Source organism: Flavobacterium sp. PLA-1-15 (genome assembly GCF_049060005.1).
Lineage (GTDB): Bacteria > Bacteroidota > Bacteroidia > Flavobacteriales > Flavobacteriaceae > Flavobacterium.
Genome location: NZ_JBMGQS010000021.1, coordinates 1 through 57671 on the forward strand (window position 1 = coordinate 1; position 57671 = coordinate 57671).

The following is a 57671-nucleotide window of genomic DNA, read 5'->3' on the forward strand; positions in this document are numbered from 1 at the left end:
AAATTTCATAACATCTGTCATTTATAGTATAACACCTACTTAATATTTGATTGCTAATTTGGCTAAAGAAATTAAAACTAACAACAACCTTTAAATACAATTCGCTATGGACTCAAATTACATCATCAACAGATTGAAATCAACTCGTTACCAATATCCAACGGTTAACTTTCTAAGAACACGTCTTAAAAATCTGGAAGACACTACCAAAAGACAACAAATTATCTCCAACCTTAAAATGGAGGTTTGGAAAGAACGCAACAACGACATCCATGAGCCACTTTTGGACTTGTTATACCGCATGCCTATTGCTTCTTAAATATCAAAAACGCTCTAGTAAATTTGCTAGAGCGTTTTTCATTGCTTTTTGTTTTGTTCCCATTTCCTTTTAATTAAAGCGCCTAGCTTTGTTTCTGCTTAAAACCTAACTTGCCGGCAAATTTCTATGGCTTTTGCTTTTTGTTGTTATATTTAGGCATCAGAGATGTTGGGTTCTACCAAACGTTTTAACTTGTCCAGACATTCCTGCCAGCCCAAATAGCACATCTCCACCGGTATTGCATCCGGAATGCCTTCCTGTACTACAACAAGCTCAGCACCTCCTATAACTTCCTTTAAAGTTATTGTTGTGGTGATCTGTCCTGGCAAATTAGGATCGTCAAACTGGTCTGAAAATTTTAATAATTCGTTAGGGATAATTTCCAAATATTGTCCGCCAAAAGAATGGCTGTTGCCCGTACCGAAATTGGTAAACGACATTCTGTAATGCCCTCCAACCTTAAAATCCAGACTGTGTACCTTGCAGACAAAACCGTAGGGAGGAAACCACGACGCCATTGCATCGGCATCTGAAAATGCCTTGAAAACTTTTTCGGGACTGGCCGATAAGACTCTGTGTAGTGTTACTTTGTTCTTTTCCATGATAGCTGTTTTTAAACATTTGTTACTCAAATTTAAAGAAAAACAGTGAAAAAGCTGTTTAAAGAAAAGTGAAGTTTATACTTTTTTTACTCCTATCATTCACAAAAACAGTCTCTTGATTGGTTTTTCGATATTTACAATAATCCTAACTATATCCTTTCAGCTTACAATACTTTTCAATTTTGGCAGATTCCGTTTTATCAGCCTTAGCCGTTCTTGTACAAATAGTGGTTTCCAGAAATTCTACTTTTTTTCCACCTGTGTCAATCAACGTAACCTCGGCATAGATGGTGTAGGACTTTCCAATCTGGAAGAACACCCCACAATCGCCACCCATTGCTGGTCCGGTAACAATCGTGATGATTCCTTTTTTGATTTTTCCCTTATGGATTTTCGTCACCTCAACCTTGTATTTGACATTGCTGGCGAAATACCTGGGCAACCTGCCGTCTTTTTTACCAAAACTTTCCTTCGACAAGACTTTTCCCGTTACCACCACATCAGTTTCATCAAGCGCTTTTTCCATCGATGGTGTAGGGATGCAACTGCAGGCAAAAGAGTAATTGAAAATTAATAATAGAAAGATGGAATAATAGGTTTTCATTGCTTATAGATTTGAGGTTGAAGGTTTATAAAACTCATAGTGACCACGTGAAGGGATTCGCTCGGTAGCGGGGAGTTAGCCGACGTTTTTTGGCATTAAGATTTTTGTTTTAATTCCGTAAACATCGTAAACAACTTTTGCTTTGTTGACAGTTCGTTTGTCATTACTTATAAAATAATCGCAATGAGAAGCGTAAAACGTATGACTACTATCCCAAAGACGAGCATAATTTGACTTGTCATTAGCTTTATCTTTCCAATAACCTAGCATATCCAAAAGTTCAAAAATCGCTGCAATTCTGTTACTTCTACCAAATGTCTTACCATCGGGATGATGTGAAATGCCAATTTCAATCATATTTAGAAACGTATAATCTTCACCGAATTGAGTTAACATTTTTGTTAATTGTTGAATTACTTCTGATGGGCTATAATTATTTAGTTTTTGCGGATCAATACCAAGTATTTTCTGGCTCTCTAATTTTTGTTCTTCAGAAACGAAATTTGTCATTCCCTTTATTGCATTTTGAGCAAATGATACTTCAGTAATGGTTTCGATTACTGTAAAAGGACTTTCCTCATATTCATAGACTTCATTTTGTAAATTTTCATTCATATAGCAATTTTTTGAAAAATTTGCTATAGTTTTTAGCCGTTGGTTAATTCTTTCATTCCTCTGATTTTCATCATTACCTTTTATTTCCAAAGTTTCTTGAATATGAGAAGCTGAAAAGAAAATCTTATCAATTTTATTTTCGATTAAAGTTTCTAAATCGCTTATTGAAATTTTCCCTTCCTCTAAGTAGATAAAAATGTTGTTGTCAAGATAGATGTTCATATAAAATGTTGGCTAACGTTTCGGGACTTTGCGATGGTGAGGCAATCGAAGCACAACTTGTCCCGATTTTACATCGGGAAATCTTCAATTTTGCACAAAAGTTTAATCGAAGAACTGCCATTGAACTTTGCCTATCTTGTCCCGATACATCGGAATTCGACCCACTACTCCCAAACCTTTCCTTATCGGTAGTTTTATTATTTTATTTTTGTTAATGCTTTTGAATTCCTCAACAGAAAAACATATTGAAAATAATCTGTAGTAAAGGTACCTTTTTGAGGAATAATATTGTCTCCAAAAACCCTCGATTTTACATTAATTAAATGTTGAGATTTTAGAAACGGTGAATTCTTTGCATTTAACTTGAAAAGAGTAATAGAATTAGGTTCACTTAATTCTTTTAAATCATTAATACCCTTAACAAGTTGCAATGGGCCGTCTGCATTAATCCAATCTACTTTTTCATTTTCTGGCGTAGGAAATTGAGGATTTTTAGGAAGGTACATTTCGCTGTCTAAAGTATAACTAACAAAACTGGTTGTTTTAATGCCTGATTTTTTTAGTTCGGAAGCGAAAGTCTCGCTTCCATTCTCAGTCCTATTTTGCAGGACGTGAAAATAACCAAAAAGACCATAGAATTTTTCGTTTTCAAGGCTCATCTTTTTGATTGAATTTTTAAAATTAATTACCATTGCTGAATCTCTTGCTACATTAGAATCATCATTAAAATTTTTGTCTATTCCAATGACGGTAATTTTTAATGAATCTGTTAGTTTTTGGTTATAATCATAAATGTCGTTCCATTTATTAAATAGTTCCTGACTCGATTGTTGCGGAATTCTTTCTTTAATTGCTACAACTACCTCTTTTAAAGTTTGTTGGTTTTTTGAACTATCTTTCAAAAAAACATTAAGTTTTTTAGCAGTTATGCTATCCATTTCTGCGATGTAATATTTAACACCCAATTTTTTATTTAGAAAAAAGAGCATCTCCTTGTCCAATTTTTGATTGTCAGCGTAGCCGTGAATCTCTCCCAAAAGGAAAACCTTTGATTTGTAAAAGTCATCATCAAATAATTTTTCATTAATTGAGTTTGTAATTTCAATCTTATTTTTTGTCAAATAACTTATATTGACTTCATTCTTAGATTCTAAAAATAATTTATTGCTGACAAAAAAGTACAGGATAAATAGTAAACAAACACTTAAAATAGTAATAAATGTGAACTTAATGATTTTTAAAATTTTCTTCATTGTATATTACGTTGATTATTATGGTTTAAAAGTATTGTCAATCGAAATGATACTAAAATATTAATTACTCAATTGTAGGCTTTCTTTCATAAACCGTCTTTACATCGTGCTGTTGGTTAAAATTACTGCCAACGTTTCGGGGCTTTGCCATGGGAAGGGATTCGCTCGGTAGCGGGGGCTGGACCAAACGAAGTTATGGAAAAGTAACGAAATTCTATCACAAACTAGCAGTTGCGCAAAACCGCTGTTATAAACAGTTTTAAAAATTGTAACCAACTGATAATCTAAACAATGTATTAGTCAAACTAAGTTTATTATTGTACATATCTTCATATTCATAAACTTTAGAAAAGCCTTTATAAGTACTTAATTCTACAAAATAATTATCAATTTTAAATCCTCCTCCAACATTAAATCCATAATCAATATCTGATTTTACATCACCTAAATCATTACTCATTTTTTCTGTTTGAATTAGATATCCAATTTGTGGCCCTGTAATAAAGTAAATTTTATTACCAAACTTGAATTCTAACGGAACATTTAAATACGATAATTTGTAATCAAGTTGAGTAAGATTAAAATCTGAAGATTGTTTTGTTTCGGTTCTGTCTCCTTGTTGTGAAAAAACTAATTTTGGTCTAAAGCAAATTTTATCATTTAGTCGTATTTCATATAAAACTCCAAGATGAAAAGATATAGAACTTTCTGTAAGTAGTCCTTTAAAATTACCTTCAGTTAAATAATTGTAATTGATTCCTGTAAAGACGCCAAATTTATGTTGACCGTAAGATAAGTTTAAAACAAGGATTAGAATTAAAGACAAAATATTTTTTTTCATAATTGATGTTGTTTCTTTTTTAGCAGAAAAGTTCATATAATTGTTTATAGCGTTCTCGCGCTACACGCAGTTTGGGATTAAATTAAGCCCATTCTTCGGATTTGCCAAATCTTCCAAATACAAACCAATTTTTCCATTAAGCCAAATGCCCAAATTGCTTGTAGCGTGTGTTAGCTGTTCGGCTTTTTATCCATAAAACTTGGTCTTTTTCCTAGTTGTGGTTTTTCAATTTGTGGCTTATCGTATATTGCTAACAGTAATTCATTAAATTTCTCATCAAATCTAAAATTGTCGGTCATATTAATCGCAATAAATTGTTGAATAAAATCAGGAATTGATGTTTCAAATGTCCCATTTTTTAAAATAGGAATGTACTTTTCATTTGATGTGATTTTTTTATAAAGTTCAACATTAAAAATAGAGTATTCGTAACCGACTCCACCATCTCTTTTTTCAGCTTTTAGTTTATAGTTTTCGGTAAAAATCATTAAAACTTTATCAGATTTTTTAACCGCTTCATCCATAAAATGTAACATATTTTTACCTGGTTTTAAATCATAACGATCCAAAATAACTGTTACACCATTTTCAATTAGTTTAGTAGCTAATCCAAGAATCCAATTTTTGTGATCTTCGTCATCCCAAGAATATGAAATAAAAACAGTTGGACTTTCGATTGTTTCGGTTGTTGCTAATGGCTCTTCTTTTTCGACGATTGAAATTTTGTCTTCAAACCAAATATCTATTACTTGTGGTTTTAGCGTCTCTTTTTGAGAATGCTTTTCTTTTTCTTCTTCTTTAGAATTTTCTACTTCTTCCCAAATCCTTGCAATTATTTGGTTTCTGACATCTTCTTTAAATAACATTAAAATGTCATAGTAATAATTTTTTCTACTAGTACTTAAACCTTTTTCTTGTCGGTAACTAATGTATTGATTATAGTCCGCAAAATTATTATCAAATTCTCTAATTATTCCAATAAATCTATTGCCCGAAAAATATGTTGGCAATCCTTGCTGGTTGATTGCTTCAAAAAGTTTGTTATATTCTCTAACCCAATTTAATTCCATATTTCTTATTTAGTTTCGTGGTTTTTGAAGCTGACAGCTAACTTATATATATGTATGGTTTTATGATACATATCCACCCAAATTAGCTGTATAAGTATAATAAATTCCCCGAAATATACACAAAAAAACCATTCACAAATAAAAGTCAGAAAAATCAATCCAAATTACGGTTTCCCGTAAAGCCACAAAAAAAGTAAAAAAGCCTTAGGGATCCCCAAGGCTTTTAAAAATACACCGCTTTCGTTTAAGAAATCAGATGCTTGCCCAGATACTGGCTTGTTGATTTCAGCACATTATCGTTTGAAACCATAAACGCCCAGCATTCTACATTTTGCCCTACCAGATAGCCCGGCAAGTTCAATACAGCTTCCCCTCTTGCACGTGTTCCTGCACCCAGAAAAAACTCATACAGTTCTGTTTCGGGTTCAAAAAGAACCACCAGCAATCGGTCGTCTATTTTGGCATTGCCCTGTTCCGAATTGTCCTGCCATTTCAGTTCCAATCGCTTTGAGCCAACAGCTTCCGCCTCCAAATTCTGCGGTTGCAGGAGGGTGCCCTTGGAGAAAAGTGCCTTGTGGTAAAGGATTACCGCCTCTGCTCCTACTGTTGCTACCGCTTCCTGCAAATAATAGGAAGTTGCCATGTTGTAGCGCGACCTTGAGCCCGAAGGCATCCCGAAAAACTGCGACAAGATTTCTCTTGCCGGGGTCATAAACCTTGTTACTGCCGAAAAACGCTCGCGTTGTGCCAGCTGAGCTGGCGTTGGCAATTTCTTGCTTTTTCTAGGCCTACCGCGCATTACGCTTTTGCCCCTAAAACTCGATCCCACTACCGGACCTACCAATCCTGAAAATGCTCCAAGGATTCCCTGTTCATACGTACCCATAATTCAATAATTTTTGGTTAGTTAATACTTAATCTTGACACTTACTGCCGATTTCTAAAGCGAATGTAGGATGGTTTTTTGAGCCCGCAATGAGCCTGTCTGCAGTTGTCCGAACGGGAGATAATTCTTCTAAATTACGACTATCTTAACGTAGAAAAGAACACCAAATGTCCGACACTGTCCGATGTACCCAAAATGGAAGCAGGTTTGTTCGAAGATTGTTCGAGGATTGTTCGACTCGATGGTGTCAAAATAGACCCTCCGTCGAACAATCCTCGAACAAAGGTGGTAGAAAGCTCCTAAAAGCCTTATGTATAAAGGGATTTTAGATAATTACAAACAGCGTTTTTGTACCTAAATTGACGTTTTTGAAACACAGTCAAAATTGCTCAAAATTGGGCAAAAAAAACCTGCAGGGAATACTGCAGGTAGGGGTATTTTTTTTAAGGAGAGGGAGGCGCTTCCATCATATTCATCACCATGTGGAGCGGGTAAAAGTGTTTTCCTCCAATCTTTCTGGAAAACACGAGTTTTTTCTTTCGCCAGCGGTAGAGCGTTCGGTCTTCCACTTTAAAAAGAATCTTCATTTGAGCAGTGTCCAGATAAATTGATTCAATGCTCTTGTCCGCCATTAAGGCCTTCATAATGTCAAATTGACTGTGTTTCATAAATCAGCTTTTATGGTTAAAAAAAATAAAAAAATTCGGCACATACTAAGAACGAGCATCATTGCAATTTATATTTCTCAATCCAATGCTCTTATCGTTTTGGATAGCCTCTTGAAACTACCCTATCAGGAAAGCCACAAAAAAGCCCAACTGATTAATTATGATAAATTTATAAAATATACTCATACAATTAATACTTATTTTAAAAATTATTTAAAATAAGTATTAAATAAAAAACATCAAACCATCAATGTTTTTTTAATATTAGGAAAATTGTATAAAATAAGTTAAACCGTATGCCAGCAACACAAGGTTTGCTATCTTTGAGTAGGTCTTGAACTGATTCCTTTATGAAGAAAGAAAAAAGAAAAAAGACTAGGAGACCCAAGACCTTGAACCCATAACCCTGAACCCATAACCTTACACCACTTCTATGGAAGAATTTAAAGACCAGGCCGAACAGCTGTTCTACCACTACAAGAAAAACAGGCTTCCTGTACCGAATTTGCGCCAGCAGATGCTCGAAAGCGGGTATATGGACACGGTGTATGACGACTTTAGGAGCGAGCTGATTGTCATCAAGAGCGGGATTGTTTCCTCTGCCGATGAGGCACAGCGGTGCAATGTGATTATTGACGAACTTGTTCAGCAATTGAAGGATATTGTGGAGGGATAATACCGAAGGCACTCCGATAATTTGCTGTTTGAAATGCACTTTCTAAGGTGTAAATCAATTCACAAAAAACCTAAATTTAGTGGGGTATTTGCTTTTTGAACTATCTGCAAAACGCTTATCTTTGCTGGAAAATCAAAACAAATGAAGACGTTACAAACCATAATTGAACAGGCTTGGGAAAACCGCGCCTTGCTACAGGAAGAAACTACAACCAATGCCATCCGTGAGGTGATTGACCTTTTGGATGCCGGAACTTTGCGTGTTGCCGAACCAATTGAAGGTGGCTGGCAGGTGAACGAATGGGTAAAGAAGGCCGTGGTAATGTATTTTCCGATTCAAAAAATGGAGACATGGGAAGCGGGTATTTTTGAGTACCACGACAAGATGCTTTTGAAGCGTGATTATGCCGAAAAAGGAATCCGTGTGGTGCCTCCGGCTGTGGCACGTTATGGCGCCTATATTTCAAAGGGTGTGATCTTGATGCCGAGCTATGTGAACATTGGTGCGTTTGTGGACGAAGGTACGATGGTGGATACTTGGGCAACGGTTGGTAGCTGTGCGCAGATTGGAAAGAACGTTCACTTGAGTGGTGGTGTTGGAATTGGTGGTGTATTGGAACCATTGCAAGCAGCTCCGGTTATCATTGAAGATGGTGCTTTTATCGGTTCGAGATGTATTGTTGTGGAAGGTGTTCGCGTAGAGACCGAAGCGGTTTTGGGAGCGAATGTTTGCCTTACGGCTTCTACTAAAATTATAGATGTTACGGGAGATACTCCGGTTGAAATGAAAGGGGTTGTTCCGGCACGTTCGGTAGTGATTCCGGGAAGCTATACCAAGAAATTTGCAGCAGGAGAATTTCAAGTGCCTTGTGCGTTGATTATTGGAAAGCGCAAGCCTTCGACTGATTTGAAGACCAGCTTGAACGACGCTTTGCGCGAATACGACGTGGCGGTTTAATTTAATTATGAGTTATGAATTATAAGTTGCACAGCAGTAACTCATAATTCATAACTCATAACTCATGATTATAAAATATGAAAGTATTAGTGATTCAGCAGAAAATGATTGGCGATGTATTGGCAAGTACGATCATCTGCAACAATCTGAAGTTGCTTTATCCCGATGCGCAGGTGGATTATCTCATTTATCCTTTCACAAAACCTGTGGTGGAAAACAATCCTAATATTGACAACATTATCCTATTCAAGGACGAATACAGGAAAAGTAAGAAGGCCCTTCTGGGGTTTTTATTAAGCATCAGAAGGGCCAAATACGATATAGTAATCGATGCTTATGGCAAGCTTGAAAGTAATCTCGTCGTAGGAATTTCGAAAGCAAAGACTAAAATTGGGGTTGACAAATCCTACACGCGTTTTCTGTATACCGAGACGGTTTGCGATGGTGTAAAGGCGGTAACCAATGCAGGGATAGCGCTCGAAAATAGGCTCAACCTATTGCATTCCCTTAATCCGAAAAATATTTCCCTTGATATAAAGCCCCGTATTTTCTTGACCGATCAGGAAATTGAGAACGGAAAGCACATCCTCGAACAAAACAATATTGACTTTTCCAAGAAGCTTTTTATGATTGGTGCGTTAGGAAGCGGCACTATAAAGACCTACCCTTTTCCGTTTATGGCAAAGGTGTTGGATTTTATTGTGGAAAAAACCGGAGCCACACTGCTCTTCAATTACATGCCTTCGCAACGAAAGGAAGCTCAGGAACTTTTTGATTTGTGCGAACCAAAGACACAGGGAAACATCAGGATTGATGTGATTCCGGGAAGCATTCGGGAGTTTCTTTCGATTACCCATCATTGTGATGCCTTGATAGGCAATGAAGGAGGCGCTGTAAATATGGCAAAGGCGATGAACATCCCTACCTTTACGATCTTCTCGCCCTGGATCAGGAAAGAAGCGTGGAATGCTTTTGAGGACGGCAAGACGAATGTATCCGTTCACGTGAGGGATTTCAAACCGGAACTGTACGGTGCTAAATCTGAAAAGGAAATGAAGAAGCAGTCCCTTGAGCTCTACCAGCATTTCACTCCCAACTTTATCCTGCCTATTCTGACTGCATATTTAAATTAAGGTCGATCCCGACAGGTGTCCGTACTACCTTATACTTTTGAGTATATTCCCTGATGGCAAAATTCTTTTTCCAGGTGGCTTCGTTTACATAACCGCGTGCATGGTCCAAATGGATGCACACGGCACTGTAGCGTATCTGCTTTGATTTTAGCCCCTTATTGAAAAGCCTTTCTCCCAATTCCCTATCCTGCCCTCCATATTGCATCTCTTGGTTGAAACCATTGATTTCGACTATGTCTTTTTTCCAACCAGAAGCATTATGTCCGTTCCATGTGGCTTTTGTTGGGGTAATGGCATTCATTATTCTAGCCGCCAAGCCTTTTGCCATGAGCTTGCTGGCCTTGGATGTTTTTTTCAATCCTTGAGAAACAAGCCATCTTACATCAAAACAATCCTGACTTATAATATCTTCTTTCGAAATAATCTTGGAAACATCCATTGGAAGCATAAAATATCCGCCTGAAAGAAAATAGCCTTTTTGACGGTATTTCAGATGCGTGGCTACAAAATCTTCCCTGGGAATGCAATCACCATCGGTAAAAATCAGATAATCAGTGTTTGAAGCTATAATTGCCTTGTTCAGTATCTGTGATTTCTGGAAGCCATTGTCTTCCTGCCAGACGTGAATCAAGGGCATTTGAAGTTGGGGACGCAAAGCATCAAGTAACTCTTTTGTGGTGGCTTTGGAACCATCATCGGCAATAATGATTTCAAAATCTTTTTCCGTCTGCACGCTTAAGCCCCAGATTACTTTTTCGAGCCAAGCTTCGGAATTATAGGTGGTGAGGATAACAGAAGTCTTCATTTTTTTCTAATAGCATTTGCTACAAAATTAAGACCGAGCTATTGCCAGAGTGTTTTCAGATTATCATCGAAACATCAATAATTACTTGGAGTTATTAATTAAAAGCTAAATAAAATGTACAGTTCGCATCTATTCAACCAAAACCTTAATAGAAAGTATTTTTTTTCTTAACAATATAGAAATATAACTCTCAGTATTTTTTCTAAAAGCTATGTTAAATATTTTCAGCCGTGAATATCCATAGCTTAACTTTGAGAGAAAACACGACTTTTCAATCACTTTTAACCGAAATATGTATAATTTCTTACTTTATATCGCACACCCCTACAGTATTCCAATTGGAAGACCGCTTCAACAAGAAATAGAACGACAGGGCCATAGTGTAGCTTGGTTTTCTGAATTAGAATATACCAAAAGCCATCTTAAAAAGGAAGATACTATTTTGGATACTATTGAGGAAGTTCTGGATTATAATCCACATATTGTTTTGACTGCTACTGATACTGTAGCCGATTTTATCCCGGGGATTAAAGTGCAAATATTTCACGGCTTCTCTGCCAATAAAAGGCCGTTGATGAGCGATCATTTCAAGATTCGTGGTTTCTTTGATTTGTATACAACCCAAGGGCCATCGACTACCACAATATTCCAGCAGCAGGCAAAAAAATACGGTTTTTTTGAAGTTGTAGAGACGGGATGGTCCAAAGTAGACCCGCTTTTTCCGTTAGAAGTAAAGCCGGTTTCTGAAAGACCCGTTATTCTGATTTCCTCCACTTTTACAACAAAGCTCAGTTTAGCAAAAAATGATGACGTTTTTCAAGAAATAAAACGCTTGTCTGAAACAGGCAAATACCAGTTTCTTTGTGTTTTACATCCAGTTCTGGATAAGGAGACAAAAGACAAATTTCAATCTTTGGAAGGTAAATATTTCAACTATTTTGACACTTCAGATCTTATTCCGCTTTTTAAAAGAGCCGACATCATGTTCTCCGATACCACATCGGCAATTATTGAGTTTTTGGTACAGGAAAAACCAGTTGTGACTTTTAGAAACAGAAAACCGGGCGATCATTTGATTGATGTTACGAGTGTATCGGAAATTGAAGACGCATTGGATTTGGCACTTACCAGACCCGAAAAGACTATAACTGCAATTCAAGATTACATCAAATGGACACATCCTTACTCAGATGGAAAATCCAGCAAAAGAGTCGTTGACGCTACCATTGCTTTTTTGAACAAAGACAAATCACACTTGAAATCCAAGCCTTTGAATCTCATTAGAAAATGGCAATTAAGAAAGCGCTTTAATTATTTCACATTTAAATCCTACGACAAACCAATAACACTAAATTTATAATAAATAATTACATTTGGGGCGTAAATTATTATGCTTATAAATGTATAACTACTATAGCCTCCTAAAACTATTAGCAAAGCGACTGGGCATTGTTTTCATTATCTATCAACTGTGCAGGATCCTCTTTTTGGCATTCAATCAGGATTCTTTTACAAACATCAACCTGAACACTTTTATTGGTGGCTTCCGGTTTGATCTATCGGCTATCAGTTTTATCAATATCCTTTTTGTGCTTTTGCATCTGGTTCCCGGAAATTTCAAATACAGGCCCGGCTATCAGAAGGGATTGAAAATTGGCTTTTTTGCAGTGAATATTATTTTTATTGCGACCAATTTTGTCGATTTTGAATACTACAAGTTTACCGGCAGGAGAAGTTCCTTTGGGCTGATCACTGCCAAAGGGATGGAAAACGAAATTGGCGGCTTGCTGGTTTCGTATCTAAAAGAGTTCTGGTACTTGCCATTACTCTTGATTGGTTTGGCTATTCTTTTATGGAAATTGTTTTCAAAGCCCCACCTTGTGCTTCCTGCAGAGAAATTGAATGTTAGGGACATTACAAAACAATCATTTATTCTACTGTTTGCGCTTGCGGTTACTTTTTTGATGGCACGTGGTGGCTGGCAAAGGAAACCGCTCAGGATTGTTGATTCCATCAATTATGCTTCACTGGGAAATTCGGCATTGGTATTGAATACACCTTTTACCATTTTTAAGACACTTGGCGCGAAAGAGAGCCTGAGCGACGTGAAATTTTACACAAACTCCGAACTTGATGCAATTTTTAATCCGGTAGTTCGAACAAATCCATCTGAAAAGCCCATCAGGAAAAATGTGGTGGTGGTGATTCTGGAAAGCTTTGGCAGCGAAAACGTACAGGCTGGCTATACTCCCTTCGTAGATTCCTTGATTACACAATCGTATTATTTTAAAAATGGATTTGCCAACGGAAAGGTTTCTATTGACGCTGTCCCTTCTACATTATCAAGCATTCCAAGCTTGATGAACACCTCGATGATTTCATCTGGGTATTCTCTAAACGAAGTATACGGATTGCCGAAAATCTTTAAAAAACAAGGCTACAATACTTCTTTTTTTCACGGTGCCTTTAATGGAAGTCAGAATTTTGACCAATACTGCAAGGTTGCCGGATTTGAAAAATATTATGGCAAAAATGAATACACTCCTTACAATGAAGCTGATTTTGATGGCCGTTGGGGAATTTTTGATGAGGAGTTTCTGCAGTTCTTTTGCAATGAAATAAGCACTTTCAAGCAACCTTTCTTTACCTCTGTGTTCACCATTTCCTCCCATCAGCCTTTTATTATGCCTGAAAAACACAAAGGCAAATTTCCAAAAGGCACTACACAGATTCATGAAACATTGGGATATTCTGATTATGCTTTGCGTCGCTTTTTTGATACCGCCAAAAAGCAAGACTGGTACAACAATACTTTGTTTGTGTTTACAGCCGACCATACTGGCGCTTTTGGGGAAGGCAAATACAAGACCAGCATCGGCAAGTTCATGGTTCCTATTTTCTTTTTTGATCCATCAAACCCCGGGCTCAAAGGAGTAAGTGAGAAAAACTTCCAGCAAATTGACATCCTTCCAAGCATACTGGACTATTTGAATGTAAAGGACAATGTGGTCAGTTTTGGAAAGTCCTACCAATCCGACAAGAATTTTGTTGTGACTTATCTCGACAATATATACAATTATATCAATAATGATTATTATCTTGCCTTTGACGGAACAAAATCAATCGGCCTGTACGATTTCAAAAAAGACCCCATGCTGAAGAAGAATCTTTTGGATTCTGAAAAGAAGATCCATAGTGAAATGGAGCAATTCATAAAAGCCTATATTCAGTCCTTTAACGAAAGAGTAATCAATAATCAATTAACCGTAAAACCGTAATCATTTATGAAGATTCTGGTCATTCAGCAAAAAATGATTGGTGATGTATTGGTGAGCAGCATCATCTGCAACAACCTTCGAAAAGCCTATCCGGAAGCAACAATTGACTATCTGGTAAACGACAATACGACTCCTGTATTAGAAGGAAATCGTGCTATTGACAACATAATACTGTTTGGACAAGGACCACAGAAAAGTTTTATTGAACTTCTGAAATTTGCAATGACCATCCGAGAAAATAAATATGATTTGGTAATTGATGCATATTCCAAATTGCAAAGCTGGGTCATTACCCTTTTGAGCGGTGCAAAACGCAAGATTTCCTATAAAAAATCAGGAAGAACATTTCTTTATACCGATAATGTTCCGATGGCTGCTTTTCCTGAAAGCAACTTGGGATTGGCCATTGAAAGAAGGCTTTCACTTTTATCACCATTGGATTTAAAGATAGAAAAAGAAGTTCAACCTAGGCTGTTTGTTACAGAGAAAGAAAAAAAAGAGGCTGAGGAATTGTTTCGCAAGCACAATGTTAGACCAGACAGAAAAACAATAATGATCAGTTTGCTGGGAAGTGAGGAAATCAAAACCTATCCCCTTGCGTATATGGCCAAGCTGTTAAATTTTATTGGAGAAAACTATGATGTGAACATTCTTTTCAATTATTTTCCAAAACAGCTAGAACAGGCAAAGACAGTTTTGAGCTTGTGTACAGAAAAGACAAAAGAAAAAGTCTATTTTGATTTGCTTGGCAATGATTTGAGATCATTTATTGGAATAATGGACCGTTGCGACATCATTTTTGGGAACGATGGAGGTTCTATAAATATGGCAAAAGCATTAGGTAAAGGTTCTTTCATCATTTTTTCGCCGTGGATTGAAAAGAAAATATGGGCCACTTTTGAAGATGGAATTCGTCATACGTCAATTCATTTGAATGATTTCAGACCCGAATTGTTTACAGAGAAATCGTATCATGATTTAAAAAAGCTCTCCCTCCCACTTTATTCCGAATTTCTGCCTGAGTTAATTTCCCCAAAACTAAAAGCCTTTATAGACATGAATCTAAACAACCAACAAACTGCATAACAATCATTTACGCCATAAAACAAAAACAGAGTTGTCAAACAAAACCCCTAACAAAACATCTTATAGTTTAAAAAATGTTGAAAATAGTGTGACTATATCGCTTTTTTAATAATTAATCCTTTGAAAAAAAGGTAAATAAATTATATTTGTTGAAACTTAATTTTTAAATGAAATTCACGCCTGCAAAAAAAATATCGGTTCTCATCATTACCCTAAACGAAGAGACCCATATGAAAGAACTCCTAAGCGATTTAGATTTTGCCGATGAAGTGATTATAGTTGACTCTTTCAGTAAAGATCGAACACGTGAAATTTGTGAATCTTTTGATAATGTAAAGTTCATTGAACATCCATTTGAAAATTATACTTCCCAAAGAAATTTCGCCATTGATCAGGCCAACAACGAATGGATACTTTTTATTGATGCAGATGAAAGGCTAACACCTGAACTTAAGGAAGAAATCTTTCAAATTCTAGACAGTAATACAGACGTTAATGCTTTTTACTTCTATAGAAAATTCTTCTTCAAAAAGAAAGTTTTGCATTTCAGCGGATGGCAAACCGACCGTATTTTCCGATTATTCAGAAAAGACAAAGCAAGATATACTTACAAAAGATTGGTGCATGAAAAATTAGATGTAGAAGGAAAAGTGGGCATTCTCAAAAACAAGCTCATCCATTACTCCTACAGCGATTATAACACCTACAAAGGAAAAATGGTTGCTTATGGGAAACTGAAAGCCAAGGAAAAATTCTTAGCAGGTTTTAAACCTAATTTCATTTATAAAAACTTTCACCCAGTTTATAATTTCTTGTATCAATACCTCATCCGTTTGGGAATCTTGGACGGGAAAAAAGGTGTCATTATATGCTATCTTAATGCCTTGAGCGTGACGGTTAGATATCAAGAACTTGCAAAACTTTATAAAAAAGATTAATTTTTTGTAGTTTTAAATCATCTCACAACAGAATTAGGTATTTCATATATTCCAAAAATGAAAATAACACTCATAAGTCTTGATAATTGGGGTTTTAATCAGCATTTGGCAGGTGCTATGTCCGAAAAAGGGCATGTTGTTCAACACATCAACTTTAATTCTTTTTCGTATAAATATCCTAGCTTCCTCTACAAGATTTATAATTTTCTCTTGAAGGCGTTTGCACGAAAAAACCTCAAGCATATTTACTACGGCAAGGAAATTCTTAAAAGATTGGAAGCTTTCGGACATCAGGATATCATCATCACCATGAAAGGGGATTTTATTGCTTCTGAAAGTATAATGGAATTTAAAAAGCATACCGATAAATCGATTGCTTTTTTTAATGACAACATCCGTAGGTACCCAAATATTGCGAATGTAATTCCGCTTTTTGACGAGGTATATTCTTTTGAAAAGGAAGATTGCAAAAAATACAATCTTAAGTTTAAAACAAATTTTATCTACAAGCAGGAAACGAGCGAAAGGACCACTTTTAAGTACCAGCTTTTTAATATTTCATCAAAAGACAGAAGAAGCAACACCATTATAAATATTGCCAAACAACTTAAAGATAAAGGGATCGAATACAAAATAATCATCTTTGACAAAAAACACAAGATCAAGGACAATGATTTTGTTGATTTGATTCGAAAGCCGATAGGTTTGGATGAAGTAAATCAATACATAAAGGATTCCAAAGTATTATTAGACATTCACCGGCAAAAGCAAGACGGACTATCTTTTAGGGTTTTTGAAAGTTTGGGGTTGCGTAAAAAATTAATCACTACCAACCAAGATATTAAAAATTATGATTTTTACAATCCTGATAACATTCAGATAATCGACTCCGAAAAACCAGAATTCAATGTTGCTTTTTTTGAAAAGCCATATCAGGAAATTCCAACCGAGATACTATCTAAATACCTTATCACGAATTGGTTTGAAGAATTTTTTACTTAATTTTATCCAATGACTAACAAAGATATCTATATATTATGTCCTCCAAATAATGCAACTGGAGGTCCTGAAGCTTTGCACCAATTAGGCCATCTTTTAAAAGAAATGGGCTATAAGGTCAAAATGCTTTACTCGAAAAGGAAAATGAATCCAGTACATCCTTTTTACCAGAACTATGACGTTCCTTATACTTTTAAAATAAGTGATAGTCCGAATAACATTGTCGTTATACCCGAATCGATGACCAACTGGATCGCGCGTTATCCTTTATCTGAAAAGAAAGTGTGGTGGCTGAGCCTTGATTTCTATGAAGTTTTAATGAACAGCCGTGAGGCAAAGAAAAACTGGATTAGGAAAATAGTGGTTCCCTACAAACATACGGAATACCGCTTTGAAAAGGATAAAACTGTAACGCATTGGAACCAATCACAAAGAACTAAAGAGTTCCTTTTGACCAAGGATTTGGACAACCCGATAGAATATTTATGTGATTATGTGACGGAGCTGTTTTTTGAGAATTTGCCAAATTTGAATGATTTCGAAAAGGAAAACATCATTACTTATAATCCGAAAAAAGGACTGGATAAGATTGGCCCAATCATCAACAGCCTTCCTCAATATAAATGGGTCCCGCTACAAGGAATGACACGTGTTGAGATGCGTGATTTATTGAGAAAAACAAAATTGCATGTAGATTTTGGTTATTTCCCCGGAAGGGATAAAATTCCGCGTGAAGCATTGGTTTCAGGATGCTGTTTATTGACCGGTAGAGATGGAACTTCTGGTTTTAAAGAAGATTTGGGCATTCCAGAACAGTACAAACTTCACGAAAATGAAATCACGGTTGAAAATGCGAGTGCAAAAATCAATCACATTATGGAAAATTTCGAAACGGTTAGACAAGATTTTCTTTCGTTCAGGGAATTTGTAATGGGCGAAAAAGAAAGAATGATTGCTGACATTAAAAAGATATTTCGCTAGAATTATGAAAAAAGAATACGACTATTTAATTGTAGGCTCAGGTCTTTTCGGGAGTGTTTTTGCTCATGAAGCAACAAAACGTGGCAAAAAGTGCTTGGTAATTGACAAGCGTAATCATCTTGGCGGAAATGTGTATTGTGAAAACGTGGAGGGCATCAACGTTCATAAATACGGCGCACATATTTTTCATACTAATGATGAAACGATTTGGAATTATGTCAATCAATTTGCAAAATTCAATCACTACGTAAATTCTCCAACAGCTCTCTCCAAAGGAAAATTATACAATCTTCCGTTTAATATGAATACTTTTTATCAACTTTGGGGAACAAAAACTCCTCAGGAAGCTCATGATAAAATCAATAAGCAGATTGAAGAATACGGAACTAACAACCCTAAAAACCTTGAAGAACAAGCACTTTCATTGGTTGGAAAAGACATCTATGAAGCTTTAATTAAAGAATATACCGAAAAACAATGGGGACGAAAGACGACAGAACTTCCTGCTTTTATCATCAAGAGGCTTCCTGTGCGTTTCACTTTCAATAATAATTATTTCAACGATAAGTACCAAGGAATTCCTGTTGGTGGCTACAATAAAATCATCAATGGTTTGCTCGAAAATATCGAGTGTAAAACCAATATCGACTATTTTCAGAACCGCGAACATTATGATTCAATTGCTCATAAAACCGTTTTTACAGGTAAAATAGATGAGTTCTTCAATTTTGAACATGGAATGCTGGAATACCGTTCCCTTCGATTTGAAAATGAAATTTTAGATACGGATAACTTTCAAGGAAATGCTGTTGTAAATTATAATGATGCTGAGGTTCCTTATACAAGAATAATTGAACACAAGCATTTTGAGTTTGGCAATCAGAAAAAAACAGTAATTACAAGAGAATATCCAGAAAATTGGACTCCTGAGAAAGAAGCCTACTATCCGATAAATGATGAAAAAAATCAGCAAATTTTTAATATTTATCAAAAAATGGCAGAAAAAATAAATAATACTATATTTGGGGGCAGATTAGCCGAATATAAATATTATGACATGCATCAAATAATTGGCTCTGCTTTGATGCATGTAAAAAAAGAATTTAAGGAATAAATGAAAATCATAATTGCGACTCATAAGGATAAATGTTATTTCGATAATTCGATTTTCAGACCTATTCAAGTCAACTGCGAAAGTGCTACTTATACTATCGACAAGGATTATTATCAAGATGATTCAGGTGAAAATATTTCAAGGAAAAATCAAAGCTTCTGTGAGCTGACGGCTTTATATTGGAGTTGGAAGAATTTACGCGAAGAGGACATCTTGGGATTGAACCATTACCGCAGGTATTTTAATTTTCTTAATAATTCGCTATTTAAACCTCACCGGATTTTAGAGGTGAACGGAAACGACCCAATCATTGAAAGGCACAATTCTGGAGCAGTCAAGATTACAGAACGTGTAAAGAAATGGCTGAATAAAAATGATGTCCTACTCCCTTACAAAAGACACATCAAGGTCAATAAAAAGTATATGTCGATTGCCGATGAATACTGCAAAAATCATATAGAAAGTGATTGGAAAACGACAATGGAAATCATTGTAAAAAAATATCCTGAATATCAAGAAAGCATCGATAAATACCTAAACAACAGCAATGAAATCTATTTGATGAATGTTTTTGTTGCAAAAAAACAATGGGTTGATTCTTATTGTAAATGGCTTTTTGATATTCTTTTCGAAGTTGAAAAAAACATCACTATAAGCGAAGATCCTTATCAAAGGAGGGTTTTTGGATTCATCAGCGAACGCTTGTTGACTTTATATGTCAAACACAATGAAAGCAAAGTAAAAGAAATGCAGTTACTATTTATAAACGATAAATTTTAAACTTTAACTTTTAACATTAAACACTCCACAATTACATCAATCAAGGGAATGCAATTAAATAATAATCAATTTATTAAGCAACTATATTTAGTTTTCTTACTGAATCTATTAGTCGTTTTTATTATTTCTAAATCATATATCGATTATTTAGAATTCTCGGGAGGTTTTTTTCCAAAGATTTATTTTTTATTGAATACAGTAGGACATTTCGGACTTTTAACTTTATTCCCCCTACTCTTAACTTTACTGATTTTTTGGATAACAAAAGCACGAAAAGCTTCAAAAATTGTGTTCTCAACATTGAGTGTGTTTTTTATTTTGGTTTTAAAGCTTGATGCCAATATCTTCAGTCAATTCAGGTATCATTTATCGCCGTTGGTATTCAATTTAATGTTTGGTAAAAGAGCATCCGACACTTTTCAATTCTCTCTATACAATATCTTGATGGCGATTTTTTTTATCGCTCTCATCATAGCGTTGCAATTTCTTTTTTATTTCATCGCAAAGAAAATCGTTCTCCGAAGAGAGAATTTAAAAATCAAAATAACGTCTATCAGCTTTGTAATCCTCCTATTGTTTACAAATCTAACCTATGCCTGGGCAGATGTAAACTTCTACAGGCCAATTACACAGTATAAAAATATTTATCCCGCTTTTTATCCGCTAACTGCCGAAAGTTTGATGCTAAAATTGAATCTGGTTGATGCTGAAAAGATTGCAAAGAACAATGCCATAAACGACATGATTGAAGAAAATGGACTTCAATATCCGTTACATCCAATTGTTACTTCAGAAAGTAAAAAAAAGAAAAACATACTTTTCCTGATTATAGATTCCTGGAGGTTCGATTGCATGACACCCGAAATTACTCCAAACATCTACAACCTTTCTCAAAAATCACAACACTTTTTGAATCACAAAAGTGGCTCAAACATGACTACTGGCGGTATTTTTACACTTTTCTATGGCATTCCTGCTACCTATTTTGAATCGTTTACAGGTGTTGGAAAATCCCCCATATTCATGGACGAGCTTCGAAAGCAAAATTATGAGTTGGGCATTTTTGGAAGTTCTACTTTGGAAAATCCTCCCTTCAACAGAAATGTTTTTGCCAACATTCCAAATTTAAGGTTGTTTTCAAAAGGTAACACACCATCTGAAAGAGATATTGAAATTACGAATGAATGGATGGCAAAAATTGATACGCAGGAAGCCAATAAACCTTTCTTTGGCTATCTATTTTATGATGCCGCACACGGTTTTGACTATCCTAAAGACTACAAAACGCCCTTTAAGCCTAGTTTAGAAGAAGTAGATTATTTAGAATTGGATGATGATTACGACAGCAAACCTTTAGTGAACAGGTATAAAAATTCATTGCATTTTATTGATAATGAAATCGGAAAAATAATCAAACAACTAGAAGAAAAGAATTTATTAGAAAATACAATTATCGTGATTACTGGTGATCATGGTCAGGAATTCAACGACAATAAAAAAGGTTATTGGCAACATGGCGGTAACTTTTCCAAATATCAAATTCAGGTTCCGATGCTTGTTTTCGATTTTTCAAAACCTAAAAAGCAATACAATCATCTGACGCTACATTATGATATCGCCCCTACTTTGATGACTTCTGTCCTAGGTGTAAAAAATCCAATTGCCGATTATAGCTCAGGTCAAGATCTATACAATACAAAAGAAAGAGATTGGTTTGTTTGCGGCTATAATCAAAAGTATTCTGTTATCGAAAAAACCAAGATAACCAACATTCATGCATCGGGTCTTTTTGACATCTTGGATAAAAACTTGAATCCTATTGAGGAAGATTTGAATTATGACATTATTGGAAAGGCTTTGGAAATCACCAATCAATACTACGCCAAAGAAGCAAAAAAATAGTTTCTTTAAACCTAAAAGGTTGCCTAACTTTGTAAAATCTTAATATTAGGATTTTATTATCATGAACGAAGAAATACACAAAGCCTACGAGGTCATAAAAGATGGAGGTATAATTTTATACCCTACCGATACTGTTTGGGGAATTGGCTGTGACGCAACTAATCCTGAAGCAGTTGCAAAAATATACGCATTGAAAAGACGTGCCGAAACACAAAGCATGATTGTCTTGATGAACGGAGAAAAGATGATGTATAATGTTTTCAAGGAAATTCCTGAAACTGCCTGGCAAATCATGGACTTATCCGAAAAGCCAACCACTTTGATTTTAGACAAACCGCGAAATGTGGCACCAAACATCATTGCATCTGATAACACTCTTGGAATTAGGATTGTAAAAGAACCCTTTTGCTTCAAGCTTCTGGAGCGAATGAAAAAACCTTTGGTTTCTACTTCTGCCAATATTTCCGGAGAACCTACACCAAAAAGTTTCAAAGAAATTAGTCCTGAAATTATAAAAGGCGTTGACTATGTTGTAAATTTGCACCACGATAAAATTGCCGGAAAACCTTCAACAATTATAAAATTGACGAACGATTCCCAGGTCAAGATCATCCGAAAATAGTTTTTCTTTAAGCCACTGATTCACAGATTAATTACAACCTATACAAGATGTCCGAATATTTATACGAAGAAGACACTTATAAAATTATTGGAGCTTTGATGGAAGTTCATAAAAATCTGGGAAAAGGTTTTTCTGAAATTGTTTACAAAGATGCCTTCGAATATGAATTAAAGAAAATTCCTTTTTCTTTTGAAAGGGAAAAGGAATATTCCGTTCATTACAAAGACGTAGTTTTGAATCATAAGTTTTATGCCGATTTTGTTGTACTAGATAAAATCATCATTGAAATTAAATCCACTGATGGATTGCATGAAAAACACATTTCACAATGCTTAAATTATTTACACGTTTCAGGTCATAGACTTGCAATCCTGGTTAATTTCAACAAAACATCTCTTGAGTATAAAAGAATCATCAAGTAGTATTAAAAAAAATCTGTGAATCTGTGGCTACAAAATATAACTACAAACAAGCCCTACATAACCCAATATTTGAAATAATCTCAAAAGCCGCACAAGAAATTGGCGTAGATAGCTACGTTATTGGTGGTTTTGTAAGGGATTTTATATTAGAAAGAGATTCTAAAAAAGACATCGATATTGTGGCAGTTGGAAGCGGAATTGAACTTGCCTTGAAGGTTTCGGAATTGCTTCCAAGAAAACCAAAAGTGCAGGTTTTCAAGACCTACGGAACGGCTATGCTTCGATTTCAAGACATTGATATTGAATTTGTTGGTGCCCGAAAAGAATCCTATCACTTTGAAAGTAGAAATCCCGTCGTAGAGAATGGAACTTTGGAAGACGATCAAAACCGTCGTGATTTTACCATAAATGCGTTGGCTCTTTCGCTAAGCAAAGACAATTTTGGAGCACTTCTTGACCCTTTCAATGGTTTGGAAGATTTGAAAAGCAAAATCATAAAGACGCCACTTGATCCAGACATCACATTTTCTGACGATCCTTTGAGGATGATGAGGGGAATTCGATTTGCAACACAGTTGAATTTTGATATCGAAGAAAAATCTTTAGCATCGATTACCAAAAATGCGGAACGAATCAAGATTATCTCTGGCGAACGAATTGTGGAAGAATTGAACAAGATTCTTTCTACTGATAAACCTTCAATCGGTTTCTTACTTCTGTACAAAACAGGATTGCTGGATATCATTCTGCCCGAATTGACTGCCTTGAACCAAGTAGAAGAAATTGAGGGCCATACGCACAAAAATAATTTTTACCATACATTGGAGGTAGTGGATAATATTTGTCCGAATACGGAGGACGTATGGCTTCGCTGGGCGGCTTTGTTGCACGATATTGGGAAGGCTCCAACAAAACGCTTCAACAAAAAACAAGGTTGGACATTTCACGGACACGAATTTTTAGGTGGGAAAATGGTCAAAAGGATTTTTGAACGCTTGCACATGCCTTTGAATCAGAAGATGAAGTTTGTTCAGAAAATGGTGATCATGAGTTCAAGGCCGATTGTCCTTGCCCAGGATACGGTTACGGATTCTGCCGTACGACGTTTGGTGTTTGATGCCGGTCAGGATGTGGATAACCTGATGACGCTTTGTGAAGCGGATATCACCACCAAAAACCCATCGAAGTTTAAGAAATACCACAGTAATTTTGACATTGTTAGGAAGAAGATAATTGAGGTGGAAGAACGCGACCATGTTCGACAATTTCAACCGCCGATTACGGGTGAAGAAATTATGGAAATGTTCAATTTGAAGCCTTCAAGGGAAATTGGGATTTTAAAGGAAACCATCAAGGAAGCGATTCTGGAAGGAGAAATTCCGAATGAATATGAAGCCGCTTATGAATTATTGATGAAAAGAGCCGCTAAATTGGGATTAACACCAGTTTCAAAATAAGCGCACAATCTAGGGAAAGATTCTGAAACAAAAATGAATTTTCCTCTAGCCCTGATGGAAGTGGAAATCCTTTTCTTTTTTTTCTTTAAAAAAAGAAAAGATTGGAGCGTACAGCAGGAATATGGATTACAAACACAAAACAGAGATTCGTTCAAAATGAAAAAAGAAAATAAATCGGTTATTATCTGGCTGTTATCAGGTTGCTTGCTTTTGTTTATTATGGTTGTGGTTGGCGGGATTACGAGGCTGACGAATTCGGGGCTTTCGATGACGGATTGGCACTTGGTGACGGATACTTTTCCACCGATGACGGACGAAAAATGGAATGCGGCTTTTGAGGAATACAAAAAATTTCCGGAGTACCAGAAGATCAATATCCACAATGATTTTACGGTTGAAGACTATAAGTTTATTTATTTCTGGGAATGGTTTCACCGTTTTATTGGAAGGATAATCGGGTTGGTTTTTGTGGTTCCGTTTGTGTATTTCCTGATTAAGAAACGTTTGAGTTCTGAGACGATAAAAAAATGTATCATTCTTTTGCTAATGGGCGGTTTCCAAGGTTTTCTTGGTTGGTTTATGGTGAAAAGTGGATTGATTGATCATCCGGATGTGAGCCATTTTAGGCTTTCGTTACACTTGACCTTTGCTTTCATCACGTTTGCCTATACACTTTGGGTAGCTTTGGATTTGATTTATCCGGACAAAAAAGAGGCGATTTTGCCTTTGAGAAAATGGGCGCGAATTACGATGGTTTTCTTGATTATTCAGATTATTTACGGGGGTTTTGTAGCTGGTTTGAATGCCGGCCTGATTCACAACCACTGGCCGATGATGAGCGAAGGGCAATTTATGCACGAAACTGTTTTGATTGAACAGCCAACGCTTTTATTGAACTTAACGGAAGGAAAAAGTGGCGTTCAATTTGTTCACAGGACGATGGCGTATGTTGTGGTTGGATTGATCGTGTTTCTGTTTTTTAAAAGTAGAAAATTCGCTTTGACCGCTCAACATAAAATGGGAACAAACGTTTTGGTGGCTTTTGTTTTTGTACAATTTTTATTGGGTGTTTTCACGCTTTTATTGCAAGTCTCGCTTTGGCTGGGATTGGTGCATCAAATTATGGCATTTTTCCTTTTAAGTGCAATGGTTTATACGTTGCATCGCTTTAGCAAGTAGGATTTTTTATAAGAATAGAAAAGCCGATAACTGAAGTTATCGGCTTTTTTATTTTTTAAAGTATTTTGTTTTTAGAATGATGTACTGATTCCAAATGACAAACCTGTACTTGCCGGAACAAAACGGCAAACTCCTCCTGCACAAACCAATCCACCTCTTTGTCTACCGTAACCGATAGTGAATCGTGAACTGCTTTTTCTGTAAGTAATTCCAGCATTGTAGAAGTGGATATCAAAAGAGTCTGTATCTCCGGCAATTAAATGTGCTCCTTCTTCAAAACCATAATTGTACATGTCCATTACATAGATGGACCAGTTTAGATTATGATTGTACTCTAAGGACAACGAAGCCCAATTTCCTCTATCGTTGTCGGCCCACATGTGTTCTGTTCCCACTGTAATGGAACGTGATCCTGAGAAATTATAGATTCCTTCGGCAAAAAGGATATTGGCTTTAACCACATTTTCCTGTGCAATCCCTCGGATATACTGATCATTATAATATTGGTTAATGTACATCAAAGTTCCTCTAAAATCGGATGAGAGCTTTTTAGAAATTTCGATATTGTAATCAGAGAAATATTTTTCTTTTCCGCCTAGAAATTTAGCTTCATAGTTTGGCTTGTAATTTCCTAAACCATCTAAAAAGGTATATTTTGCATCAAGATTAAACCAATTGGATACATTCAAGGCAACTTTGGTTCCGTATTTACCTCCAATTGCGCTACCTTTTTTGAAATTATAGAATACATCAATCTGTCCGCCAATTTCACCAGCTTTTCCAAGATCTTCATTGATAAAAACTTTATTCTGAGCTTGATAAACATAGATATTTGCCAAATTAGAATGATGTTGTTTGGTTAATGCTGGGGTAAAATTTAAAACTCGATCATTATAATTGACGCTGATTTGTTCCGGACCATAAACAATTGGCTCACGATCACTCAAAAACACCATATTCTCCATTCTTCGAAACGTTGCATCAATTCCTAATCCTTTTTCGGAATAACCTAAATTTACCAAGAGTGCACTTCCAGGCTTTATGAAATTATAGTTGACATTTGTTCGTTCCAAAACGGGTTCTTTATCCTTGAAGTTGTATTCTGAAGACATGTAAAAACCACCTTTAGAAAATCCTAATCTTCCAGAGTAAGCACCTGTTTTCTCATTAAATTTTGGATTTTCTACTTCTGCAGGAATATCCTGACTTCGCATAACATAGCTGAATCCAGCCGTCAAAGTATAGGTTTCAGCATCTAAAAAATTGGTAATATCTAAATCCGTATTAACTCCTAAAATATTGGCTTCTGATACTTGAAATCCTGATTTTTGCTTTCCGTACAATGCTGTTAAGGAAACTGCTTCAATTGGTTTAAAATTAACCTTACCTCCACGGATTGCTGTATTGATTCCCAAGGGACGGTCTTCCCAAGCACGAAGCAATAGTCCGCTTCCGAATTGTTCATAGAAATGACCAGCTGTGATGTCTAAAGTCTTTGATTTATAATTGGCATAGAATAGAGAAATATTAGAATAGTAAATTTTATCTAAAACTTCTCCAATATTCATTTTTGAATTATATCCTCCAAAATCTGATGCTACAAATTGTGGATTGTAATTTAAAAGTGCCTGCTGGTAATAGGCTTCAATTTGAGTTCCGACTGTAAATCGTCCGTAATTTGCTTTAAGGTTCAAATAATTGTTTGATCGAAAAGGATCTTCCGGATGCTGAATACCACGTTTTTCATCATTTAGATACCATTGTGCATTTGATTCAAAACCTCCATTAAACTTTAATTTAGTTTTAGAAATAGTGTCTGTTTCTTGAGCAAAAGCGTTAACGGCTGACAATAATATTAGGCCAAGGGCTACTGTTTTTTTCATTTAATGAATTATAAAGATTTTAGTTTTTCAAAAAAATCTTTTTCGCCTCCAGGAGTGTGGCCTGCTTGCTCAAATACGATTTTACCATTTTTTACAACAACTGTATAAGGCGGATTAGCAATTTGCAAAGCACGTTTTAAATCCTGATTTGAATCTAAAAGCACTGTATAATCCCAACCTCTTCCATTAATTAATGGCTTTACTCTTTTCTCGGTTCTAGAGTCATCGATTGAAACCGCTATTAATTCTATACTTAAATTTTCTTTCCATCCATCATAAACATCATTTATCGCGTCTAATTCTTGGATACATGGAGCACACCAGGTTGCCCAAAAAACATAAACATAGATTTTATCAGTTTCCTTGAAATTTGATTGGATATTGACAGGCTTGTTTTCTATCGATTTGAGCGTTACGTTTGGTAACTCTTTTTGAGCATTTGCCATTGATATGGCAAAGAGAAATAGGAAAGTTAATTGTTTCATAATTTTTAGTTTGATGTGCAAATAAACAAAAAAAAAATAATTATACACTTATTAAAAAAAATATATTATTATTGCAAAATATAACATCACCAAACTATTAACTAACTATTACCTTAATTTTTATGAAAACAATTAAATTGTTACTGTTAAGCATCCTATTCATTGGGCTTAACGCATGTTCTTCCTCAGATGAAGAAGAAGAAACTACAACGGGTGGAGCAACTGCAATTACCCTAACTCCAAGCACAGCCACTCAAATGGTTGGTGAGGACATTACTTTTGTAGTAAAAACTGACACAGGTGAAGATGTAACTATGAGTACTGCACTAGTTGCTGGAACATCTCCAATATCTAATGCAACATATACTACACAAACTGCTGGAGATGTAGTTATTAAAGCAACTTATCAAGGATTGACAGCTACTACAACTGTTAAATTTACAGATGTACCTACAACATCAATTACGCTAACTGCTAACGTTACTACACAAGCTGCTGGTGACAACATTATCTTTACTGTAAAAACAAATACAGGGATCAATGTTACTTCATCTGCCGTGATTACAACGGGAACTACAACAATTGAAGGAGGCATCTTGAATTCTCCAACTGCTGGTTCATTTGACGTTTCTGCTACCTACCAAGATTTTGCTTCAGAAGTTGTTACTGTAACATTTACTCCTTCTATTAGCTTTACTAAAAGAGTGTTGATTGAAGATTATACTGGAACATGGTGTGGATATTGTCCTCGTGTTTCTCAAGGAATTGAATTGGTTAAAGCGGCAACTGATAAAGTGGTAGTAGCGGCAATCCACAGAGGAAATGATCCTTATAATTTTGAAGCTGGAGTTCTTGAAAATTTAATTGGTCTTGAAGGATATCCAACTGCTATGCTTAACAGAAAGACAGATTGGACTTATCCAGAGCCTAATAACGTACAACAAGTTGTTAACCTTACAGGAGGGATTAAACCTAAAGTTGGTCTAGCAATAAACTCTACTGTATCTGGTGGAAATATCAATTTAGAAGTAAAAACTAAATTTGGTACTAATATGACTAATGCAAAATTAGTGGTATATATCTTGGAAAATGGATTGATCTACAACCAAGTTAACTATACAAGCTATTTTGGTGGAGGAAGTGTGATTCCTAATTTTGTTCATGAGCATGTTTTAAGAGCTAGCTTAACAAACTTATTGGGTGACGCATTTACAAGTGCAGAAGCTGTATACGAAAATGAAGTAACAAGAACTTTCAACATTCCAGTTCCTGCAAACGTTGCTAACGCTTCAAATATCGAATTTGTTGCATTCGTTGTTGGATCAGATAACAAAGCACTTAATGTTAGAAAAGCTAATCCAGGTGAAAACCAAACTTTTGAAATCGAATAATTGATTTTATAAATAAATTAAAACGCTCCAATACGGAGCGTTTTTTTTGCTTTTAAATATCTTGTAACATTTCTAGAAAATCCTATAACCGAATATATTTTAAATAAAGCCAAATTTGTAATAAGAAAAAGAATTTACTAATTACTAAAATTTAATGTTATGCCGAATTCAACTGAAATTAAAGGAAACTGGGAAGAGTTTAAAGGAAAACTAAAACAAAAATTTGCCGACTTGACAGACGACGATTTGTTGTATGAAGAAGGTAAAGAACAGGAAATGTGGGGAAAATTGCAAAAGAAACTAGGTAAGACTGAAAAAGAAATCAAATCTTTATTCGATTAATTCAAAAAAGGACTTATTAAAAATCAAACTGAAACTGACTGCTTCTCTTATAAAGTTTACATTGAATTGTGAATTTATATGGAAGCAGTTTTTTTATCCAATCCATTCCTTGAAATCACTTACTTTTTCACGGCTCACAATAACCTCATCGTCTTTGTAGGTTGGTAAAATGACTTTCAACCTCGAATTACTGTACACCACAATCTCTTTTATGGATTTTAATGGAACAATAAACTTTCGGCTCACGCGATAAAAATCTTTTGGGTTCATTTCGTTTTCTAAAACTTCCAAGGTAGTATCAATTAAGTAATCACGATTATCTGTCGTGTGGATATAAGTTCCTTTGTTTTCACTAAAAAAACATTCTATCTCATCGCTGGTAATCACCTTTAAATGCTGGCCAATCTTTACAGTAAACCTAGTCTTATAGGTCTTCTCCGCTGGGTTTGCCAACATCCTTTTTATTTGTTCAAAATCGAGTTGAAGACTTTCCGGCTTTTGCGTTCTCGATTTATATTTGGTAACCGCAACTTCCAAATCATCCTCATCAATAGGCTTCAAAAGATAATCAATACTGTTTAGTTTAAAGGCTCTCAGTGCATATTCATCATAAGCAGTGGTAAAAATAATGGCACTTTTGATGGCTACCTTTTCAAATATTTCAAACGATAATCCATCTGATAATTGGATGTCCAGAAAAATCAAATCGGGATGTTCATTTTTAGAAAACCAATCAACCGATTCTTCTACAGAGTGCAGCAATATACCGACTTTCAATCCTAATTTTTCGACTTTTCTCTGCAGTAATCGTGCTGCGGGTTTCTCATCTTCTATAATTATAATATCCATCTTGGGGTTTAAGATTTAAAATTTGAAATTACTCCCATTTATTATGTTGTTTCTTATTCATCAATTCATTGATTTTCTTTTCTTCCCATTCCTGACCAAGGAAGACGTTTTTTCCAAAAACACTAACCGTATGAAAAGCCAATCCTATACCCCAAAAGAAAGCCACTGAAAAAGTTGAAAACTTAAAAAATTCTTCTCCTGGTTCGAGCTTAAAATAATTCAAAGAAATAAGAAACAAATTGACCAAAACATAGGAAATCAAATGCTTATAATATCCTGCAATAGCTTTCACGTGCTTTTGAGCCCTTTCAAATTTTCTTTTTTCAATTTCGTTTAAATTTTCCATCTTATTTGTTTTTTGAATTGTAACGTTGCTGTTTTACTCTTTCTTCTTCAATAAATTGCTGTAATTTTCGCTCTTCCCAGTTTTTTCCCATCAAAGGATTTAACCCAAAAACTTCTATACCATGCATCAGTAGCCCTGTCCCCCAGCCCAACATTGAAAACCAAAACCAATGAAATTCAGGAACAAATGTAAGATTTACAAAAATGATGCAGGGAATAACCACACAATAACACCCTACATGATAGTAAAATCCTCTTATTTGATTGGCTTTCTTCTTTGCCCGTTGGTATTTTATTTCGTCTGACTCCTTAAAATTTTCCATAGCTTTTACTTATTTCCATTTATCGGCATCTTCTTTTCGCATCAGTTCTTGGATTTTCTTTTCTTCCCAATCACTGCTTAGAAAAGGCATATAATTAAAAACTGACATTCCGTGTGCCAAAACTCCAATTCCCCAACCAATTAGCGGATAAAAAAACCAAAGGTGTGCTGGACTTGTTACTAAATTTAGCACCAATAAACCAGCGTTAACCACAACATAGGATGTCAGATTGCCATAAAAACCCTTTATATCTTCTACTTTTTTTTGAGCTTTCAAATATATCTTGTAATCATCATTATTATTTGTTTCCATAACGTTTACTTGTTTTGTTAAAATTGGTATGCTTACTGAAAATTCTTTTTCATTTTGTTCTACCAATACCTTTCTATTGGTTACGATCGCATAACGGCTTACTATGTTTTGCAATCCAACACCTTGTCTATCCTGTAAAACTTCCTTCTTTTGAAAATCATTCTGAATGACCAGATAATCGCCTTTGTCCATAATTCGAATATGCAACGGTCGCTGTTCACTCACCACATTGTGCTTTACTGTATTTTCCAATAACAATTGCAATGAAAGTGGTACTACCTTTGCTTCTGGATTTGAAATCGTATCAGGAAGTTCATAAAACAAGCTGTTTTCAAACCGCATCTTGAGCAAATTCATATAGGTTTTGGCAAACGACAATTCTTCTTCAACCGAAACCAATTCCTTGTCTTTCTGTTCCAAGACATAACGGTATATCTTGGAAAGTGAAGTCGTGAAACGTTGCGCATTGTCTGGATTCTCCTCTATCAGTGAACTCAAAACATTTAGGCTGTTGAACAAAAAATGCGGATCTATTTGATTTTTCAAACTTTCAAACTTAGCCGAAGCAGTTCCTGCAATAATCTTCTGCTCCTTGACTTTGTTTTCCTGTGCTTTTTTATAGAAATAAATGACGTGGAAAAAGAGGGTTACCACCATCGTGATAATAAGAGCAATGATATAAAAGCGTGGCTGTTCATTTCTTACAAAAGCTTCAAAGCCGTTTCCGACAATGACAACCGACATGAACATTCTTACCATAAAGATACCGGCTATCGTAAGCACTATACTTCCCATAATCCCCCATAATACGCGATACTTCTTGTTTTCCCATTCAATCTCGTTGTTCAGATATTCAAAAAACATTGAGTTGATCGTCGTCAATACAACACCGTACAATATATAATAGCCCATTTCTTTAAAAAGATCGGCATCAACCGTGAAATCCCTTCCAAAGATGGCTTCCAGTAAAAACATGATTCCCATAATCACACAGCTGACCACAATTCCCTTGATGGCAACTTTGAAGATATATTGTATTGCTTTTTGCATGATTTAGAATTTATTTCTGCAGATTATTGATTGATGCTGAACTATTTCTTGCAACCTTTTTGTGCTTCAACAGCACGGTCTTGTCCCCAATTAGGATGAAATGGCGTTTCCGGTTTAAAAGTAGCAAAAAGTCCGATTGCTTTGTCAATTTGTGCGCACATTGCACTCGTATCTTGTCCGAAATATTTGGCTCCACCGATTTCAAACTCTGCTTTTCCATAAATAACTCTTGGATTATCCGGTGCTACTTTTTCGGCTCTTGCATACATCTCCATCACTTTTGGTGAATATTTCATGGCATTCGTCATCGGATCATACATCACCCAAGCCGTATAAATCATCGCCTGCATGACCAAAATTTCTGCGTTCTCAGGATGTTTGATAAATTCTACATCTAAAGCTTCTTGAGCCTTGTCCAATAACGGAATCATTTTTTCTTTATCCCCCATACTCTGAAAAGCGGTAGTGGTATTCACCAAGGCCACATAATAATTCGGAAGCCATGAATTCTTTTCGGCCGAAGCAATTCTCTCGAACATGGCCGAAGCCTCTGCCGGTTTTCCTTCTCCCCAAAGCTGGAAGGCTTTTCCCATTCCTTGTTCAAACTGCGATTGTGCACTTACTATTGAAGTTGCAAATAAAACAATGGTAATGATAATCTTGTTCATAATAGTTGATTTTTTGATTGTTAATATTCTAATGATCGAAACTTTAAATTTATAGTTCAAAAGTACGTTTGAAGTCTTTTTAATAAAATTAAAACCTACCGAACTGTTGATTTCTTAGGATGAATTGTAGCATTCAAAATAATCTCCGCAACTTTGAACCTTTGTAACTTTGAACCTCTTTATAAATTATCCAATTGATTGGTTTTCTTGTCCTTGCTGATGGTCCAAAAGAAGCCCACAAATATGAAACGATCGGCAGTAGGAATAATTGGCTTGCTCTTGTAAACTCCATTTGAATCGGCAGTATTAGCATATTCATAACCGAAGACATTCTGTGTTCCTAAGACATTTGAAACCGACAAGTACAAGATCTTTTGCGGACTCATCAAATAAGCCCAACTCAAACTCAAATTATTGTAAGCTTTTGTTTTTCCGTTCATAAAAGTAGTTTCGTTTGGATTATCATAAGGTCTTCCTGATGTAAAACTATGCGTCAATCCTACCTGCGAACGCAAACCGTTTATCCAATATTTGGTTACAATCGAAGCCGTGTGTTTGGCAATGAAACTTGGTGTTACTTCTTGTGGAAAGTTGCGGTAATCCCTTTGCGAATCAATAAAGGAGTATGACAGCCAATACTGCAGATTCTTGAAACTCTTGTTGTCTCTCCAAAAAATATCCAAACCTTTTGCATAACCCGAACCTGAATTATTATAAATGGAATTGAACTGAGGTGTTTCGGTATCAAACTTTACCAGGTTGTTGTACTTCTTATAATACGCCTCTGCCCTAAAGGTTTTACCTTGTCGGTTGTATTCGTAATTCAAGATATAATGTGCTGTATTCTCCGTTTCCAATTGATGATTGTACTTGAGATAATCGGCTCTTGGAGCTTGCACAAAATCACCATAGGCAAAAGAAACCTGACTGAACTTCCCCGTTTTATAAGCCAATGATGCCCTTGGAGAAAGATTGAATTCCTGTAACAAATCATTATTGGAAGCCCTGAAACCAACTTTTGCTGCTAGTTTTTTAGAAAAGAAAACATCCATTTCGCCATAAGCCGCCGCTATATTGGCATCATATCCTGATGAAAAAGTGTTGCCCAAATTTTGATTGTAATCCTCATCAAACTTGGTCATAAAATAATCGGCTCCAAACGACAATTTTATCTTTTTGGAAATCCTGTTGCTCAATTTTAATTTCATGTGCGAGGCATGTTCTACATTTTCCAAGTGATCCAAATTCAATCCAATTTTATTCTGACCAAAGCCATAGCTTAATCCTGCTGTCAAGTCCCAATTGTTTGCCAATATGCCTTTGTAGGATGTATTTAGATAAAAATTATTGTTGTTAAGGTCGATACGGTCTTTTTGATCCGTATTGAGGTTGTCCTGATTTAAATCGAAACGCGAAGCATCAAACGCACCATACACTTTCAAAAGTCCGTTTTCAAACTGATAGCGATAGACCGCTTCACCTGATAAAGATTGGTAAGGTCTGTTCCAATCTACCGCCTGTGGCACCGCCGCCTGATACGGAGCCAAATCAATGTAGGCTGTATTCAGCGTAAGCGAACTTTTCTCCCACTTCTGTGTATTGCTCAATCCCAAGCCAAGTGTCATCAACGATATATCGGTTTGCTCCTGAACCGCTTCATCTTGGGTGTTCAACAACAACACACTCGATAACGCCTCTCCATATTCGGCAGAATAACCACCTGTAGAAAATGATATTCCACTGAACAAAAACGGTGAAAATCGTCCACGTGTTGGGATGTTATTGGCTGTTGCTCCATAAGGCTGTGCCACACGCAAACCATCCACAAAAGTTTGGGTTTCGTCGGCCTCACCTCCACGAACATATAATCTACCACTTTCGCCAACGGTTTGAGTTCCTGGAAGGGTTTGCAAGGCTGCAATAATATCTCCAGCAGAACCCGCCGTGGTAACAATATCCAAAGGTTTCAAAACAGACACTCTCGCCTTGTCTCCAGCTTCTAGCGTTCCGGCATTGATGACCACAGCGTCAAGACTGTTCATGCTTTCCTTCATTTTTATCGTTCTGTTCTTGAAATTTTCCACCACGATTGTTTCTGTAAAGCTTTCATAGGTAAGAAAAGTGATTTTCAAGACTTGTGTTCCGGTTGCCGTTGTCGTAAAAGAGAAATTTCCGGTTGCATCGCTTGCCGTTCCGTCATAAGTGCCTTCGATGAAAATATTGGCGCCTTCGATGGGAAGCCCTTTCTCGTCCACCACTTTTCCAGAGAGCGTAGTTTGGGAGAAACCCGATAGCGAAACGATTAAAAGTAAAAAAGTAATAATAGTCTTCATGTTGTTCGTTTTTGATGAAGCAAAGATGTGAACTATCTAAAAATAAAAAAACTAATGCTTACCGAACTGTAGATTTTTAAGGATGAATTGTTAAGGCTTTCAAAAAAGCACTATATTGGCTCAACCAAAAACAAATCAATAAGATGAAAAAACTTCTTACCTTCCTTTTAATCGTACTGTGCATTGGTTCGTATGCACAAATTAAATTCGAACCCGGCTATTTCATCAGTAACAATAATATTAGGACGGAATGTCTTATAAAGAATGCTGCCACCTACAACAACCCTGTTTCTTTTGAATACAAACTCAATGAAAGTGACGATGTACTAATTGGAAAAATCAATGATGTAAAAGAATTTGCCGTGGGTGAAGGTTATCACTACAAGAGGTTTGAAGTTAACGTTGACCAATCCAGTAATGTGGCTGGTAAAATGAGCACCTCCAAAGATCCTGAATGGAAAAAAGAAACCATTTTTCTTAAATTACTAGTTCAAAGCGATGTAAACCTCTATCAGTATGAAAATGCAAATCAAACACGCTATTTCATCAGCTCTGGAAATCATGAAAAGGCCGAGCAGTTGGTTTTCAAAGAATATGTTACTCGCGATACCGGTTCAAGCGTCTTTGCAAACAACTTTTACAAGAGGCAACTTTTTATGGCTTTGAAATCGCCCAACCTAAAGCAAAGTGATTTCGAGAAATTGAAGTATAACAAAGACTCTTTGATGAAACTCTTCCTGAAATACAGCAATCAGGAAGGCAAGACGTTTTCTAATTTAGAAGAAAAACAAAACAAGAGCAAAATAAATTTTAAAGCAAATTTGGGAATTGAACAAGCAAACATAAATGTTGAATCATTAAATTATGTTTTTAATGATTTTAGTTCTAGTGCAACTACATTTCGAGTTGGTGTGGAGCTGGAAGCTATTCTTCCATTCGGACAAAACAAGTGGTCACTGTTTATAGCTCCTAATTATCAATCTTTCAAAACCGAAGGACCCGCAGACGTAAGAAATAGTGCCATTGATTTAGAAGCAAAAGTTGACTATAATTTTCTTCAAATTCCCTTTGGTATCAGGCATTATTTTTTCATCAACAAATCAAAAATATTTTTGAATGCTGGAGCAAATGTAAATCTGCCTTTAAGTTCAACTATTCACATTGGAGGTGAGAAAAATGACATCGAAAAATCAACCGGTCTTTTTGCCGGATTGGGATATAATTATAATAAGTACAGCTTCGAATTGCGCTACAACCCTAAACAAAATTTATACAAAATATCATCTTTTCAAGCGCAATACTCAACAATTGGAATCATAGCAAGCTACAATTTCCTATAAACTCTAAAGTATTCTTTTTATAAGCCACAGCGAGTCCTAAAAAACTTCCTGTGGCTTTTTCTATGTTAAATATTTCCAAAGCATATAACATCTATTCGATAAAAACGTTTATTTCGCTGAACCTTAATCAATCAAAACATATTAATCAATGAATGCAAAATTCAAGTTCTTTCTTTTTGTGTTTTTTGTATCGACGGTCGTCTCCTTTTCGCAGGAGAAATTCACCATCAGCGGTACAATCTCCGACGCCTCCAGCAACGAAACCCTTATTGGCGTCAACATCTACGCTCCCGATTTGAAGATTGGGACTACTACAAACGAATACGGTTTCTACTCGCTGACATTACCCAAGGGCGAGCACAAGATAGAAATCAGTTACGTTGGTTTTCAAACCATTATCCAGCAAGTATCGCTTACTAAAAACACCAAGCTTTCCATCAATATGGACGGGAGCAATGGCGAACAACTACAAGAAGTCGTGATTTCCGACAAGGGAAGAACCAACATCCGAAAACCCGAAATGAGCGTCAACAAGCTATCGGTGGAAACCATCAAGAAGATGCCCGTGGTTTTAGGAGAAGTCGATGTATTGAAGTCGATTTTATTGCTTCCAGGGGTTACCAATGCGGGCGAAGGCGCTTCGGGCTTCAACGTTCGTGGTGGTGCAGCCGATCAGAATTTGATTCTCTTGGACGAAGCCACTATCTACAATTCCTCGCACGTTTTTGGTTTCTTTTCTGTTTTTAATGCCGATGCCATTAAAGAATTGAAATTATATAAAGGAGGAATTCCTGCCCGTTTTGGTGGCCGTGCTTCTTCTGTTTTAGATGTCTATCAAAGGGATGGAAACTCGAAAGAATTCCACATGAACGGTGGTATCGGATTGATATCGAGCCGTCTTTTGGCCGAAGGGCCGATTGTAAAAGACAAGGGTTCGTTTTTGGTGAGCGGTCGTGGATCGTATGCACACTTGTTCCTGAAATTGGCAGACAACGACAACTCGGCCTACTTCTATGATGTGAATGCGAAGCTGAATTATAAGTTGAGTGAAAACAACAACCTCTACCTTTCGGGTTATTTCGGTCGGGATGTTTTTGATATCGGAAATGCCTTTAGCAACATCTATGGAAATTCGACCCTGAACCTTCGTTGGAACCATTTGTTTTCGGATAAATTGTTCTCCAATCTTTCGTTTATCTATAGTGATTACTATTATGGTTTGGACTTGGATTTTATCGGGATGCAGTATGAGTCTGGCATCAAGAATTTTAATCTGAAGTATGATTTCAAGAATTATGTTTCGGATAAATTCAAATTGGCCTACGGTATCAATGCCATCTATTACAACTTCAATCCGGGAGAAATAAAACCGTTGACGGAAACTTCGGGTATCAATGCGCGTACCTTCGCCAAGAAGTTTGCCTTTGAACCTGCTGCCTATATCGAGGCAGAACACAATGTTACAGACAAGCTTTCGCTGATGTACGGCTTGCGTTACAGCATGTTTTACCGACTTGGTGGCGACTCGAACATCAACATTTACGAAAACAATCAGGCGGTCAATTTCAACGAAACCTTCCAGATTTATGAAAAGGCAACCCCAATCGGGACGAAGTATTACAAAAAAAATGAAACCATTACGTCCTACGATAATTTCGAGCCAAGGGCAGCAATTTCCTATTCGCTGAACGATGATTCCTCCATCAAGACCAGCTACAACAGGATGGTGCAGTACTTGCAGTTGATATCCAACACCTCATCACCTACTCCATTGGACATATGGACACCGAGCGACGAGTTCATCAAACCACAGATTGCCGACCAAGTGGCACTGGGATACTTCAGGAATTTCCACAATGATGATTATTCGTTGGAATTGGAAACCTTTTACAAGACGGTGCAAAACAGAATCGATTATATCGACGGAGCCGATTTGATTGGGAATGAATTTATGGAGCAGATTGTCCTGAACGGAAAGCAACGCGCTTATGGTTTGGAGATGATGCTGAAGAAAAACACAGGCAAGTTCAACGGATGGGTTTCCTACACGCTTTCGCGTTCGGAGCAGCAAACGCCGGGAAGGACCGCCACTGAAACCGGTATCAACGATGGAAAATGGTACAAGACGGGTTACGACAAATTGCACAACCTTGCCGTAACGGTCGCGTATGAATTGGGTCCGAAATGGTCGTTTGGTGCCAACTTCGCCCTGCAATCGGGGCAACCGGTGACGTACCCGAATGGGTATTATGAATACGGCGGCATCACGGTTCCGAGTTATGGCTTGCGTAATGAAAACCGTCTGCCGTTGTACCATCACTTGGATTTGTCGGCTACCTATACGCCAAAGCCCGACAAGAAAAGAGGCTGGCAGAGCGAATGGGTGTTCAGCATCTATAACATCTACGGACGCAACAATGCGGCTTCGATCAGTTTCCGTCAGGATGAATTGACAGGGAAAAATGAGGCGGTGCGCCTTTCAATTTTCGGAATTGTTCCGGGTGTGAGTTATAATTTCAAATTTTAACCAATAAAAAAAATGAACCACATAGAAACATAGGAAAATAAGAAAGGATTAGACCAATTCTTTGGTTTCACATAGCTATGTGCATCTATCTAAAATGAAATTTCTTTTCTATTCTGTAAACAACTATGTTTCTATGTGGTAAAAATTAAAAAAACAATTACACCCAACAGGTTTAAGTTCTACTATTAAAAAGCTAAAAAATGAAAAATTTTAAATACATATCCGTTTTATTGATTGCGTTGTTCCTTGCGAGTTGCGAAGAAGTGATCGACGTTGATTTGCCTACGGGCGAACCAAGATTGGTGGTGGATGCCTCGATTGATTGGCAGTTGGGTGACGCTGGAAACGAGCAGGTCATCAAGCTGAGCACCACTACGGGCTACTATAACCCGAACGTTCCGAAGGTTTCGGGGGCAACGGTTTTTGTGACGAATACCGACACGAATCAGGTGTTTGACTTTATTGAAAATGTGGGAACGGGCGAGTATGTCTGTAATACCTTTGTTCCTGTGGTGGATGGGAATTACCAGCTAACCGTGACGCACGAAGGGCAAACCTATACGGCTACCGAAAAGATGATTCCGGTGGTTCCGATTGATAAGATCGAGCAGAAAGAAGCCCCGTTTGGTGATGATTCGGTGGAGATCAATGTGTTTTTTACGGACAATGGTGCGACCGATGATTTTTATATGTTCAAATACATGACGTCTTTTTCGGCTGTACCGAGTTATGGTGTTAGTGATGATGAGTTTTTCCAGGGCAACCAGTTCAATGATGTTTATTTCAACGAAGATTTAAAACCGGGAACTTCCTTTGATGTGACGCTGTATGGCGTTTCGAGGCAATTTCATAATTATATGAACCTCTTATTGGATGTTGCAGGTGGTGGCGGACCATTTTCTACCGCTCCTGCCAAGGTAAAGGGAAATATCCTGAACGGTACCGATGCTGACAATACTGCTTTTGGCTATTTTAGGCTTTCGCAAACGGACACTAGGAACTATGTGGTGCAATAGCGTATCATTTCCTGCTTAAAAATACACGCATCTTGTAAAAAAAGGTGCGTGTATTTTTTTTTTAGGTGCGTGCTTTTTTTTTTCAAGTGCGTGTATTTTTTTTTCAAGTGCGAGGTTTTTATTTTAAAGTGCGAGGTTTTTATTTTAGAGTGCGAGCGATTGTTAAAATGAATCGAGCGATTGTTAAAATGAATCGAGCGATTGCAATAATGGAGCGAGCGGTTGCAATAATGAAGCGAGCGATTAAAATAATGATGCGAGCAATTGAAATAATGATGCGAGCGATTGCAATAATGAATCGAGCGATTGGAATAATGGAGCGAGCGATTGGAATAATGGAGCGAGCGATTAGGAGAATGATGCGAGCGATTAGGAGAATGATGCGAGCGATTGAAAACCAAAGCTATAAATTGCTATATTTGAAATTAATATGGCGCAACGAAACTCCCCCTACTCGTTGTTTTGAAACCTTTCTTTACTTTTTATTGGAATTATTTTAGGGTTTTGTGGAAAACCGTAATTTGTTTTGGTGGGGATTGGGTAGGTTTGGTGATTAATTGAGAAATAGGGTTTTGCCTAAGTTGGGTGGAATTTTGTTTTGATATATTTGGGGATTATTAACATAAAGAAGAATGAAACATTGGCGCATAAAAAATATTTTGTGATTAAATGTGAAAAATTTGTTTTACATAATAACTTAGTTACCTGACATTAAATCAACGATATGAAAAAAACATTAAAAAATCTTTTTAATAAGCATAAAATACTGGTAATATTTTCCTCTATTTCCTTTTTACTGTTAATCACTTTCATAACATTTCAGTATTTTCAATTTTCAGGCCTAGATTTGGATGTGAAATGGCTTATAGTTTCTGGCATACCAATTTTAATAGGTCTTTTAATTGGTGAATATATCAAAAGTTTTAAAGGATTTGGAATAGAAATAGAATCTTCACTTAAAGCAGAATTACCATCCAAACTAATCTCCCCAATATCTGAAGAATCAATTGTTGATGTAAATAGTTTAGATAAACGTTCATTAGAATATTTACAAAATTTGAGCTTTGAAGAAATCCAGAAAATATCTCGTTTGCGATTTGTTTTTTGATAAAAGGGATTATTACGATACATACGTGGTGAGGGAATATTTTCAAAAACTTAGAAACTTAAAATATCTAGAAGTTGTTGATCATGAAGGAAAGTTCAAATTTTTAATTCCAATGTCACAATTCAGAATCAATAATGACTTTTTGCCAAGTAAAATTGAAAAATTTATAAGAGAAATTGAAACTAGAACTTTATCGTCAAGCTTTCCTGGCGCTATTGTTTCATTTGTAAAATATGATGATAGTTTGCTCGAAGCATATAAAAAATTATTGAGCAAAACCAAAAAAATTGAATCTATTGGAGATAAAAAGTTGCCTGTTCTAGATTCTAATTATAGATTAATTGGCTTGCTTTCTAAAATGAAAGTTGAAGAATTTATCAGCAAAGAGGTTTTAGAAAATTATAACAACAAAAACGTCAGGTGACAGTCGTTAGGTAAAATTGCTGGTTTTTATTAAACTGAATTTCTGCTTTACGAAGAAAATTTTTTCTTGGCAGATCCCCTGACGATAAAATACAAAACATTGTAAGAAAGTTAAAAAAAGGAAACATGAATAAACCAAATATTGAAGTTAAAGATCAATTTGATTTTTTTTGTAAATTAGTTAGCGAAAAAAAAATCATTAGAGATAAAGAAGTTATTTTACAACCAAAAAAGAATAACGTTTATTGGTTTGTAGGTCAGTCTACCATTAAACATAATACAATTAATGAGGATATTATATTTATGGTTGAACAAAGTAAAAGAGATAACAAGTATGGTATAAAGCTTCGTTGTCAAAATTTCATTAAGACACCATATTTTAGATTTGATTCTGATGGTCCAGCACACAGAAATGAAAATCCAAAAATCCCACTGGAAGAACAATCAATTAAAACCCCTCACTTCAATTCATTTGACGAAAATGGAAATTATATTGCATATCAAAATGAAACTTTAAAAAATGAAAATGAAGCAAAAATAATTGCAAATGATATAAATTTTGGAATTTCACTGTTCTGCATGGAAACAAATTCAAGGTTAAATGACAATAATTTCCCAAGCATCTCTCATTCCATTCAAGAATTAGAATTTGTAGAAAAAAATAATATTAACTTTGATAATATTAATTTTGAATAATGGAAAATAAAACTGTAATAGAGCAGATAAAAAAATCTTTTTGCAACTTAACAAGTTTCAAGCAAAGAGAGAATGCTCTGGAAGTAGTAACTGCATTTTCAACCATTAATAACAAATTTGTCTCAGTTTTTATAACAATTACAAATCAAAAAATCGTAGTCACCGATAGTGGCTGGATTGACCAAAATTATTATGAAACTCCTTATTTCGAAGAATCAGAAGATTTGATTAGAAGAATAATAAGTTCGTATTCTTCAAATTATAAAATAAAATCAACTTTAGATAAATCGGGAGTCGAATATTATTATAAAATTTGTGACAAAATAGAAGAAATACCAAGTGCTGTTTTTGATCTAGCAAACTTTATTGTTGGTGCAGTAAATTCTTTTTGTGTGCAGTATAAAGATGAAAAAGAGGAAAAAGAAAGAGAAACTTTTAGAAGCGATGCAAATAGCTTTTTAAAAATCAATTATAACGAAGATGTTAAACTGAGACATTTTTTAGATGATTTTAAAAATATTAAATTCAATGCAATTATTACAAAAAAATCAAAATTGAATTTGATTACTTATGTAACAGGCTCAACACCGAGCTATTTTGAAAACGATCTGAGAAAATCGATTGTTAATTTTGAAATCGCATTAAAATCAAAATATGTGAATTTTATTGATGAAAAAATAACTATCATAAATGATAAGTCAGAAGGATATTCTCCAGAAAGATCGGCATCAATATTCCAACTTTTAAATGAAAAAACCACAAAAGAGCCAATAAAATGGTCTGAAAAAGAGAAGATTTTGGAATTTATATAAACTAAAATTACAACAATATCCCCACGTTACCGCGCGAATCACTTCGAGTAGACAAAATCGAAAAACAAAAACTGCAAGCCAACCTAGCAGTTTTTTTATCCCCTGCCCTGCGAAGTTTCCCTGCTTTGCAACTCTATAATCCACTTCCGCAAACTTGTCATCCCCACGCAGGAGGGATCTCCACAAGTAACTCTTCAAAGCTTGCTTCAGATGCTGAGATCCCTCCTCCGTCGGGATGACAAGATTGGGGAATTACTTAAAATCAATAAACTAAAACACGGCTCCGAAAAAGCATCTTGATGCACCGAAGGAGTTTCTGATGCACCGGAAGAACTTCTTGGTGCACCGAAAGAACTTCTTGATGCGCCGAAGGAGTTTCTGATGCACCGGAAGAGCTTCTTGGTGCACCGAAGGAATTTCTGATGCGCCGGAAGGATTTCTGAGACGCCGAAAAAGCTTCTTGGTACGCCGAAACCATTTCTGAAGCGCCAGAAGGATTTCTGAGGCGCCGAAAAAGCTTCTTGGTGCGCCGAAAGAGTTTCCGATGTACACACAGAAGAATCCTCTGGAAGATTTCGCAAGTCTTGGTAACAACAAAGCTCCCTACACTACAAAATTCTTTATCTTTAATCCCCAATTGAAACACACAACCATGCTCAAGATCAATTCCATCCACCACATTGCCACCATCTGTTCGGACTATGCCGTTTCAAAACACTTCTATACCGAGGTTTTAGGGTTTGAAATCATTAGGGAAGTCTATCGAAAAGAGCGGGATTCCTATAAGCTCGATTTGATGGTAAATGGCGTTTATGCCATCGAATTGTTCTCCTTTCCAAATCCGCCCAAAAGAATTTCGCAACCTGAGGCAACGGGATTGCGCCACCTGGCTTTTGAGGTAGAGAGCGTTTCTGAAACCGTCAAACACTTAGCTTCCAAAAACATAGCCTCCGAACCTATTCGTATTGATGAATTTACAGGAAAGAAATTTACCTTTATTTATGACCCAGATGATTTGCCAATTGAATTTTATGAGAAATAATTAACATTTTCTACAATATATTTTAGTATATTAGCGATAATATTAAAATATAATTATAATTCAAACCCAGATGACCATGAAAAAGACAGTATCTATCACCCTAGCATTAGCGGCAGCAGCACTTGTTGCCATCGAAATTATTTCAATCAGTATCAGTTAGTTTTAAAGTATAACCAAAATACTGACCCAATTATTAATTTATCAAGGTATTCAAATCATTTGAGTACCTTTTTTTTTGCTAAAAAGCGTTAATTATTTGCATCCAAAAGACATTACGGATTTCGTTTCCTAACTTTGTATTCAAAGATTTCAATATGAACGATTTAAGCAAAATCAAAAAAAATTACACCTACATTGTCCTTCAAAAATTAATTATCGTTTCACTTCTTATCGGGTTTCTTTCTGCCTTCCTGGGCATCTCCCTCAAAAGGATCACCGAATATTACGAACACATCTTCTTCGCCAAGACTACCGAAAACACTTTGTTTTTTCTAATATTTCCATTTATCGGCCTTTCGGTCATCTATGTGCTGCGGGAATATCTTTTTAAGAAAAAGGAAAACAAAGGCATCAAGGAGATTTTTGAAAGCACGGCCTCCAAAAAGAAAAACCTGCCGATGTATAAGATTCCTTCGCACTTTATCAACGGCTTGATTACCGTGGCTTTTGGCGGTTCGACAGGGATTGAGGTTTCTACCGTGGTGGCTACGGCTACAATCGGATCGGTGGCGCAACAGAAAGAGAATCTTTTTAGAAAATACAAGACAGAACTTATTTGTGCGGGTGTTGCCGGCGGTGTGACGGCTTTGTTTGGGAGTCCGTTTGCCGGAATTCTATTTGCCTTGGAAGTGATTTCGAGAAAAGTAAACAAGGTTTTCCTCCTTACGAATATATTGGCCGTGACGGTGGCTTTCGGATTGGTGTATATGCTGAACGAAGAACCGCTGTTTGCCATCAACATCACGACTTGGAACTATGCTGCGATTCCGTACTTTATCCTTTTGGGCATACTAGCCGGTGTAAATTCGGTTTACCTGACCAAATGCGTCATGCTGATCAAGGCTTCGTTCTTGAACATCAAGAAACAATATACCAAAATCATCATCGGGTCGGTTATTTTGAGTACGGCACTAGTGATTTTCCCACAGCTTTACGGCGACGGCTATCACGCCATCAGCGAAATCATCTACCACTCCGACCGCAATACGTTTTCGTTATCCTTGATTGCAACAGTCATCGGGATTTTGATTTTGAAACCCATCGTAACTTCTGTTACATTGGCAGCAGGTGGCGATGGCGGTGTTTTTGCCCCTAGCCTTTTCATCGGTGCGTTTCTAGGATTTCTTTTGGCAACATTGATGAATACGTTTTTTAATGCGGGAGTACTGCCAATCAATTTTATGGTGATTGGAATGGCGGCGATGCTGAGTGCGAGTATCCATGCGCCTTTTACAGCTTTGTTTTTGGTATGCGGATTGGTAAATGATTATACCCTTTTCTTTCCGATTTTGGTAGTCTGCCTGATTTCAAAATATACTTCGAAGCTGATCTATCCGTATACGGTTTATTCTATCGCTGTAGTTCCAACAAAATAAACAAAGATGCCGACGAAAAAAATAAAACGAAGCTATCGTAAAACCAGATACATCCTCTACAAGGAAACTTTGGTGGACTTTAAGGAACATTTCTGGGCGTTTCTTGGCTCGTTCATCGGTATCGGTATTATCGCCTTTTCCCAATCCTTGACGCTTCCCGTTTCGGATGTTGTCTATCTGATTGGTTCTTTTGGTGCATCGAGTGTGTTGGTCTATGGTGTGATCCAGAGTCCGCTAGCACAACCGAGGAATTTGATCGGAGGGCATTTGGTTTCGGCTTTGGTAGGCGTTACGGTTCAGAAATTTGTTCCGGATATCATTTGGCTTACGGCTCCTTTGGCGGTTTCACTTTCGATCGTGCTGATGCAGATTACCAAAACCCTGCATCCTCCGGGTGGCGCGACGGCTTTGATTGCAGTGACGGGTTCGGCTCATTTGAAGAGCATTGGATATTGGTATGTACTGTCACCGGTTTTGGTTGGCACTGTGATTCTTTTGCTTGTTGCACTGATTTTTAACAATATGACCACCAATAGGCAATACCCCGCTCCGAGACACGGAAAAAAGAAGCGTGTTTTTCCGTACCTTCACCATTATTTTAATTTAAAGAAATAAGATATGAAAAAAGCATTACCCTTATTAGCATTCGTACTCTTGGGAACAATTTCCTGCAAAAAAGAAACTGTTGTTGAAGAGACAATAGTAACGAAAAAGAAATTCGTCGAAATTGAAAAAGCCAACTGGTTTTTAGGCAGATGGGAAAACAATTCGCAGGAAGGGAATCTTTCTGAAACTTGGGAAAAGATAAACGACTCTACCTTTTCTGCTGAAACATATTTTGTAATTAAAAGTGATACTGTTTTTTCTGAAAAAGTCACTTTGGAAGAACGAAATGGCGAACTTTCGTATATTGTGATTACACCAAATCAAAATAATGCACAACCTGTTCCGTTTAAATTGACGCAAAATACAGGGCAAAAATTAGTATTCGAAAATCCTGAACATGATTATCCGAATACGATTATTTACAATCAAGTTGGAAGTGATAGCCTGGTTGCTGAAATCAAGGGATTAAAAGATGGTAAGGAAAAGAATGAGTTTTTTAGGATGAAGAAAAAATAAATTCGACACAGAGTACTCAGATTTTCACAGATTTAAATAAAAAAATTGCACTAATTACCACAAAATTGAATGTGGAGATTAGTGCAATTTGCATTTAAAATATTCTTTTGAGAAATTATTTTATTGGAATGTTTTGCAAAATTTCCAATACAAATTTCCAATATTTCTGAGCAGAAGAGATAGAGGCTCTTTCGTCTGGAGAGTGAGCCCCGTGGATGGTTGGTCCGAACGAGATCATGTCCATATCTGGGTAATTGGTTCCTAAAATTCCGCACTCTAAACCTGCGTGACAGGCTACAACATTAGCTTTAGAGCCATTTTGTTTTTCGTAGATTTCTGTCAACACATCCAAGATTGGTGAGTTTACGTTTGGTGTCCAACCTGGGTAAGAACCAGAAAGAGTTACCTCGCATCCGATTAATTCGAAGGCAGAACGTAAGGCATTTGCCAAATCGTATTTGGACGTTTCTACAGAAGAACGCGTCAAGCATCCGATTGAGATTTCGCCGTTTTTAACGATTACTCTTGCGATGTTGTTGGAAGTTTCAACCAAATCAGCCATATCAGCACTCATTCTGTAAACGCCGTTGTGGGCGGTGTAAAGTGCACGAACCAGACCTTCTTGAACGCCCAAATCCATCACTTTTCTAGGCAAATCGGTTTTTTGAATGTCGATTACCAAGTTTGGTTCGGTTGTTTTGAATTCTGTTTTGATGTCGCCGATGATTTCCTGCATGTCGAATACATAAGCTTCGTCGTACATCCCAGCAATGATAACCGTTGCAACGCTTTCACGAGGAATGGCATTACGCAAACTTCCACCGTTGATTTCAGCAATCTGCAATCCGAAGTTTTCGAATCCGTCAAATAATAGACGGTTCATAATCTTATTGGCATTCCCTAAACCTTTGTGGATATCCATCCCTGAATGTCCGCCGTTTAATCCTTTTACGGTAATTTTATAGGCCACAGAATCTTCTGGAACATCTTCTTCTTCGTAACCTCTTGTAGCCGTTACATCGATTCCACCAGCACAACCGATGTCGATTTCATCGTCTTCTTCGGTATCTAAATTTAAAAGGATTTCGCCTTGAAGCAAACCTCCTTTTAAACCCATTGCACCCGTCATTCCTGTTTCTTCATCAATCGTGAATAAAGCTTCGATGGCCGGATGTGGAATATCGGTAGATTCAAGAATGGCCATTATAGTTGCAACTCCAAGTCCGTTATCGGCACCAAGTGTGGTTCCTTTTGCACGAACCCAATCTCCATCGACATACATTTCGATTCCTTGTGTGTCGAAATCAAAAACAGTATCGGCATTTTTTTGGTGTACCATATCCAAATGCGACTGCATCACGATGGTTTTGCGGTTTTCCAATCCTGCAGTGGCTGGTTTTTTTATGATAACGTTACCCACTTCGTCTTCGATGGTTTCAAGACCTAGTTTTGTTCCGAAGTCTTTCATAAAAGCGATTACTCTTTCCTCTTTTTTAGAAGGACGAGGAACGGCATTTAAGTCGGCAAATTTATTCCAAAGTTGTTTTGGTTCGAGGTTGCGAATTTCTTGGCTCATTTCGTTTTAGTGTTTGAGATTTATTTTGTTTAATCGATAGCTTCAATCCTATCCATATAAACACTGACTAGTTTATTTTTTTGATTTAATTCTAAGACATGGCTCCAAATTTTAGTCGTAAGATCAAAAAAATCTTTCATTTTTAAATTTCCAAATCGGATATGTATGACTTTTGGAGGAGGTGTATGCAAAAGCATCTTATTGAAAAAATCTACATCCTTAGTAATAATGGTTAGATTTTTATTTTTGGCATATTCCCAAATCTGTTCATCAGACCATTCATCATTAATATCCTTTTGATGGATGCAATCTTCGCTGTTCCAAAGTGAGAAATGATACGGTAATTTTACGTCTATAAGATACTTAGGCATTAAGCTACTTTTACGATGGTGTAGTTTCTATTCATCAGCTCTGAAGCGAATTTCAAACAAGCATCAATATCTTCTGAAACGAGTGAAGGATATTGCTTCAGAATTTCTTCTTTGGTTTCCCCAGCTCCCAAAAACTCTAAAATAGTATGAACTGTAATGCGCTTTCCTCTTATAGTAGGTTTGCCATTACACAGCTTTTCATCTATCGTAATTCTGTCTGTGATATATTCCATCTGGTAAATATTTGTTACAAAAGTACAAAAAAACGGAATAGCTTAAGTCGGGTAAGTTGAAGTTGTATTAGAGAATTTAAGCGATGTGCTTTTCAAAAAGTTTTTTAGCGTCTTTCTTGGAAACTTTTCCAACGCATTCATCTTTGTGGATGCAAATAACAGGAGCCTGCTTGCACATTCCTTGGCATTTCATTTTTTCGATTTGGACAATGCCTTTGAGTCCGGCTTCTTTAACCAAATCCTTGAAGCATTCCTTTACTTCTGAGTTGTAACGGCAACATTTTTTTCCGTCACAAAGTAAAATAACTTTCTCTTTTGCGTCTTTCTTTCCCATGGTGTAAGTTGTTGAAAATGCCTTTCTTATCTACTTCAATTCGACACTGCAAGTTTAGTGATTTTATCTTTATTGGTTCTAAATAAAGGCTTAAATTTTTAAAAAAGTAATTAACAATAGTTACGGAATAAATCCGCAAGTGGTTTATTATATTTACAACACTAAAATTTCCTCGATGAAAAGTAAAAAAGTTGTGCTTTCGCTTTTTTTGATTGTTCAGATTGTTGTGCTTCAAATACTGTCGTTTTTTCCTGAGTTTATCGAACGTTATTACAGCAATAGTTTGTATCCTATCATCTCAAAAATTTCTAGAACTTTATTTGGCTGGATTCCTTTTTCTATTGGAGATGTGATTTATTTTGTGGTCATTTTTATGATTCTGAGATGGTTCTATCTCATTCGAGGTACATGGAAGATTGAGTGGAAAATGTACTTGCTGACGATTGTTAGTGGGATTTCTATCTTTTATTTCTTATTCCATTTGCTTTGGGCTACGAATTATCATCGGGTTCCGTTGTTTGAGAAGATGGATATTGAACGGGAATATACTGATGCTGATTTGATGGCTTTTACACAGAAACTGATTGTAAAGACGAACGAAATCCATTCTGAATTGGAAAAGATTGACAGTGTAAAAATCATAAATCCGTATTCGCAAGAACATATTTTTAAGATGACTTTGAACGGTTATAATAATCTAGGAAAGGAATATGCTTTTTTTAAATATGAAGAACCTAGTATCAAGAAATCACTGATTAGTTTGCCTTTGACGTATATGGGTTTTGGTGGTTATCTGAATCCGTTTACAAACGAAGCACAAGTGAACGACAAATTGCCGATGTATAATTTTCCGTTTACGGTTTGCCACGAAATGGCGCATCAGATTGGTTATGCTTCTGAAAGTGAGGCCAATTTTATTGGGTTTCTTTCGACGGTTAAAAATAAGGATTTGTATTTTCAATATGCGGGTTACAGCTATGCGTTGAAATATTGCTTGCGCAATTGGCGGATTCGGGATGAGAAGATTTTTGAAGAATTGAAGAAAAAGATTCGGTCTGGAATCTTGAATAATTATGAAGAAAGTGATGCCTTTTGGTTGGAATACAATACTCCGATTGAAGATGGTTTCAAGGTTTTCTACGATAATTTCCTGAAGATGAACAAGCAGGAAGAAGGTTTGGAGAGTTATAGCAAGTTTGTGAACTTGATGGTGAATTATTATAAGGAGAAGGAACTTTGAAGATTTATCTCGCAGAGTCGCAAAGACGCAAAGAGTGGGTTCCTAACTTTTTAACTTGGCGAGAGCAAAGATTTAGACTTTAAAAACAAATGAAATTTTAATCAAACATTAATAGATTTCAGTATAAGACTTTATCCCGTAATGGTTTAAAAGAAGTTTCTCGAAATGCCTAAAGTTTCCCATATAGCCCCGATTGTAGTGGAAATCCTTTTTGTTCTGGGGTTCAGAACAAAAAGATTGGAACGGAAAGCGGGAAAATGGTTTCTGAAAACGAAAATAATTTTCGCTCCTGAAAAAAATCTGTAACAAAAACTAAACAACGACTACTAACGTACATATGAGTGCTAATTTAGAACAATCTTTTGTCCAGCAATTACAGGCGAACCAGAACATCATCCACAAGATTTGTAGGCTGTATACGTCTGGCGAGGACGAGCACAAGGATTTGTTTCAGGAAATTACGATTCAGCTCTGGAAGGCGTTCCCAAAGTTTCGTGGCGAGAGTAAATTCTCGACTTGGGCTTACAGGGTGGCTTTGAACACGGCGATTACTTTGTATCGGAAGAGCACTCGCACGGTTTCGACTACGGAATATGACACTACCAAGCATTTTATCAAGGAAGAGGATTATAATTATGAAGAGGAAGAGCAGATTAAGCTGATGTATAAGGCTGTACAACAGCTGAACGACATTGAAAAGGCATTGGTTTTTATGTATTTGGAAGACAAGGATTATGAGGAGATTTCGGAAACTTTGGGAATCAGCGAAGTGAATGCGAGGGTGAAGATGAACAGGATTAAGGGAAAATTGAAGAAAATTTTAAATCCGTAAGGAGAAAAAAAGATATGGAAGGCTTAGATTTATTAAAGAAAGACTGGAAAAAGAGCGAAAATTCTTTTGAGCAGGTTTCGGAAAAGCAGATTTATAAAATGATTCACAAGAGTTCGTCCTCTATCGTGAAGTGGATTTTTATCATCAGTCTATTGGAATTTGTGGTGTGGACGGTTATGTCTTTTTGCATGAAAGATACAGAAGTGATGCAGAAATTCAACAGTTATCATGTGGAGCACATTATGTTGCCGTTTACCATTATTTGGTATGTAGGATTGGCGTATTTTCTGTTTCAGTTTTTTATGAACCACAGAAAGATATCGACTACCGATAATTCTAAAGTTTTGATTTTAAACATTATTAGGACACGTAAAACTGTTCATCAGTATGTTTGGTTCAATATTATTTATGTGGTGTTAACTTCGATTGTTGTGATGTTTATCCAGCTGAATTATGACAAAGATATCCTTAATATGATTAGCGAATTCGACAAACAAGGGAATGTAGCGGTGCTTTATGCTATTTATGTTGCGATGACAATTGTGTTTTTGGCTGTTTTTGTTGGTTTGATTTGGCTTTTCTATAGATTGATTTATGGAATTCTTTTGAAGCGTCTTTATAAGAATTATGAAGAATTAAAGAAGATAGATTTTTAAAAAAGTAAAGGAGTCTAAATTAGTCTCCTTTTTTAATATTCCCATTTTCGCTTTTCATTTAGTTCTTCCTGGACTTGTCGCTCTTCTGCCGGAATTACTTTTAAAAACGATGGATGTTGTTCGATTGCATATTCTACTTTCTCAACGATTTCTTCTATTGTATCGTTTTCATAATCAATCTGGAGTGGTTCTTTTATGATAAACGATTGAAGAATCCCTTTCTTCTTCATCCGTAAACCTTTCTTGTCGAACGAACGACGGAAACCGTCAATTACGATTGGAACAACAATTGGTTTATGTGTTTTTATGATATGGGCGGTTCCCTTACGAACTGGTTTGAAAGACTTTGTGGTTCCTTGTGGGAAGGTTATTACCCAACCGTCTTCGAGTGCAATCCTGATATTTTCGGTATCATTCGGATTTACTTCTCGTTGGACATCTTTTCCTTTTGCACGCCAGGTTCTTTCAACTGTTATGGCTCCAACATACGATAATATTCGTGGAAGCAAACCTTCACGCATGGTCTCTTTAGCGGCAACATAATAAATATTTAGTTTTGGTTGCCACAGATAACCGATATTTTTAATATGATCTTGTCTTCCGCTCAAACTTGCGTTGAAAACGTGAAACATCGCCACGACATCAGCAAAATATGTCTGATGATTGGATATGAAAAGTACATTGGTTTCCGGCAAATCTTTTATGATTTCAGAACCATCGATTTGGAGTTCGTTGAAACCTCGGTAACGACGGTGCGTCAAGGCTCCAAAAATTCGAATCAACCATTTTTTTATAAAAAGTATATGACCAAAAGGATTTCGTTTGAACAATCCCATATTTCAAGTAAGATTAAGTCGCAAACATACAAAAACTTAACATTTAAAATACTCTTTTTAATACTTCTTTAAGTTCATTCAGCATCTGAGAAGTCGCTCCCCAAATGTAATATTCTTCAAATTTAAAAGCGGGAACAGCCACTTCTTCCATATAACTAGTGCTCAATATTTTACTGACTTTCGCGTTATCATCCATCAACGTTGATAGAGGCATTTCTATGATACCGAACACTTCTCTTTCATCAGGATTAAAAGTCAATTCCTGAGTAGCATATCCTAAAAAAGGATACACCTTAAAATTACTTGGTGGAATATATAAAGGTGTAAAGGGTCTGACTATGGTTATCAATTCGCGTTCAACACCAATTTCTTCAAATGTTTCGCGTAAAGCGGTGTCATCCAAAGAAGTATCAAATTTCTCAACCTTTCCGCCTGGAAATCCAATTTGGGATGAATGGACACCTTTGTAAGAATTTCGGAGAATCATAACCAGATGCGGTTCATTGTTTTTGGGATAGAATAACATCATTACGGAAGCTTCTCTTGGATTGATCTTTTCGAGGTCTAAATCTTGGAAAATAGCGATTCTTTCCAATGGCATCATTTCCATGTGAGCCTCTTCGCCCGGAAGTTTTTCGTCAAGTATTTGCGGAATATATTTCAGAAAGGCATCAAAATTCATATTCAAAGGCTATTTTTGTAGTAACTAAAGATAGTTCGGAAATTTGAGATTCCAAAATCAAAAATAAAGTTTAAAAATAGAAAAGAGATGTTTAGTAAAGCCGAAGCACAAATGATAAAGAGGGAATTCTGGATAAAATTCGCCGAAGAATATCCGCGAAAATGGCTTTTGTATGATACCAAAATTAAGGATTTCTCTTTTAAATTTTATGTAGATAACAAAAAAGCCCAAGTCATGATTGACATTGAACCAAGGGACGAAGAAAAACGAAAAATCTATTTTGAAAAGATTGAATCGCTGAAGCAAATCTTAATGGATGAATTTATTCCCGAAGCTATTTTTGAACGCAACTTCCACTTGGAAACTGGTAAAATAATCAGTAAGATTTGGATTGAAAAGGACGGCATCAGTGTGATGAACAAGAATACCTGGCCTCAAATTTTTGATTTCTTTTATGAAAATATGGATGCGTTCGAACGTTTCTTTTATGAGTATAGAGAGTATATTGAGGATTTGGAGATGAATACTTAGCCTTTTAATTAATTTCCTACAAAGTATTCATAAAAAAAATTATATTTGGGAAAATTTATCCCAATGAAAAAACTTTTTCTCTTTTTGTCGCTAGGCTATTTTTCTTGCAGTTTTTCGCAAACTACTGATTATTCCTTCATCTATAATCCTGAAGGTATTTTTGCAAAAGGTGTTGAACTTCACGATTCCCAAAAGTATACCGAGGCGATTGCAGAATATGATAAAATAGCCAAAATTGACCCGGAATATCTCAGGGCCCAATATGAAAAGGCCATGAGTCTTTCGGCATTGGAAAAGAACGAGGAGTTGAAAGCGCTTTTTGAAGATTTGCATCAGAATAATCAGATGGCTACCTATCCCACATTATACATACTTTACGGAAGCTTTTTGAGCGACCAGAAAGAATATGACAAATCTGAAAAAATATTTCTGGAAGGCGAAAAATTATTGCCAAATTCGAGCAATCTGCTTTATAATATGGCGGTTCTCTATGCCCGAAAAGAAGACAATCAAAAGAGTGTCGATTTACTGAAACGCATCATTCTCAACAATCCAAATCATGCTTCTTCCCACTTTCTATTGGGATCATTTGCTTTTGATAACGGAAAAATTACGGAAGGAACACTCGCCTTGATGAGCTATTTGGTAATTGCTCCAAACGGCCGTTTCGCTGAAAAAGCCATCTTGAAGCTGAACAGCAAATTTGGAGAAAATTTCCTCGAAAATGGAAAAATCGTATTCTCTAAAACCGGTGATAATTTTGAGGAAATTGACGTTATCCTTAGGAACCAATTGCCTCTAAAAAAAGCCTACAAGGTAAAATCAGAATTTGATGATGTGATTATCCGCCAAGTGCAAGCCGTTGCAGAATATACCACAGAACATAAAATGGACAATGGTTTTTTTGAAACTACTTATATTCCTTGGATAAAAACGATGGTCGAGAAGAAACTTTTTGAAGGTTACTCTTATTATATTCTTCTATCGATGGAGGAAAAATTAGGAAAGAAATTGGTTTCTCAAAAGAAAACCATTACTTCTTTCTATGAGAATTTTATCCTCAAAGATTTTTGGTATTCCTATTCTCTTAGAAATTTGGAACATTTTGGAAAACAGGAAGAAGTAAATATTTTTCTGAAAAACGGATATCCAAATTTGATTGGAAGTTTTAAAAATGAAAAGAAAGAAGGCAAGTTTAAACTACTCAATGATGATGGAAATTTGGAAGGAGAATTGAATTTCAAAAATGATTTGCTCGATGGTTTTCAAAAATACTATGATGAAGAAGGAAAGCTTGAAAAGGAACGAAATTTTGCGAATGGCAAACTAGAAGGAACAACAAAAGAGTATTATAAAAATGGCCAGATAAGTATAATTGAAAATTATAAAAATGGCTTATTAAGCGGAATGAGTTCTAGTTATTATACAAACGGTGGAAAGAACTGTGAGATAAATTTTACTGAGGGGGAACGTGATGGAAATTTGATTTGCTTGTTTGAGAATGGAAGCAAAAAATCGGAGAGTATTTATGTTAAAGGAAAACTAAACGGTGTCACTAAAATTTACAATGCTATTGGCGATTTAATTGAAACGTATGCCTATGAAAATGATTTACTGAAAGGCGATTATAGGGAATATTTAGATGGCAAGACACTAAAATCGGAAGCAGTCTATAAAAATGGGAAAGTAGATGGTTCCTATAAAAGATACTACAATAATGGTGTTTTGGAAAGACAAAATTTTTATGAAAACGGAAAGCTGAAAAAAATCATCAATAATTATCCGACAGGTAAAATTTCCTATGAAACTGTGTACGACAGCAACGAAGAAATCGAATCCTACACCTATTATGACAGGAAAGGGAATAAATATTTTGAAGAAAAATTCAAATCGGGAGAATTAAAATCTGGTGTTCAGTTTACCAAAAATAGTCCGAAACCTGTATCCGTAAATCTTTCTAAGAAACCTTTCGTGATGTACACTTTTGAAGGAGAACCTTTTATTACAGGTGTTTTTGAAAAAGGCCGAAAAACGAAAGAATGGAAATACAATTATACTAACGGAAATCTTAGGCTACGTGAAGATTATGTGCAAGGAAAGCAAAACGGATTGGCACATAATTACAATAAAAATGGCCTTCTGAATTCTATCAATCATTTTGTAAACGATACCTTGAATGGAGTCCATGAAAACTATGACAATGGTGTTCTGAAAGGAACTTATCATTATCAAAATGGCAAATTGAACGGTCCTTTCAAAACCTACAATTTAGACAAGTCGGTAGCCTACGAAGGATTTTACAAAAATGATGAAATCAGCTTTGAGCGATTAGGTTTTTGGCAGGATGGTAAAATATCAAGCAAGGATACTTTTCTCGATGGAGTTTTAATTTCAGTTACAGCTTTCAATCCTAAAGGTGAAAAAGAATATACGGTAGATTATAAAAACAGAACGGGAAGGTTTACTAATTCACTTTATAATGGAACAACAACTATCACTTATGAAATGGTAAACGGTGACTATAACGGAAAATACATCGCAAAAGACAAGCTGAACAACACCATTGTTGAATTGGAATACGTTAACGGAATTAGAAACAATGCCTATAAAAGTTATAATCCAAATGGAACCTTGGCTTTCGACAGGAACTACTATAATGGAAAAATTAACGGAATTGACAAACAATATGATTTGGTTGGGAATCATCGTATTACTGACGAATACATTCATGGAGAAGAATATAATAAGACGACTCGTTTTTATCATAACAAATCAAAAATGTATGAGTACAGTCAATTGGAATCAACTTATGAAGGTGATTTTACCTATTTCAATCAAAAAGGAGAAGCCATTCTCACACTTGGTTATTTGAATGGAGCGCTTGAATATTACATCAAAAAGAACAGCACGGGTGAATTGAATGAAAAAGTGCTTGTCGAAAAAGAAACTGCCGATATCACGTCTTTATATCCTAATGGAAAGGTCGCCATCAAAATCAATTTTATAAAAGGTGGAATCGAAGGCAAATTGGTCATCAATAACAATGAAGGCAAATTGGAATACGAAGCCGATTACAAGAACAACCTCTTCAATGGAGAACGTACAGAATATTATCCAAACGGAAAAGTCTATAAAAAAGAACGATTGATTAACGGTGATTTTGAAGGCGCTCAGGAATATTTTAAAGAGGATGGAAAACCTTGGTTGACGGCAAATTACAAAAATGATGAATTGCATGGCAAGACGCTAATTTATATCAACGGAACTTTATCGGTAACAAAAATCTACAACACAAATGAATTGGTCGAA

General features: G+C 36.1%; 60 protein-coding genes (2 of these 60 only partly in view). 37 read left to right on the forward strand and 23 right to left on the reverse strand.

Translation table 11 applies throughout. The features are described from left to right. Positions 1-106: 106 nt before the first annotated feature. Positions 107-319: a hypothetical protein gene (locus tag ACI6PS_RS12000; protein ID WP_421012810.1), complete on the forward strand. Its 213-nt coding sequence runs from the start codon at positions 107-109 to the stop codon at positions 317-319. 152 nt (positions 320-471) lie between these two features. Here ACI6PS_RS12000 and ACI6PS_RS12005 read toward each other — a convergent pair whose 3' ends face one another. From ACI6PS_RS12005 to ACI6PS_RS12040, 8 genes are all read right to left on the reverse strand, one after another. Continuing rightward, positions 472-921 (reverse strand): SRPBCC family protein, encoded by a 450-nt coding sequence (locus ACI6PS_RS12005; RefSeq protein ID WP_421012811.1) that lies wholly within the window; start codon positions 919-921, stop codon positions 472-474. A 145-nt stretch (positions 922-1066) separates the two neighbouring features. Further along, positions 1067-1525, reverse strand: a complete 459-nt coding sequence (locus ACI6PS_RS12010) for a hypothetical protein (protein WP_421012812.1) — start codon at positions 1523-1525, stop codon at positions 1067-1069. Between the two features lie 75 nt (positions 1526-1600). Continuing rightward, positions 1601-2362 carry a hypothetical protein gene (locus ACI6PS_RS12015; RefSeq protein WP_421012813.1) on the reverse strand — a complete coding sequence of 254 codons (762 nt, stop codon included), beginning with the start codon at positions 2360-2362 and terminating at the stop codon, positions 1601-1603. Between the two features lie 197 nt (positions 2363-2559). Then, positions 2560-3615: a hypothetical protein gene (locus ACI6PS_RS12020; protein WP_421012814.1), complete on the reverse strand. Its 1056-nt coding sequence runs from the start codon at positions 3613-3615 to the stop codon at positions 2560-2562. A gap of 259 nt (positions 3616-3874) precedes the next feature. Continuing rightward, positions 3875-4492, reverse strand: coding sequence for an outer membrane beta-barrel protein (locus ACI6PS_RS12025; RefSeq protein ID WP_421012815.1), 618 nt, complete (start codon positions 4490-4492; stop codon positions 3875-3877). A gap of 134 nt (positions 4493-4626) precedes the next feature. After that, complete coding sequence (locus ACI6PS_RS12030) at positions 4627-5526, reverse strand: toll/interleukin-1 receptor domain-containing protein (protein WP_421012816.1); 900 nt, start codon at positions 5524-5526, stop codon at positions 4627-4629. A gap of 244 nt (positions 5527-5770) precedes the next feature. Next, positions 5771-6412: a DUF6266 family protein gene (locus ACI6PS_RS12035; RefSeq protein ID WP_421012817.1), complete on the reverse strand. Its 642-nt coding sequence runs from the start codon at positions 6410-6412 to the stop codon at positions 5771-5773. 443 nt (positions 6413-6855) lie between these two features. Further along, complete coding sequence (locus ACI6PS_RS12040) at positions 6856-7080, reverse strand: hypothetical protein (RefSeq protein ID WP_421012818.1); 225 nt, start codon at positions 7078-7080, stop codon at positions 6856-6858. Positions 7081-7513: 433 nt separating this feature from the next. On the opposite strand from ACI6PS_RS12040, the gene ACI6PS_RS12045 reads away from it, so the two are divergent. The 3 genes from ACI6PS_RS12045 to ACI6PS_RS12055 all read left to right on the forward strand — a co-directional run bounded on the left by ACI6PS_RS12045 (position 7514) and on the right by ACI6PS_RS12055 (position 9846). Continuing rightward, complete coding sequence (locus tag ACI6PS_RS12045; RefSeq protein ID WP_421012819.1) at positions 7514-7756, forward strand: hypothetical protein; 243 nt, start codon at positions 7514-7516, stop codon at positions 7754-7756. A 141-nt stretch (positions 7757-7897) separates the two neighbouring features. After that, on the forward strand, positions 7898-8713 hold the full coding sequence (locus ACI6PS_RS12050; RefSeq protein WP_421012820.1) for a 2,3,4,5-tetrahydropyridine-2,6-dicarboxylate N-succinyltransferase: 816 nt from the start codon (positions 7898-7900) through the stop codon (positions 8711-8713). Positions 8714-8790: 77 nt separating this feature from the next. Next, a complete protein-coding gene (locus ACI6PS_RS12055) occupies positions 8791-9846 on the forward strand; it encodes a glycosyltransferase family 9 protein (protein WP_421012821.1) in 1056 nt (351 codons plus the stop codon). Here ACI6PS_RS12055 and ACI6PS_RS12060 read toward each other — a convergent pair. After that, entirely contained in the window at positions 9821-10651 is an 831-nt protein-coding gene (locus tag ACI6PS_RS12060) for a glycosyltransferase family 2 protein (RefSeq protein ID WP_421012822.1), read from the reverse strand. The genes ACI6PS_RS12055 and ACI6PS_RS12060 overlap by 26 nt on opposite strands. Positions 10652-10943: 292 nt before the next feature. On the opposite strand from ACI6PS_RS12060, the gene ACI6PS_RS12065 reads away from it, so the two are divergent. From ACI6PS_RS12065 to ACI6PS_RS12125, 13 genes are all read left to right on the forward strand, one after another. Further along, positions 10944-12011, forward strand: coding sequence for a CDP-glycerol glycerophosphotransferase family protein (locus ACI6PS_RS12065; RefSeq protein ID WP_421012823.1), 1068 nt, complete (start codon positions 10944-10946; stop codon positions 12009-12011). A 40-nt stretch (positions 12012-12051) separates the two neighbouring features. Then, positions 12052-13929, forward strand: a complete 1878-nt coding sequence (locus tag ACI6PS_RS12070) for an LTA synthase family protein (RefSeq protein ID WP_421012824.1) — start codon at positions 12052-12054, stop codon at positions 13927-13929. A 6-nt stretch (positions 13930-13935) separates the two neighbouring features. Then, a complete protein-coding gene (locus ACI6PS_RS12075) occupies positions 13936-15015 on the forward strand; it encodes a glycosyltransferase family 9 protein (protein ID WP_421012825.1) in 1080 nt (359 codons plus the stop codon). A gap of 167 nt (positions 15016-15182) precedes the next feature. Beyond that, positions 15183-15953, forward strand: coding sequence for a glycosyltransferase family 2 protein (locus ACI6PS_RS12080; protein WP_421012826.1), 771 nt, complete (start codon positions 15183-15185; stop codon positions 15951-15953). Between the two features lie 57 nt (positions 15954-16010). Continuing rightward, positions 16011-16955, forward strand: a complete 945-nt coding sequence (locus ACI6PS_RS12085) for a hypothetical protein (RefSeq protein WP_421012827.1) — start codon at positions 16011-16013, stop codon at positions 16953-16955. A 9-nt stretch (positions 16956-16964) separates the two neighbouring features. Further along, complete coding sequence (locus ACI6PS_RS12090) at positions 16965-17933, forward strand: hypothetical protein (protein ID WP_421012828.1); 969 nt, start codon at positions 16965-16967, stop codon at positions 17931-17933. 4 nt (positions 17934-17937) lie between these two features. Next, the gene (glf, locus tag ACI6PS_RS12095; protein ID WP_421012829.1) at positions 17938-19047 is read left to right on the forward strand and encodes a UDP-galactopyranose mutase; all 1110 of its coding nucleotides are present in this window, start codon (positions 17938-17940) and stop codon (positions 19045-19047) included. Then, entirely contained in the window at positions 19048-19827 is a 780-nt protein-coding gene (locus ACI6PS_RS12100) for a DUF4422 domain-containing protein (RefSeq protein ID WP_421012830.1), read from the forward strand. Between the two features lie 48 nt (positions 19828-19875). Further along, the gene (locus ACI6PS_RS12105) at positions 19876-21729 is read left to right on the forward strand and encodes a DUF3413 domain-containing protein (RefSeq protein WP_421012831.1); all 1854 of its coding nucleotides are present in this window, start codon (positions 19876-19878) and stop codon (positions 21727-21729) included. Between the two features lie 61 nt (positions 21730-21790). Continuing rightward, positions 21791-22351 carry an L-threonylcarbamoyladenylate synthase gene (locus tag ACI6PS_RS12110; RefSeq protein ID WP_421012832.1) on the forward strand — a complete coding sequence of 187 codons (561 nt, stop codon included), beginning with the start codon at positions 21791-21793 and terminating at the stop codon, positions 22349-22351. Positions 22352-22398: 47 nt separating this feature from the next. Continuing rightward, positions 22399-22773, forward strand: coding sequence for a GxxExxY protein (locus tag ACI6PS_RS12115; RefSeq protein WP_421012833.1), 375 nt, complete (start codon positions 22399-22401; stop codon positions 22771-22773). A 23-nt stretch (positions 22774-22796) separates the two neighbouring features. Beyond that, entirely contained in the window at positions 22797-24230 is a 1434-nt protein-coding gene (locus tag ACI6PS_RS12120) for a CCA tRNA nucleotidyltransferase (protein ID WP_421012834.1), read from the forward strand. Between the two features lie 156 nt (positions 24231-24386). Next, positions 24387-25409 (forward strand): COX15/CtaA family protein, encoded by a 1023-nt coding sequence (locus ACI6PS_RS12125; protein WP_421012869.1) that lies wholly within the window; start codon positions 24387-24389, stop codon positions 25407-25409. 71 nt (positions 25410-25480) lie between these two features. Here ACI6PS_RS12125 and ACI6PS_RS12130 read toward each other — a convergent pair whose 3' ends face one another. Further along, a complete protein-coding gene (locus ACI6PS_RS12130) occupies positions 25481-27292 on the reverse strand; it encodes a DUF6029 family protein (RefSeq protein WP_421012835.1) in 1812 nt (603 codons plus the stop codon). Between the two features lie 8 nt (positions 27293-27300). After that, positions 27301-27777: a TlpA family protein disulfide reductase gene (locus ACI6PS_RS12135; RefSeq protein WP_421012836.1), complete on the reverse strand. Its 477-nt coding sequence runs from the start codon at positions 27775-27777 to the stop codon at positions 27301-27303. Positions 27778-27914: 137 nt separating this feature from the next. On the opposite strand from ACI6PS_RS12135, the gene ACI6PS_RS12140 reads away from it, so the two are divergent. Then, on the forward strand, positions 27915-29168 hold the full coding sequence (locus ACI6PS_RS12140) for an Omp28-related outer membrane protein (protein WP_421012837.1): 1254 nt from the start codon (positions 27915-27917) through the stop codon (positions 29166-29168). A gap of 159 nt (positions 29169-29327) precedes the next feature. Beyond that, a complete protein-coding gene (locus ACI6PS_RS12145) occupies positions 29328-29510 on the forward strand; it encodes a CsbD family protein (protein ID WP_421012838.1) in 183 nt (60 codons plus the stop codon). 93 nt (positions 29511-29603) lie between these two features. Here ACI6PS_RS12145 and ACI6PS_RS12150 read toward each other — a convergent pair whose 3' ends face one another. From ACI6PS_RS12150 to ACI6PS_RS12175, 6 genes are all read right to left on the reverse strand, one after another. Continuing rightward, complete coding sequence (locus ACI6PS_RS12150; protein ID WP_421012839.1) at positions 29604-30359, reverse strand: LytR/AlgR family response regulator transcription factor; 756 nt, start codon at positions 30357-30359, stop codon at positions 29604-29606. A 28-nt stretch (positions 30360-30387) separates the two neighbouring features. Next, on the reverse strand, positions 30388-30705 hold the full coding sequence (locus ACI6PS_RS12155; protein WP_421012840.1) for a 2TM domain-containing protein: 318 nt from the start codon (positions 30703-30705) through the stop codon (positions 30388-30390). 1 nt (position 30706) lies between these two features. Continuing rightward, positions 30707-31027 (reverse strand): 2TM domain-containing protein, encoded by a 321-nt coding sequence (locus ACI6PS_RS12160; protein ID WP_421012841.1) that lies wholly within the window; start codon positions 31025-31027, stop codon positions 30707-30709. Positions 31028-31036: 9 nt separating this feature from the next. Then, entirely contained in the window at positions 31037-32389 is a 1353-nt protein-coding gene (locus ACI6PS_RS12165; RefSeq protein ID WP_421012842.1) for a 2TM domain-containing protein, read from the reverse strand. Between the two features lie 41 nt (positions 32390-32430). Further along, entirely contained in the window at positions 32431-33057 is a 627-nt protein-coding gene (locus ACI6PS_RS12170) for a hypothetical protein (protein ID WP_421012843.1), read from the reverse strand. A gap of 179 nt (positions 33058-33236) precedes the next feature. After that, positions 33237-35390, reverse strand: coding sequence for a TonB-dependent receptor (locus ACI6PS_RS12175; RefSeq protein WP_421012844.1), 2154 nt, complete (start codon positions 35388-35390; stop codon positions 33237-33239). Positions 35391-35533: 143 nt separating this feature from the next. Here ACI6PS_RS12175 and ACI6PS_RS12180 point away from each other — a divergent pair, with 143 nt between their 5' ends. From ACI6PS_RS12180 to ACI6PS_RS12235, 12 genes are all read left to right on the forward strand, one after another. Next, the gene (locus ACI6PS_RS12180) at positions 35534-36730 is read left to right on the forward strand and encodes a hypothetical protein (protein ID WP_421012845.1); all 1197 of its coding nucleotides are present in this window, start codon (positions 35534-35536) and stop codon (positions 36728-36730) included. 148 nt (positions 36731-36878) lie between these two features. Next, the gene (locus tag ACI6PS_RS12185) at positions 36879-39257 is read left to right on the forward strand and encodes a TonB-dependent receptor (protein WP_421012846.1); all 2379 of its coding nucleotides are present in this window, start codon (positions 36879-36881) and stop codon (positions 39255-39257) included. 200 nt (positions 39258-39457) lie between these two features. Then, positions 39458-40273: a DUF4249 domain-containing protein gene (locus ACI6PS_RS12190; RefSeq protein ID WP_421012847.1), complete on the forward strand. Its 816-nt coding sequence runs from the start codon at positions 39458-39460 to the stop codon at positions 40271-40273. A gap of 167 nt (positions 40274-40440) precedes the next feature. Beyond that, on the forward strand, positions 40441-40773 hold the full coding sequence (locus ACI6PS_RS12195) for a hypothetical protein (RefSeq protein WP_421012848.1): 333 nt from the start codon (positions 40441-40443) through the stop codon (positions 40771-40773). A 224-nt stretch (positions 40774-40997) separates the two neighbouring features. Beyond that, a complete protein-coding gene (locus ACI6PS_RS12200) occupies positions 40998-41381 on the forward strand; it encodes a hypothetical protein (RefSeq protein ID WP_421012849.1) in 384 nt (127 codons plus the stop codon). A 112-nt stretch (positions 41382-41493) separates the two neighbouring features. After that, positions 41494-41805 carry a hypothetical protein gene (locus ACI6PS_RS12205; RefSeq protein WP_421012850.1) on the forward strand — a complete coding sequence of 104 codons (312 nt, stop codon included), beginning with the start codon at positions 41494-41496 and terminating at the stop codon, positions 41803-41805. Between the two features lie 125 nt (positions 41806-41930). After that, positions 41931-42500 (forward strand): hypothetical protein, encoded by a 570-nt coding sequence (locus tag ACI6PS_RS12210; RefSeq protein ID WP_421012851.1) that lies wholly within the window; start codon positions 41931-41933, stop codon positions 42498-42500. Further along, positions 42500-43312, forward strand: coding sequence for a hypothetical protein (locus tag ACI6PS_RS12215; RefSeq protein ID WP_421012852.1), 813 nt, complete (start codon positions 42500-42502; stop codon positions 43310-43312). Before ACI6PS_RS12210 ends, ACI6PS_RS12215 begins: the two co-directional genes overlap by 1 nt. A gap of 652 nt (positions 43313-43964) precedes the next feature. After that, positions 43965-44354 carry a VOC family protein gene (locus ACI6PS_RS12220; protein WP_421012870.1) on the forward strand — a complete coding sequence of 130 codons (390 nt, stop codon included), beginning with the start codon at positions 43965-43967 and terminating at the stop codon, positions 44352-44354. A 314-nt stretch (positions 44355-44668) separates the two neighbouring features. Then, entirely contained in the window at positions 44669-45949 is a 1281-nt protein-coding gene (locus ACI6PS_RS12225) for a chloride channel protein (RefSeq protein WP_421012853.1), read from the forward strand. 6 nt (positions 45950-45955) lie between these two features. Then, a complete protein-coding gene (locus ACI6PS_RS12230) occupies positions 45956-46564 on the forward strand; it encodes an HPP family protein (protein ID WP_421012854.1) in 609 nt (202 codons plus the stop codon). A gap of 3 nt (positions 46565-46567) precedes the next feature. After that, entirely contained in the window at positions 46568-47071 is a 504-nt protein-coding gene (locus ACI6PS_RS12235; RefSeq protein ID WP_421012855.1) for a DUF6265 family protein, read from the forward strand. Positions 47072-47186: 115 nt separating this feature from the next. Here the strand turns inward: ACI6PS_RS12235 and ACI6PS_RS12240 are convergent, their stop codons facing one another. The 4 genes from ACI6PS_RS12240 to ACI6PS_RS12255 form a co-directional block, all read right to left on the reverse strand. After that, positions 47187-48647 carry an aminoacyl-histidine dipeptidase gene (locus ACI6PS_RS12240; protein WP_421012856.1) on the reverse strand — a complete coding sequence of 487 codons (1461 nt, stop codon included), beginning with the start codon at positions 48645-48647 and terminating at the stop codon, positions 47187-47189. A gap of 29 nt (positions 48648-48676) precedes the next feature. After that, a complete protein-coding gene (locus ACI6PS_RS12245) occupies positions 48677-49018 on the reverse strand; it encodes a DUF5615 family PIN-like protein (RefSeq protein ID WP_421012857.1) in 342 nt (113 codons plus the stop codon). After that, the gene (locus tag ACI6PS_RS12250; protein ID WP_421012858.1) at positions 49018-49251 is read right to left on the reverse strand and encodes a DUF433 domain-containing protein; all 234 of its coding nucleotides are present in this window, start codon (positions 49249-49251) and stop codon (positions 49018-49020) included. The genes ACI6PS_RS12245 and ACI6PS_RS12250 overlap by 1 nt, the downstream gene beginning before the upstream one ends. A 76-nt stretch (positions 49252-49327) precedes the next feature. Continuing rightward, positions 49328-49585, reverse strand: coding sequence for a (2Fe-2S) ferredoxin domain-containing protein (locus ACI6PS_RS12255; RefSeq protein ID WP_421012859.1), 258 nt, complete (start codon positions 49583-49585; stop codon positions 49328-49330). A gap of 175 nt (positions 49586-49760) precedes the next feature. Between ACI6PS_RS12255 and ACI6PS_RS12260 the strand changes: the two genes are divergently transcribed. From ACI6PS_RS12260 to ACI6PS_RS12270, 3 genes are all read left to right on the forward strand, one after another. Next, positions 49761-50825 (forward strand): DUF3810 domain-containing protein, encoded by a 1065-nt coding sequence (locus ACI6PS_RS12260; RefSeq protein WP_421012860.1) that lies wholly within the window; start codon positions 49761-49763, stop codon positions 50823-50825. A 337-nt stretch (positions 50826-51162) separates the two neighbouring features. After that, complete coding sequence (locus ACI6PS_RS12265) at positions 51163-51657, forward strand: RNA polymerase sigma factor (RefSeq protein ID WP_421012861.1); 495 nt, start codon at positions 51163-51165, stop codon at positions 51655-51657. Positions 51658-51671: 14 nt separating this feature from the next. Further along, positions 51672-52313 carry a hypothetical protein gene (locus ACI6PS_RS12270; RefSeq protein ID WP_421012862.1) on the forward strand — a complete coding sequence of 214 codons (642 nt, stop codon included), beginning with the start codon at positions 51672-51674 and terminating at the stop codon, positions 52311-52313. A gap of 32 nt (positions 52314-52345) precedes the next feature. On the opposite strand, the gene ACI6PS_RS12275 is transcribed toward ACI6PS_RS12270, so the two are convergent. Both ACI6PS_RS12275 and ACI6PS_RS12280 read right to left on the reverse strand, forming a co-directional pair. Then, positions 52346-53149, reverse strand: coding sequence for a lysophospholipid acyltransferase family protein (locus ACI6PS_RS12275; protein WP_421012863.1), 804 nt, complete (start codon positions 53147-53149; stop codon positions 52346-52348). 43 nt (positions 53150-53192) lie between these two features. Further along, complete coding sequence (locus tag ACI6PS_RS12280) at positions 53193-53831, reverse strand: NUDIX hydrolase (protein ID WP_421012864.1); 639 nt, start codon at positions 53829-53831, stop codon at positions 53193-53195. A gap of 87 nt (positions 53832-53918) precedes the next feature. On the opposite strand from ACI6PS_RS12280, the gene ACI6PS_RS12285 reads away from it, so the two are divergent. Continuing rightward, positions 53919-54362: a DUF4268 domain-containing protein gene (locus ACI6PS_RS12285; protein ID WP_421012865.1), complete on the forward strand. Its 444-nt coding sequence runs from the start codon at positions 53919-53921 to the stop codon at positions 54360-54362. Positions 54363-54425: 63 nt separating this feature from the next. Continuing rightward, positions 54426-57671, forward strand: the 5' portion of a protein-coding gene (locus ACI6PS_RS12290; protein ID WP_421012866.1) for a hypothetical protein. 12 nt of this gene lie beyond the right edge of the window; 3246 of the gene's 3258 nt are visible here — the first part of the coding sequence; its start codon is at positions 54426-54428; the stop codon falls past the right edge of the window. Further along, a protein-coding gene (locus tag ACI6PS_RS12295) for a DUF3857 domain-containing protein (protein WP_421012867.1) crosses the window boundary here: on the forward strand, positions 57658-57671 show its 5' portion. 1915 nt of this gene lie beyond the right edge of the window; the window shows 14 of its 1929 coding nt (coding positions 1-14); the start codon lies at positions 57658-57660; the stop codon falls past the right edge of the window. Before ACI6PS_RS12290 ends, ACI6PS_RS12295 begins: the two co-directional genes overlap by 26 nt.

Coding starts and splice junctions, on each gene's coding strand:
- ACI6PS_RS12035 (WP_421012817.1), bottom strand. CDS start 6,412: ATGGGTACGTATGAACAGGGAATCCTTGGAGCATTTTCAGGATTGGTA.
- ACI6PS_RS12135 (WP_421012836.1), bottom strand. CDS start 27,777: ATGAAACAATTAACTTTCCTATTTCTCTTTGCCATATCAATGGCAAAT.
- ACI6PS_RS12030 (WP_421012816.1), bottom strand. CDS start 5,526: ATGGAATTAAATTGGGTTAGAGAATATAACAAACTTTTTGAAGCAATC.
- ACI6PS_RS12010 (WP_421012812.1), bottom strand. CDS start 1,525: ATGAAAACCTATTATTCCATCTTTCTATTATTAATTTTCAATTACTCT.
- ACI6PS_RS12280 (WP_421012864.1), bottom strand. CDS start 53,831: ATGAATTTTGATGCCTTTCTGAAATATATTCCGCAAATACTTGACGAA.
- ACI6PS_RS12205 (WP_421012850.1), top strand. CDS start 41,494: ATGTCACAATTCAGAATCAATAATGACTTTTTGCCAAGTAAAATTGAA.
- ACI6PS_RS12085 (WP_421012827.1), top strand. CDS start 16,011: ATGAAAATAACACTCATAAGTCTTGATAATTGGGGTTTTAATCAGCAT.
- ACI6PS_RS12155 (WP_421012840.1), bottom strand. CDS start 30,705: ATGGAAAATTTAAACGAAATTGAAAAAAGAAAATTTGAAAGGGCTCAA.
- ACI6PS_RS12260 (WP_421012860.1), top strand. CDS start 49,761: ATGAAAAGTAAAAAAGTTGTGCTTTCGCTTTTTTTGATTGTTCAGATT.
- ACI6PS_RS12175 (WP_421012844.1), bottom strand. CDS start 35,390: ATGAAGACTATTATTACTTTTTTACTTTTAATCGTTTCGCTATCGGGT.
- ACI6PS_RS12195 (WP_421012848.1), top strand. CDS start 40,441: ATGAATCGAGCGATTGTTAAAATGAATCGAGCGATTGCAATAATGGAG.
- ACI6PS_RS12130 (WP_421012835.1), bottom strand. CDS start 27,292: ATGAAAAAAACAGTAGCCCTTGGCCTAATATTATTGTCAGCCGTTAAC.
- ACI6PS_RS12115 (WP_421012833.1), top strand. CDS start 22,399: ATGTCCGAATATTTATACGAAGAAGACACTTATAAAATTATTGGAGCT.
- ACI6PS_RS12190 (WP_421012847.1), top strand. CDS start 39,458: ATGAAAAATTTTAAATACATATCCGTTTTATTGATTGCGTTGTTCCTT.
- ACI6PS_RS12225 (WP_421012853.1), top strand. CDS start 44,669: ATGAACGATTTAAGCAAAATCAAAAAAAATTACACCTACATTGTCCTT.
- ACI6PS_RS12220 (WP_421012870.1), top strand. CDS start 43,965: ATGCTCAAGATCAATTCCATCCACCACATTGCCACCATCTGTTCGGAC.
- ACI6PS_RS12040 (WP_421012818.1), bottom strand. CDS start 7,080: ATGAAACACAGTCAATTTGACATTATGAAGGCCTTAATGGCGGACAAG.
- ACI6PS_RS12160 (WP_421012841.1), bottom strand. CDS start 31,027: ATGGAAAATTTTAAGGAGTCAGACGAAATAAAATACCAACGGGCAAAG.
- ACI6PS_RS12170 (WP_421012843.1), bottom strand. CDS start 33,057: ATGAACAAGATTATCATTACCATTGTTTTATTTGCAACTTCAATAGTA.
- ACI6PS_RS12050 (WP_421012820.1), top strand. CDS start 7,898: ATGAAGACGTTACAAACCATAATTGAACAGGCTTGGGAAAACCGCGCC.
- glf (WP_421012829.1), top strand. CDS start 17,938: ATGAAAAAAGAATACGACTATTTAATTGTAGGCTCAGGTCTTTTCGGG.
- ACI6PS_RS12105 (WP_421012831.1), top strand. CDS start 19,876: ATGCAATTAAATAATAATCAATTTATTAAGCAACTATATTTAGTTTTC.
- ACI6PS_RS12165 (WP_421012842.1), bottom strand. CDS start 32,389: ATGCAAAAAGCAATACAATATATCTTCAAAGTTGCCATCAAGGGAATT.
- ACI6PS_RS12235 (WP_421012855.1), top strand. CDS start 46,568: ATGAAAAAAGCATTACCCTTATTAGCATTCGTACTCTTGGGAACAATT.
- ACI6PS_RS12285 (WP_421012865.1), top strand. CDS start 53,919: ATGTTTAGTAAAGCCGAAGCACAAATGATAAAGAGGGAATTCTGGATA.
- ACI6PS_RS12270 (WP_421012862.1), top strand. CDS start 51,672: ATGGAAGGCTTAGATTTATTAAAGAAAGACTGGAAAAAGAGCGAAAAT.
- ACI6PS_RS12055 (WP_421012821.1), top strand. CDS start 8,791: ATGAAAGTATTAGTGATTCAGCAGAAAATGATTGGCGATGTATTGGCA.
- ACI6PS_RS12020 (WP_421012814.1), bottom strand. CDS start 3,615: ATGAAGAAAATTTTAAAAATCATTAAGTTCACATTTATTACTATTTTA.
- ACI6PS_RS12025 (WP_421012815.1), bottom strand. CDS start 4,492: ATGAACTTTTCTGCTAAAAAAGAAACAACATCAATTATGAAAAAAAAT.
- ACI6PS_RS12100 (WP_421012830.1), top strand. CDS start 19,048: ATGAAAATCATAATTGCGACTCATAAGGATAAATGTTATTTCGATAAT.
- ACI6PS_RS12250 (WP_421012858.1), bottom strand. CDS start 49,251: ATGGAATATATCACAGACAGAATTACGATAGATGAAAAGCTGTGTAAT.
- ACI6PS_RS12210 (WP_421012851.1), top strand. CDS start 41,931: ATGAATAAACCAAATATTGAAGTTAAAGATCAATTTGATTTTTTTTGT.
- ACI6PS_RS12005 (WP_421012811.1), bottom strand. CDS start 921: ATGGAAAAGAACAAAGTAACACTACACAGAGTCTTATCGGCCAGTCCC.
- ACI6PS_RS12075 (WP_421012825.1), top strand. CDS start 13,936: ATGAAGATTCTGGTCATTCAGCAAAAAATGATTGGTGATGTATTGGTG.
- ACI6PS_RS12275 (WP_421012863.1), bottom strand. CDS start 53,149: ATGGGATTGTTCAAACGAAATCCTTTTGGTCATATACTTTTTATAAAA.
- ACI6PS_RS12180 (WP_421012845.1), top strand. CDS start 35,534: ATGAAAAAACTTCTTACCTTCCTTTTAATCGTACTGTGCATTGGTTCG.
- ACI6PS_RS12200 (WP_421012849.1), top strand. CDS start 40,998: ATGAAAAAAACATTAAAAAATCTTTTTAATAAGCATAAAATACTGGTA.
- ACI6PS_RS12080 (WP_421012826.1), top strand. CDS start 15,183: ATGAAATTCACGCCTGCAAAAAAAATATCGGTTCTCATCATTACCCTA.
- ACI6PS_RS12015 (WP_421012813.1), bottom strand. CDS start 2,362: ATGAACATCTATCTTGACAACAACATTTTTATCTACTTAGAGGAAGGG.
- ACI6PS_RS12150 (WP_421012839.1), bottom strand. CDS start 30,359: ATGGATATTATAATTATAGAAGATGAGAAACCCGCAGCACGATTACTG.
- ACI6PS_RS12215 (WP_421012852.1), top strand. CDS start 42,500: ATGGAAAATAAAACTGTAATAGAGCAGATAAAAAAATCTTTTTGCAAC.
- ACI6PS_RS12070 (WP_421012824.1), top strand. CDS start 12,052: ATGTATAACTACTATAGCCTCCTAAAACTATTAGCAAAGCGACTGGGC.
- ACI6PS_RS12045 (WP_421012819.1), top strand. CDS start 7,514: ATGGAAGAATTTAAAGACCAGGCCGAACAGCTGTTCTACCACTACAAG.
- ACI6PS_RS12065 (WP_421012823.1), top strand. CDS start 10,944: ATGTATAATTTCTTACTTTATATCGCACACCCCTACAGTATTCCAATT.
- ACI6PS_RS12245 (WP_421012857.1), bottom strand. CDS start 49,018: ATGCCTAAGTATCTTATAGACGTAAAATTACCGTATCATTTCTCACTT.
- ACI6PS_RS12110 (WP_421012832.1), top strand. CDS start 21,791: ATGAACGAAGAAATACACAAAGCCTACGAGGTCATAAAAGATGGAGGT.
- ACI6PS_RS12090 (WP_421012828.1), top strand. CDS start 16,965: ATGACTAACAAAGATATCTATATATTATGTCCTCCAAATAATGCAACT.
- ACI6PS_RS12230 (WP_421012854.1), top strand. CDS start 45,956: ATGCCGACGAAAAAAATAAAACGAAGCTATCGTAAAACCAGATACATC.
- ACI6PS_RS12145 (WP_421012838.1), top strand. CDS start 29,328: ATGCCGAATTCAACTGAAATTAAAGGAAACTGGGAAGAGTTTAAAGGA.
- ACI6PS_RS12255 (WP_421012859.1), bottom strand. CDS start 49,585: ATGGGAAAGAAAGACGCAAAAGAGAAAGTTATTTTACTTTGTGACGGA.
- ACI6PS_RS12185 (WP_421012846.1), top strand. CDS start 36,879: ATGAATGCAAAATTCAAGTTCTTTCTTTTTGTGTTTTTTGTATCGACG.
- ACI6PS_RS12265 (WP_421012861.1), top strand. CDS start 51,163: ATGAGTGCTAATTTAGAACAATCTTTTGTCCAGCAATTACAGGCGAAC.
- ACI6PS_RS12125 (WP_421012869.1), top strand. CDS start 24,387: ATGAAAAAAGAAAATAAATCGGTTATTATCTGGCTGTTATCAGGTTGC.
- ACI6PS_RS12240 (WP_421012856.1), bottom strand. CDS start 48,647: ATGAGCCAAGAAATTCGCAACCTCGAACCAAAACAACTTTGGAATAAA.
- ACI6PS_RS12060 (WP_421012822.1), bottom strand. CDS start 10,651: ATGAAGACTTCTGTTATCCTCACCACCTATAATTCCGAAGCTTGGCTC.
- ACI6PS_RS12000 (WP_421012810.1), top strand. CDS start 107: ATGGACTCAAATTACATCATCAACAGATTGAAATCAACTCGTTACCAA.